This window comes from Azoarcus sp. Soil_N_20, from assembly GCF_057656155.1.
This window is the reverse complement of record NZ_JBDGKX010000001.1, coordinates 798,866-856,536: the sequence shown is the minus strand read 5'-3', so window position 1 is coordinate 856,536 and position 57,671 is coordinate 798,866. Positions and strand designations below refer to the sequence as shown.

53 protein-coding genes and 1 tRNA gene (2 of these 54 running past the window's edge) are annotated in these 57,671 nt (G+C 63.8%); 7 read left to right on the top strand and 47 right to left on the bottom strand.

All coding sequences use genetic code 11. From position 1 onward, the window contains the following. From AC3A35_RS04070 to gyrA, 24 genes are all read right to left on the bottom strand, one after another. Positions 1–39, bottom strand: partial view of an integration host factor subunit alpha gene (locus AC3A35_RS04070; RefSeq protein WP_108947619.1) — the 5' end (the start) only. Its footprint begins 273 nt before the window's first position; the window shows 39 of its 312 coding nt (coding positions 1–39); its start codon is at positions 37–39; its stop codon lies off the left edge, out of view. Further along, positions 36–2,426, bottom strand: coding sequence for a phenylalanine--tRNA ligase subunit beta (gene pheT, locus AC3A35_RS04065; protein WP_487434601.1), 2,391 nt, complete (start codon positions 2,424–2,426; stop codon positions 36–38). Before pheT ends, AC3A35_RS04070 begins: the two co-directional genes overlap by 4 nt. 7 nt (positions 2,427–2,433) lie before the next feature. Then, positions 2,434–3,465, bottom strand: coding sequence for a phenylalanine--tRNA ligase subunit alpha (gene pheS, locus AC3A35_RS04060; protein ID WP_487434600.1), 1,032 nt, complete (start codon positions 3,463–3,465; stop codon positions 2,434–2,436). A gap of 69 nt (positions 3,466–3,534) precedes the next feature. Next, the gene (rplT, locus tag AC3A35_RS04055) at positions 3,535–3,894 is read right to left on the bottom strand and encodes a 50S ribosomal protein L20 (RefSeq protein ID WP_487434599.1); all 360 of its coding nucleotides are present in this window, start codon (positions 3,892–3,894) and stop codon (positions 3,535–3,537) included. 12 nt (positions 3,895–3,906) lie between these two features. Then, on the bottom strand, positions 3,907–4,104 hold the full coding sequence (rpmI, locus tag AC3A35_RS04050; RefSeq protein ID WP_487434598.1) for a 50S ribosomal protein L35: 198 nt from the start codon (positions 4,102–4,104) through the stop codon (positions 3,907–3,909). 148 nt (positions 4,105–4,252) lie between these two features. Further along, positions 4,253–4,774, bottom strand: coding sequence for a translation initiation factor IF-3 (infC, locus tag AC3A35_RS04045; RefSeq protein WP_487434725.1), 522 nt, complete (start codon positions 4,772–4,774; stop codon positions 4,253–4,255). A 26-nt stretch (positions 4,775–4,800) separates the two neighbouring features. Further along, complete coding sequence (gene thrS / locus AC3A35_RS04040; protein ID WP_487434597.1) at positions 4,801–6,717, bottom strand: threonine--tRNA ligase; 1,917 nt, start codon at positions 6,715–6,717, stop codon at positions 4,801–4,803. Between the two features lie 202 nt (positions 6,718–6,919). Further along, positions 6,920–6,996 (bottom strand) — tRNA-Val (locus tag AC3A35_RS04035). A 69-nt stretch (positions 6,997–7,065) separates the two neighbouring features. Beyond that, positions 7,066–7,854, bottom strand: a complete 789-nt coding sequence (locus AC3A35_RS04030; RefSeq protein ID WP_487434596.1) for a 3'-5' exonuclease — start codon at positions 7,852–7,854, stop codon at positions 7,066–7,068. After that, positions 7,854–8,264 carry a YdbL family probable chaperone protein gene (locus AC3A35_RS04025; protein ID WP_487434595.1) on the bottom strand — a complete coding sequence of 137 codons (411 nt, stop codon included), beginning with the start codon at positions 8,262–8,264 and terminating at the stop codon, positions 7,854–7,856. Before AC3A35_RS04025 ends, AC3A35_RS04030 begins: the two co-directional genes overlap by 1 nt. Continuing rightward, on the bottom strand, positions 8,261–8,452 hold the full coding sequence (locus tag AC3A35_RS04020) for a hypothetical protein (RefSeq protein ID WP_487434594.1): 192 nt from the start codon (positions 8,450–8,452) through the stop codon (positions 8,261–8,263). The genes AC3A35_RS04025 and AC3A35_RS04020 overlap by 4 nt, the downstream gene beginning before the upstream one ends. 37 nt (positions 8,453–8,489) lie before the next feature. Then, positions 8,490–10,445, bottom strand: coding sequence for a translocation/assembly module TamB domain-containing protein (locus tag AC3A35_RS04015; protein WP_487434593.1), 1,956 nt, complete (start codon positions 10,443–10,445; stop codon positions 8,490–8,492). 37 nt (positions 10,446–10,482) lie between these two features. Further along, positions 10,483–11,373, bottom strand: coding sequence for a cysteine synthase CysM (cysM, locus tag AC3A35_RS04010; RefSeq protein WP_487434592.1), 891 nt, complete (start codon positions 11,371–11,373; stop codon positions 10,483–10,485). Positions 11,374–11,413: 40 nt separating this feature from the next. After that, positions 11,414–12,736, bottom strand: a complete 1,323-nt coding sequence (locus AC3A35_RS04005; protein ID WP_487434591.1) for a UDP-glucose dehydrogenase family protein — start codon at positions 12,734–12,736, stop codon at positions 11,414–11,416. A gap of 33 nt (positions 12,737–12,769) precedes the next feature. Beyond that, positions 12,770–13,945, bottom strand: a complete 1,176-nt coding sequence (gene lapB / locus AC3A35_RS04000) for a lipopolysaccharide assembly protein LapB (protein ID WP_487434590.1) — start codon at positions 13,943–13,945, stop codon at positions 12,770–12,772. 5 nt (positions 13,946–13,950) lie between these two features. After that, complete coding sequence (locus tag AC3A35_RS03995; protein ID WP_487434589.1) at positions 13,951–14,256, bottom strand: LapA family protein; 306 nt, start codon at positions 14,254–14,256, stop codon at positions 13,951–13,953. An 83-nt stretch (positions 14,257–14,339) separates the two neighbouring features. Beyond that, positions 14,340–14,624: an integration host factor subunit beta gene (locus AC3A35_RS03990; protein WP_487434588.1), complete on the bottom strand. Its 285-nt coding sequence runs from the start codon at positions 14,622–14,624 to the stop codon at positions 14,340–14,342. An 11-nt stretch (positions 14,625–14,635) separates the two neighbouring features. Next, complete coding sequence (gene rpsA, locus AC3A35_RS03985; protein WP_487434587.1) at positions 14,636–16,339, bottom strand: 30S ribosomal protein S1; 1,704 nt, start codon at positions 16,337–16,339, stop codon at positions 14,636–14,638. Between the two features lie 85 nt (positions 16,340–16,424). Beyond that, a complete protein-coding gene (locus AC3A35_RS03980; protein ID WP_487434586.1) occupies positions 16,425–18,383 on the bottom strand; it encodes a bifunctional 3-phosphoshikimate 1-carboxyvinyltransferase/cytidylate kinase in 1,959 nt (652 codons plus the stop codon). Between the two features lie 3 nt (positions 18,384–18,386). Further along, positions 18,387–19,277 (bottom strand): prephenate dehydrogenase, encoded by an 891-nt coding sequence (locus tag AC3A35_RS03975; RefSeq protein WP_487434585.1) that lies wholly within the window; start codon positions 19,275–19,277, stop codon positions 18,387–18,389. A gap of 16 nt (positions 19,278–19,293) precedes the next feature. Then, entirely contained in the window at positions 19,294–20,391 is a 1,098-nt protein-coding gene (gene hisC / locus AC3A35_RS03970; RefSeq protein WP_487434584.1) for a histidinol-phosphate transaminase, read from the bottom strand. Positions 20,392–20,408: 17 nt separating this feature from the next. Next, a complete protein-coding gene (gene pheA, locus AC3A35_RS03965; protein WP_487434583.1) occupies positions 20,409–21,473 on the bottom strand; it encodes a prephenate dehydratase in 1,065 nt (354 codons plus the stop codon). Between the two features lie 35 nt (positions 21,474–21,508). Further along, positions 21,509–22,606, bottom strand: coding sequence for a 3-phosphoserine/phosphohydroxythreonine transaminase (gene serC / locus AC3A35_RS03960; protein ID WP_487434582.1), 1,098 nt, complete (start codon positions 22,604–22,606; stop codon positions 21,509–21,511). Next, positions 22,603–25,263 (bottom strand): DNA gyrase subunit A, encoded by a 2,661-nt coding sequence (gene gyrA / locus AC3A35_RS03955; RefSeq protein ID WP_487434581.1) that lies wholly within the window; start codon positions 25,261–25,263, stop codon positions 22,603–22,605. Before gyrA ends, serC begins: the two co-directional genes overlap by 4 nt. Before the next feature lie 198 nt (positions 25,264–25,461). Here gyrA and grpE point away from each other — a divergent pair, with 198 nt between their 5' ends. The 4 genes from grpE to AC3A35_RS03935 all read left to right on the top strand — a co-directional run bounded on the left by grpE (position 25,462) and on the right by AC3A35_RS03935 (position 30,573). Then, positions 25,462–26,049, top strand: coding sequence for a nucleotide exchange factor GrpE (grpE, locus tag AC3A35_RS03950; RefSeq protein ID WP_487434724.1), 588 nt, complete (start codon positions 25,462–25,464; stop codon positions 26,047–26,049). 107 nt (positions 26,050–26,156) lie between these two features. Next, a complete protein-coding gene (dnaK, locus tag AC3A35_RS03945; protein WP_487434580.1) occupies positions 26,157–28,079 on the top strand; it encodes a molecular chaperone DnaK in 1,923 nt (640 codons plus the stop codon). A 98-nt stretch (positions 28,080–28,177) separates the two neighbouring features. Next, the gene (dnaJ, locus tag AC3A35_RS03940) at positions 28,178–29,305 is read left to right on the top strand and encodes a molecular chaperone DnaJ (protein ID WP_487434579.1); all 1,128 of its coding nucleotides are present in this window, start codon (positions 28,178–28,180) and stop codon (positions 29,303–29,305) included. A gap of 137 nt (positions 29,306–29,442) precedes the next feature. Then, positions 29,443–30,573, top strand: coding sequence for an ABC transporter substrate-binding protein (locus tag AC3A35_RS03935; protein WP_487434578.1), 1,131 nt, complete (start codon positions 29,443–29,445; stop codon positions 30,571–30,573). A 60-nt stretch (positions 30,574–30,633) separates the two neighbouring features. On the opposite strand, the gene cysS is transcribed toward AC3A35_RS03935, so the two are convergent. After that, the gene (gene cysS, locus AC3A35_RS03930; RefSeq protein ID WP_487434577.1) at positions 30,634–32,016 is read right to left on the bottom strand and encodes a cysteine--tRNA ligase; all 1,383 of its coding nucleotides are present in this window, start codon (positions 32,014–32,016) and stop codon (positions 30,634–30,636) included. Positions 32,017–32,339: 323 nt separating this feature from the next. Here cysS and AC3A35_RS03925 point away from each other — a divergent pair, with 323 nt between their 5' ends. Genes AC3A35_RS03925 through AC3A35_RS03915 form a run of 3 tightly spaced genes read left to right on the top strand, consistent with a single transcriptional unit; the run spans position 32,340 to position 34,238 of the window. Then, the gene (locus AC3A35_RS03925) at positions 32,340–32,927 is read left to right on the top strand and encodes a peptidylprolyl isomerase (protein WP_487434576.1); all 588 of its coding nucleotides are present in this window, start codon (positions 32,340–32,342) and stop codon (positions 32,925–32,927) included. A 17-nt stretch (positions 32,928–32,944) separates the two neighbouring features. Continuing rightward, positions 32,945–33,439, top strand: a complete 495-nt coding sequence (locus AC3A35_RS03920; RefSeq protein WP_487434575.1) for a peptidylprolyl isomerase — start codon at positions 32,945–32,947, stop codon at positions 33,437–33,439. After that, positions 33,432–34,238: a UDP-2,3-diacylglucosamine diphosphatase gene (locus tag AC3A35_RS03915; RefSeq protein ID WP_487434574.1), complete on the top strand. Its 807-nt coding sequence runs from the start codon at positions 33,432–33,434 to the stop codon at positions 34,236–34,238. The genes AC3A35_RS03920 and AC3A35_RS03915 overlap by 8 nt, the downstream gene beginning before the upstream one ends. Here the strand turns inward: AC3A35_RS03915 and AC3A35_RS03910 are convergent, their stop codons facing one another. From AC3A35_RS03910 to ilvB, 22 genes are all read right to left on the bottom strand, one after another. Further along, on the bottom strand, positions 34,239–34,820 hold the full coding sequence (locus tag AC3A35_RS03910; protein WP_487434573.1) for a GrpB family protein: 582 nt from the start codon (positions 34,818–34,820) through the stop codon (positions 34,239–34,241). Between the two features lie 25 nt (positions 34,821–34,845). Beyond that, positions 34,846–36,015 (bottom strand): O-succinylhomoserine sulfhydrylase, encoded by a 1,170-nt coding sequence (locus AC3A35_RS03905; protein ID WP_487434572.1) that lies wholly within the window; start codon positions 36,013–36,015, stop codon positions 34,846–34,848. Positions 36,016–36,029: 14 nt separating this feature from the next. Beyond that, positions 36,030–37,559 (bottom strand): amidophosphoribosyltransferase, encoded by a 1,530-nt coding sequence (gene purF, locus AC3A35_RS03900; RefSeq protein WP_487434571.1) that lies wholly within the window; start codon positions 37,557–37,559, stop codon positions 36,030–36,032. An 11-nt stretch (positions 37,560–37,570) separates the two neighbouring features. Beyond that, positions 37,571–38,062: a CvpA family protein gene (locus AC3A35_RS03895; RefSeq protein WP_487434570.1), complete on the bottom strand. Its 492-nt coding sequence runs from the start codon at positions 38,060–38,062 to the stop codon at positions 37,571–37,573. Between the two features lie 9 nt (positions 38,063–38,071). Beyond that, the gene (locus AC3A35_RS03890) at positions 38,072–38,737 is read right to left on the bottom strand and encodes an SPOR domain-containing protein (RefSeq protein WP_487434569.1); all 666 of its coding nucleotides are present in this window, start codon (positions 38,735–38,737) and stop codon (positions 38,072–38,074) included. A 12-nt stretch (positions 38,738–38,749) separates the two neighbouring features. Next, a complete protein-coding gene (folC, locus tag AC3A35_RS03885; protein ID WP_487434568.1) occupies positions 38,750–40,072 on the bottom strand; it encodes a bifunctional tetrahydrofolate synthase/dihydrofolate synthase in 1,323 nt (440 codons plus the stop codon). Then, positions 40,065–40,937: an acetyl-CoA carboxylase, carboxyltransferase subunit beta gene (gene accD, locus AC3A35_RS03880; RefSeq protein ID WP_487434567.1), complete on the bottom strand. Its 873-nt coding sequence runs from the start codon at positions 40,935–40,937 to the stop codon at positions 40,065–40,067. Before accD ends, folC begins: the two co-directional genes overlap by 8 nt. Then, the gene (trpA, locus tag AC3A35_RS03875) at positions 40,934–41,749 is read right to left on the bottom strand and encodes a tryptophan synthase subunit alpha (protein WP_487434566.1); all 816 of its coding nucleotides are present in this window, start codon (positions 41,747–41,749) and stop codon (positions 40,934–40,936) included. Before trpA ends, accD begins: the two co-directional genes overlap by 4 nt. Positions 41,750–41,791: 42 nt before the next feature. Beyond that, positions 41,792–43,006 carry a tryptophan synthase subunit beta gene (gene trpB, locus AC3A35_RS03870; protein WP_487434565.1) on the bottom strand — a complete coding sequence of 405 codons (1,215 nt, stop codon included), beginning with the start codon at positions 43,004–43,006 and terminating at the stop codon, positions 41,792–41,794. Further along, on the bottom strand, positions 42,993–43,616 hold the full coding sequence (locus tag AC3A35_RS03865; protein WP_487434564.1) for a phosphoribosylanthranilate isomerase: 624 nt from the start codon (positions 43,614–43,616) through the stop codon (positions 42,993–42,995). The genes trpB and AC3A35_RS03865 overlap by 14 nt, the downstream gene beginning before the upstream one ends. Continuing rightward, positions 43,617–44,414: a tRNA pseudouridine(38-40) synthase TruA gene (truA, locus tag AC3A35_RS03860; RefSeq protein WP_487434723.1), complete on the bottom strand. Its 798-nt coding sequence runs from the start codon at positions 44,412–44,414 to the stop codon at positions 43,617–43,619. After that, complete coding sequence (locus tag AC3A35_RS03855; RefSeq protein WP_487434722.1) at positions 44,408–45,001, bottom strand: CbiQ family ECF transporter T component; 594 nt, start codon at positions 44,999–45,001, stop codon at positions 44,408–44,410. The genes truA and AC3A35_RS03855 overlap by 7 nt, the downstream gene beginning before the upstream one ends. Positions 45,002–45,059: 58 nt before the next feature. Next, positions 45,060–47,927 (bottom strand): motility hub landmark protein FimV, encoded by a 2,868-nt coding sequence (locus AC3A35_RS03850; RefSeq protein WP_487434563.1) that lies wholly within the window; start codon positions 47,925–47,927, stop codon positions 45,060–45,062. Between the two features lie 191 nt (positions 47,928–48,118). After that, positions 48,119–49,252: an aspartate-semialdehyde dehydrogenase gene (asd, locus tag AC3A35_RS03845; protein WP_487434562.1), complete on the bottom strand. Its 1,134-nt coding sequence runs from the start codon at positions 49,250–49,252 to the stop codon at positions 48,119–48,121. 25 nt (positions 49,253–49,277) lie between these two features. Then, a complete protein-coding gene (leuB, locus tag AC3A35_RS03840) occupies positions 49,278–50,342 on the bottom strand; it encodes a 3-isopropylmalate dehydrogenase (protein ID WP_487434561.1) in 1,065 nt (354 codons plus the stop codon). 35 nt (positions 50,343–50,377) lie between these two features. Continuing rightward, positions 50,378–51,016: a 3-isopropylmalate dehydratase small subunit gene (leuD, locus tag AC3A35_RS03835; RefSeq protein WP_487434560.1), complete on the bottom strand. Its 639-nt coding sequence runs from the start codon at positions 51,014–51,016 to the stop codon at positions 50,378–50,380. A gap of 15 nt (positions 51,017–51,031) precedes the next feature. Further along, positions 51,032–52,441, bottom strand: a complete 1,410-nt coding sequence (leuC, locus tag AC3A35_RS03830; protein WP_487434559.1) for a 3-isopropylmalate dehydratase large subunit — start codon at positions 52,439–52,441, stop codon at positions 51,032–51,034. 91 nt (positions 52,442–52,532) lie between these two features. Then, positions 52,533–53,351, bottom strand: coding sequence for a M48 family metallopeptidase (locus tag AC3A35_RS03825; protein ID WP_487434558.1), 819 nt, complete (start codon positions 53,349–53,351; stop codon positions 52,533–52,535). A 13-nt stretch (positions 53,352–53,364) separates the two neighbouring features. Next, entirely contained in the window at positions 53,365–54,522 is a 1,158-nt protein-coding gene (locus AC3A35_RS03820; RefSeq protein WP_487434557.1) for an MFS transporter, read from the bottom strand. Positions 54,523–54,585: 63 nt separating this feature from the next. Continuing rightward, on the bottom strand, positions 54,586–55,722 hold the full coding sequence (gene aroC, locus AC3A35_RS03815; protein ID WP_487434556.1) for a chorismate synthase: 1,137 nt from the start codon (positions 55,720–55,722) through the stop codon (positions 54,586–54,588). A 76-nt stretch (positions 55,723–55,798) separates the two neighbouring features. Next, positions 55,799–56,116: an acetolactate synthase small subunit gene (gene ilvN, locus AC3A35_RS03810; RefSeq protein ID WP_487434555.1), complete on the bottom strand. Its 318-nt coding sequence runs from the start codon at positions 56,114–56,116 to the stop codon at positions 55,799–55,801. Further along, positions 56,116–57,671, bottom strand: the 3' portion of a protein-coding gene (ilvB, locus tag AC3A35_RS03805) for an acetolactate synthase large subunit (RefSeq protein WP_487434554.1). The gene runs 112 nt beyond the window's last position; 1,556 of the gene's 1,668 nt are visible here — the last part of the coding sequence; its start codon lies beyond the right edge, outside the window; it ends in the stop codon at positions 56,116–56,118. Before ilvB ends, ilvN begins: the two co-directional genes overlap by 1 nt.

Sequence of the window (57,671 nt, the reverse complement as noted above, 5' to 3'; positions counted from 1 at the left end):
CAGGTCCGCCAGCTCGGCTTTCGTCAAGGTCACGTTCATTCTCCAGATCCACGCAGCCGCGCACCCAGGGTGAGCTCCGCATGGCGGACCAACGCGGACATCGCCGCGTCCACCTCGGCATCTTCAAGGGTGCGCTGAGTATCTTGCATCAACACACTGAAAGCAAGGCTCTTCTTGTCCGGATCGATGCCCTTGCCATGGTACACATCGAACAGGTTGATCTCGCTTACCAGGGTCGGTGCAGCCTCGAGCAGAACGTCTCGCACCCGTGCGGCACTGACGTCCGCGGCAACCACCAGCGCAAGGTCGCGCGCGACCGCCGGCATACGGGAGATCTCCCCGCAGGCCGGAAGCACGCCCGCCAATGCGGCATCGAGTTCGACTTCGAATGCCACCGGCGACGGCCCCAGATCGTACCGCTGCACCCACACCGGGTGCAGCTCGCCGATCACGCCGATATGGCGCCCGTCGAGCAGCACCGCGGCTGCCCGACCAGGGTGCAGCGCCGGATCGGACAGCCGCTCGAAGCTCAGCTGGCGCGGCGCAAAAAGCGCCTCGAGATCGCCCTTGAGATCATAGAAGTCGACCGGTCGCGCGCCTTCGCCCCATTGCTGGGGCGCCACCGATCCGGCGGCGAGCGCGGCAAGACGCATGGGTTGATGGAAACCGGCCACCGGTTGCCCGTCGGCCTTGCGCTCGAAACAGCGTCCGAGCTCGAACACGCGAACCCGGCTCTGCTGACGCTTGCGGTTGGTGGCCAGATTCGCTGCGAGGCCGGGAATCAGGCTCGTCCGCATTACGCTCATCTGACTGGCAATCGGATTGGCAAGGCGGATGGGGTCGCCGTTGGCGCAGAAATCGCGCTCCCAGCCTTCCTCGACAAAGGCGAAATTGACCACTTCCTGGAAGCCGCGACCTGCCAGCAGGTGACGTACATCCCAGGCAGTGCGTTCCGACTCGCTACGCTCGAGCATCACCAGGCTACCGTGCGGCGCGACTGCCGGAATGTTGTCGTAGCCGTGCAGGCGGGCGAGTTCCTCGATCAGATCCTCCTCGATCTCGATATCGAAGCGGAACGATGGCGGCGTCACCAGCAGGTCGTCACCATCCTTGCGCACATCGAGACCGACGCCCTCAAGCAGCGACTGCATCGCGGTATCGTCCAGCACGATGCCAAGCACGCGGCGCGCGCGCGCCGGGCGCAGTCTGACCGCGCTGCGCCGGGGAAGCTCGGCGTGGGAAACCGCCTCCTCGACGGGACCGGCGGCGCCGCCGCAGATCTCGAGAATCAGAGTCGTGGCGCGTTCGATGGCCGGCCGGGCGAGATCGAAATCGACCCCCCGTTCGAAGCGATGCGAGGCATCCGAGCCGAATCCGTAGGCACGGGCACGGCCGGCGATGGCATCGGGCGCGAAGAACGCACTCTCGAGGAACACCTCAGTCGTCTCGAGCGTGATCCCGCTGTCCTCGCCCCCCATGATTCCCGCCAGGGCTAGGGCGCGCGTCTCATCGGCGATCAGCAAGGTATCGGCCGCGGGCGTCACTGTCTGCTCGTTGAGTAACAGCACCTGTTCACCGGGAACCGGCAGGCGGACGTGAATCCCACCACTCAGGCGGGTATTGTCGAATGCGTGCAGCGGCTGACCAAGTTCGAGCATCACGTAGTTGGTAATGTCCACCAGTGCACTGATCGAGCGGACGCCACTACGCAGCAGGCGCTGCTTCATCCAGGCCGGAGTCGGGGCCTTGGCATTGACACCACGAAGCACCCTTCCGCAGTAGCGTGGGCAGGCCCGAGGTGCGTCGAGCACAATGCTCCGGCGCTCGTCGATGGTCGGCGATACCGGCACGATCTCCGGCTGCACCAGGGCGACGCCGGTAAGCGCCGCCACTTCGCGCGCAACGCCGGTCAGGCTCAGGCAATCGGCACGGTTGGGGGTGAGTTTGATGGTGTACAGCGTATCGTCGAGCGCAAGATAGTCGCGGATGTCCATGCCCGTCGGGGCATCGGCCGGAAGCGCGTACAGACCACCGTGCTCGTCCGACAAGCCGAGCTCACGCTCCGAGCACAACATGCCGAACGACTCGACGCCACGCAATTTGGCGGCCTTGATCGCAAAGTCGCCGGGCAGCACGGCGCCGACCTTGGCGCACGGCACCTTCATTCCGACGGCGGCATTAGGCGCGCCGCAGACGATCTGCAGCAGCTCGCCGGTACCGGCGTCCACCTTGCATACCTTGAGCTTGTCCGCGTTCGGATGCTTTTCGGCCTCGACGATGCAGGCCACGACGATGCCCGAGAAGGCAGGCGCCACGGGCACGGCCTCTTCCACCTCGAGACCGGCCATGGTCATCAGATGGCCAAGCTGGGCACTGTCGAGTTGCGGATTGACGAAGGTCCGCAACCAGTTTTCGGAAAATTGCATGATTCGCTTACCTGAATTGACTCAAGAAACGCAGATCGCCCTCGAAGAACAGGCGCAGATCATTGACGCCGTAGCGCAGCATGGTCAGCCGATCCGGCCCCATCCCGAACGCAAAGCCGGTGTAGCGCTCCGGATCGATGCCGCCGAAGCGCAGCACGTTCGGATGGACCATGCCGCAGCCGGCAATCTCCAGCCAGCGACCTTCGAGCGCACCGCTCATGAAGGCCACATCGATCTCGGCCGAAGGTTCGGTAAAGGGAAAGAAAGAGGGCCGAAAGCGGACCTGCAGGTCTTCGGTCTCGAAGAACTTGCGCAGGAAGTCGGCAATGACGCCCTTGAGGTCGGCAAAACTCACGCTCTCGCCGACCCACAGGCCTTCCACCTGATGGAACATCGGCGAGTGGGTGGCATCGGAATCCACCCGATAGACCCGGCCCGGTGCGATCACCCGGATGTCGGGCATGGTGTCGAGCCGCCGGTGCCGTTCGACGTGGGCAATCATGGCGCGGATCTGCACCGGGCTGGTATGGGTGCGCAACAGGACCTCGTCCTGCCCTTCGAGATAGAAGGTATCGTGCATCGAGCGCGCGGGATGGTTCTCGGGCGTATTCAGCGCCGTAAAGTTGTGCCAGTCGGTCTCGATTTCGGGCCCGTCGGCGACGACAAAACCGATCGACCGGAACAAAGCTTCGATGCGCTCGAGCGTCCGGCTCACCGGATGCAGGCCGCCGCTTGCGCCGCCACGGCCCGGCAGCGTGACGTCGAGCGCCTCGGCGGCGAGCTGGGCCAACAGCGCCCCTTCGCGCAAGGCCTGGCGACGTGCTTCGAGCGCGGCCTCGACGGCCTCCTTGGCGCGGTTGATCGCAGCCCCCGCCTCTCGCCGTTGTTCCGGCGCGAGCTTGCCGAGTGCCTTCAGCTGTTCGGTGAGCGAACCGCTCTTGCCCAGATAAAGCGATTTTGCGTGCTCGAGCTGGGCGCTGTCGGCCGCCGCGACGAATGCCGCTTCGGCCTGTTGAACCAGTTGTTCGAGGTTATCCATGTCCCTGCCATCCCGGGAAATTCAGAAAAAAAAAGGAGGCCAGGCCTCCTTTTTTCGGGCTGCGTCGAATCACGCAGCGATTTGGGCCCGGGCTTGCGCAGCGAGCGCAGCAAACGCCGGCTTGTCGAACACGGCCAGATCGGCCAGGACCTTGCGGTCCACTTCGACGGCAGCCTTCTTCAGGCCATTCATGAAAGTGCTGTAGGTCAGACCGAGCTCACGCGCAGCGGCGTTGATACGGACGATCCACAGGGCGCGGAACTGGCGCTTCCTCTGACGACGGTCACGGTATGCGTACTGGCCGGCCTTCATCACCGCCTGTTTGGCGATGCGATATACGTTCTTGCGACGGCCGCGGTAACCCTTGGCCTGGACGAGAACCTTCTTGTGACGCGCGCGGGCGGTTACACCACGTTTAACTCTGGGCATAGCGGTCTCCTATCAAGCGTAAGGCAGCATGGCGCGAATCAGCTTCTCGTCGGCGGCGTGAACTGCCGTCATGCCGCGCAGCTGGCGCTTGCTCTTGGTGGTTTTCTTGGTAAGGATGTGGCGCTTGAACGCCTGGGACCGCTTGATCCCACCACTGGCACGGACCTTGAATCGCTTCTTGGCACCGCTTTTGGTCTTCATCTTGGGCATTGCTAAGACTCCGAGTTTATGAATGCCGCCGGGTAGCACCGATACAGGTACATTTGGAACCCGACACCACTTGTTTTCCAGCACTCCTTTCGGAGCGCCGGTGTTGCTTCCCGGCCAGGCCGGGAGACAAATCCTGCGAACCACCCACTCAGCGGTTCTTCTTGGGCGCGATCACCATGATCATTTGACGCCCTTCCATCTTGGGCATCTGCTCGACCTGGCCCGTCTCCTCGAGATCGGCCTTGACCCGCTCGAGCTGGCGCAGACCGAACTCCTGGTGCGCCATTTCACGTCCGCGGAAGCGCAAGGTCACCTTGCACTTGTCGCCTTCCTCGAGGAAGCGCTTCAGATTGCGAAGCTTGATCTGATAGTCGTTCTCGTCGGTACCGGGTCGCAGCTTCACTTCCTTGACCTGGACCTGCTTCTGCTTCTGCCGTGCTTCGTGGGCCTTCTTCTGTTCCTGATACTTGAACTTGCCCAAATCCATCACCCGGCAAACCGGGGGCTGCGCCATTGGAGCAATTTCGACCAGATCCAACCCTGCTTCTTCAGCGGCTTCGAGGGCCTCTCTCAGGGTAACGATACCCAGGGGCTCGCCGTCTTCACCAACCAGGCGGACTTCAGGCGCGCTGATTTCCCCGTTGACGCGCTGCTTTTTATCTTGAGCGATGGTTCAGTTCTCCACGAATACCAATATCAAACCGAGCCGGTCTTCGCTTGAATTTCGCAAAGCCAACGCTCGATCAGCGAATCGAGGGACATTTGGCCAAGATCCTGGCCACCCCGGACGCGCACAGCAACCAACCCTGCGGACTTTTCTTTTTCGCCGACTACGAGCTGGTAAGGCAGCTTGTGCACGCTATGTTCGCGGATTTTATAGTTAATCTTTTCGTTACGCAAATCGGTCTCGACCCTGAAACCGGCTTTTTTCAGCTTCTGCGCCACTTCCAGCGTGTACTCGGCCTGTCCTTCGGAGATATTCATCACCACCGCATGAACCGGCGCGAGCCACAAGGGCAAAGCACCCGCATGATGCTCGATCAGGATGCCGATGAAGCGCTCGAGCGACCCAAGGATTGCGCGATGCAGCATCACCGGATATTTCTTGGTGTTGTCTTCGGCAACGTACTCGGCACCAAGGCGCACCGGCAGATTGAAATCCAGCTGCAAGGTGCCGCACTGCCACACACGCCCCAGACAATCCTTCAACGAGAACTCAATTTTCGGACCGTAGAACGCCCCTTCACCCGGCTGCAGATCGTAGGCAAGCCCTTGAGCGTCCAGCGCTGCGGCAAGCGCCGCCTCTGCAGCCGTCCACTGTTCGTCGGTTCCAACACGCTTGTCCGGCCGGGTGGACAGCTTCACCAGTACATCGGTGAAACCGAAATCGAGATAGACCTTCTGCAGCAGGCGGATGAATTCGGCCGATTCGTCCTGCACCTGCGTTTCGGCACAGAAAATATGCGCATCGTCCTGAACGAAGTTGCGCACGCGCATGATGCCGTGCAGCGAGCCCGAGGGTTCGTTACGGTGACAGGAACCGAATTCGGCCATCCGCAGGGGCAGGTCGCGATAGCTCTTGAGCCCCTGGTTGAAGATCTGGATATGGCAGGGGCAGTTCATCGGCTTCACTGCGTAGTCGCGCTTCTCCGACTGGGTGGTGAACATCATGTCCGAATACATGGCCCAGTGGCCTGACTTTTCCCACAGCGCGCGATCGACGATCTGCGGCGTTTTCACCTCCTGGTAGCCGTGCTCGTCGATGGTCCGGCGCAGGTACTGCTCGACCTGCTGCCAAAGGGTCCACCCCTTGGCGTGCCAGAACACCATCCCCGGCGCCTCTTCCTGGATGTGGAACAGGTCGAGCTGACGGCCGAGCTTGCGGTGATCCCGCTTCTCGGCCTCCTCGATCATGTGCAGGTAGGCATCAAGATCCTCCTTCTTCGCCCAGGCCGTGCCATACACCCGCTGCAGCATCTCGTTCTTCGAGTCGCCGCGCCAGTAGGCACCGGCCAGCTTGGTAAGCTTGAACACCTTGAGCTTGGCGGTGGAAGGCACGTGTGGCCCCCGACAGAGGTCGATGAAATCACCCTGCCGATACAAGGACACATCCTCTTCCGATGGAATCGACGCGATGATCTCGGCCTTGTAATGCTCCCCGATGCCCTGAAAGAAGGCCACCGCCTTGTCCCGCGGCCACACCTCCCGGGACACCGGAATCTCGCGCTTGACGATCTCGGCCATGCGCTGCTCGATCGCCGCCAGGTCTTCAGGCGTAAACGGCCGCTTGTACGAGAAATCGTAATAAAAGCCATTGTCGATGACCGGTCCGATCGTCACCTGGACATCCGGAAACAACTCCTTTGCCGCATGCGCAAGCAGATGCGCGGTGGAGTGCCGGATGACGTCCAGACCTTCGGGACTCTTGTCGGTAATGATCGCCAGCGTCGCGTCGGACTCGATCCGGTGCGACAGATCCACCACCCGGTCGCCCACGCGCCCTGCCAGCGCCGCCTTGGCCAGACCGGTACCGATCGATGCCGCGACCTCGCCTACCGTAACCGGCTGATCGAACTGGCGGACGGAACCGTCGGGGAGCGTGATGTTGGGCATGATTTCGGAGCCTCTGTCTGGGGTGGTCTGTTGGAACGCGGTTCTACCGCTATCGACGAGTTATTCACTGAATTGCACAAAACGTGGACGAAAAAAAAGTGCGGTCGAACCGCACTTTTTCCTCAAGCAGACAAGCGGACCCGACCTGTTCAGTTTCCGGCCACGGTAGTAGTTCGGAACATGGCAAATCGTCTCCAGATGTTGGTAGGCGCGATTGGACTCGAACCAACGACCCCCACCATGTCAAGGTGGTGCTCTAACCAGCTGAGCTACGCGCCTGCTAAGAGCCGCGAATTATAGGCACTTTGCGCCGGCTGTCAAACCATTTTTCGAATTTCTCACGGGTATTCACGGCGCCGGCCATTCGGCCAGGAAGGCCTCCCAGTGCGGCGCGGCGATCCGTCCGAGCGCCTCGCGCACCACCGCGACCTCCCTTGTCCACGCGTCTACATCCAGTTGTCCCCGCATGCGCTGGAAGCGCAGGTACACGAGGTAGGTATTCACCACGTCGGTCTCGCAATAGTCGCGGATCTCTGCAATGCGCCCTTCCTGCCACGCCGTCCACACCGCGGAACCGTCCATGCCAAGCTTGCCCGGATAACCCATGAGCTTGGCCAAGTCGTCCAGGGGCGCACTGGCACGCGGTTGATAGAGCGCAAGCGTGTCCATCAGGTCGAGATGCCGGGTGTGGTAACGGCTGATGTAGTTGTTCCACTTGAAATCGCGCGAATCGTTGTAGTCGCCGTCGCCGAGGTCCCAGTAACGTGGCGCCGCGACACCATGCAGCATGCCGCGATAGTGCAGCACCGGAAGATCGAACCCGCCACCGTTCCACGAGACGATCTGCGGGGTGAAGCGTTCGATGCCGTCGAAGAAGCGCTGAATGATCTGGCCCTCGCCGGAATCCGGTTCGGACAGGGAGAACACGCGAAAGTGGTTCGCATCCCGCATCGCACAGGAAATCGTGACCACGCGCTGGAGATGATGCTGCAGGAAATCCGTCCCGTGGCTTGCCCGCCGCTGCTGGAACGCGAACTCGGCGACCTCGAAATCCGCGAGCGTATCTGGCAGGTCGTTGAGCGCACGGATCCCGGCAACATCGGGAATGGTCTCGATATCGAACACCAGCACGGGCATCACTTCTGCACCCAGTTCCCGCCCTGTTGCACCCACCAGCCGGACTGCGCGCGGTCCGCCCAGCGCTGGGCAAAGGTCTTGCGTATGTCCGCCTCCCACTCGGGGTGCGCATTGGCACGAGCGATCTCGCGGTAGAGTGCACTGCGATCGGCGTTCTCGGCAGCAATCAGGGCGGTGACCGGGCCGCGTTGCGGCAAAGGCACGAGGGAAGCGTCACGCAGGGCAACCGTACCGTCTGCCGCCTGCCCCACCGCTCCCGTCTTATACAGCGGCTCGAGTTGGGCGTGGCGTTGCTGCATGGAACGCTTGAGCGCCCCGATCGCAGGCGAGTCGACGTCCAGGTTGCCCTGGGCCGAAGCAGACAACGACAAGGCCAGCAGCAATGCGCCGACAAAGGAAATGAATCTCATGGCTTACCCTCCTCCGCCGCCGGCTTTGCAGGGGCCGTGCCCCCCTCGCGCAGCTGCCAGACCTCTTCGATGATGCGATCGGCGGCTTTCTCGGCCGCAGCCGCGGGAAAATAGATATTGATCGTGACGCAGGCACTGGCGGAGAGCACCAGCCCCGCCAACAGCGCGTTTCGCAAGCTCGGCGACATCGCATTCCTCGGTGACGCGGCAATGAGCGCAGGCAATTCAGCGCACTTCCGGCGCCACGTTGTCTGCGATGACGCGCTGCAGCCGCTCTATCAGTTCGCGCCAATCCACGCGTCGATTGTAGCCGATGACGTCCAGAGCCGGGATTCCGCCGCCGCGGACGATGACGAAGCTGCCCTCGCGACGTCCGTTGTCGACACCGCTCATCTCGCAGACGGCCGATCTCAGAACGCAACCGAATCCGATCTCACGATAGCCGAAGGTATCGAAGAAGCCGAGCAGGCTGCGCTGAACCGCGGCCATCGCCCCCGCCCCGCCCAGTGCGCTGATGTTCTGTACCGCGCGCTGACTGATCCGCTTCGGATAGCGTCCCGGGCTGCTGACGACGCGGGCATCGAAACGCTCCGGGCGCCAGCGCGCCAGCTCCAGGCCATGAACATCGGCATCGACGAAGCCGGTAATGCTGCCGAAGCTGAAGGTTTCGGTGAGTTGGGCAAGATCGATGTGACGCGCCTCGATATCGGCGGTCAGATGAGCCGCCACGCCGAAAGGCTCCTGCAACCTGAGACCGGTGGCCTGCAGATAGCCGTCGAACACCGACACCACCAGCGCACCGTCGAGCGCCACCTCGCCCGGCGAAACCCGCATCCCCGGCATCGACGCCGACAGCACGCCCGCCATCGGCGGCAGCCCCACCGCGTCGGTGAGCAGGCGCATCGACAGCGGCTCGATCACCAGGCTGGCGCCACCCTGCCAGCCGGTATCGCCATGATTCAACACCAGCCCATCGACGACCAGCGCACCATCGAGCAAGGGGATCCGGATCCGGTCGGCGCGGACGCGCTCGCCCTCGATGTCCGCCGACAATACGAAGGCCCCGAGTTCAAGCTTCTCCCAGCGCCCGCCTCCCACGTTCAGGTCGGCACGGGTCGCCCCCGACTGACGCCAGGGCACATGACCGCTCAGCGGGCCGAACGCGAGACCGCCACCGGTGACGCCACTCAGACTGATGCCGGCCTGATCGAACAGGACATCGAGCGCAAGCAGCCGACCCTGGGCGAATTGCAGCGCACCACTCACCTGACCGGCAAAGCGCAAACGCTCCGCCGCCGCCGGTGCCAACACCGGGCTCAGCCAGCGCGGCCCGATCACGGCCAGCTCGGCCCCCGCCAACGCCACCGCGGCACGCTCGACCAGGCCATTGCCGAGATCGATCGTGGCCGACGCGGCAAGCTGTTCGACCCCTTCGAGCGCGATCGACGCTTCGACGATATCGAGCCGACCGCCCTGCAACTGCCCGCTGGCCACGAGTTGCGGACCGGCCTCGATATAGAACGGATGCAGGTAGGCCGCCCCTTCGTGCCACTTCAGCGTCGCCGACCAGTCCCAGTGCCCCCCGCGCCACGATGCGTCCACCGCCAGATCGGCAATCACGCGCTCGGCGGCACGCAGCCCGTCCGCCGAACCCAAACCGGCTCCATCGAGCCGCCCCGACAACGTCAATGCGCGTTCGGGCTGCCAGCGCAGCCTGCCGTCGAAACGCCCCAGCACGGACCACGGCTTCAATGCCGGCAGCCACGCCTGCAGGACGGCGAGATCGAACCGGCTGACGTCAGCTTCGACCGCGCCCCCGGCGAGCAGGCGTGCTTGAATACGTGCGCCTCCCGCCAGCAGCACGGTCAGCGCGCCGGTGCGATCCGACAGATCCAGGATGAAATCGATGTCGGCGGAAGAGGCTATGCCTGCCATGCGCAAGCGCCCTTGCCGACATTTCAACACCGAACCCTCAAGTCCGCCGCGCGCGCAGTCGAGCCGCAGATTGCGCCACGTGTGCTCGCCAATGCGCAAGCGGGCGATGCCGAGCGTGGCTCGACCAGCCGACGGGAAGTGAATCAGCAAGTCGTGAACGGCGAAGGCCGGGTGCTCCAGGCGATCGATCGCTAGCGACAATGCACCGATGCCGGCGGTCGTGAGCGGGAAGACGAGTAGCACCACGCACAGCCAGCGCCATGCGCGGTGGCGGCGGGACCGCTCAGGCGGGGAAGACACCCGTCGACAGATAGCGATCGCCGCGGTCGCATACAACCGACACGATCACGGCATTCTCGAGCTCCGCAGCCAGGCGCAGCGCCACATGCATCGAGCCGCCCGACGAAATGCCGGCGAAGATGCCTTCCTCACGCGCGAGGCGACGGGTCATGTCCTCCGCGTCGGCCTGAGACACATACTCGAGGCGGTCCACCCGCGGCCTTTCGTAGATCCTGGGCAGATAGGCATCGGGCCACTTGCGAATACCGGGGATCTGCGAGCCCTCTTCCGGCTGGCAACCGACGATCTGGATCGCCGGGTTCCGCGCCTTGAGGAAACGCGACGTGCCCATGATGGTGCCCGTGGTGCCCATCGAACTCACAAAATGGGTAATCCGCCCGCCGGTCTGATCCCACAGCTCGGGGCCCGTCCCTTCGAAATGCGCCAGCGGATTGTCGGGATTGGCGAACTGGTCGAGGATGATGCCCTGACCTTCATCGCGCATTTTCTCGGCGACATCGCGCGCCATCTCCATGCCGCCTTCACGAGGTGTCAACACCAGCTCCGCACCGAACGCGCGCATCGTCTGGCGACGCTCGATGCTCTGGTTCTCCGGCATCACCAGGATCATGCGATAGCCACGCATCGCCGCCACCATCGCCAGCGCAATGCCGGTGTTGCCGCTGGTGGCTTCGATCAGCGAGTCGCCAGGCTTGATGTCGCCACGGGCCTCGGCATGCTGCACCATCGACAACGCAGGCCGATCCTTGACCGAACCTGCCGGGTTATTACCTTCGAGCTTGCCCAGAATGACATTGTTGCGGCCGGCACCGATCCGCTTCAGGCGCACCAGCGGCGTCTGTCCCACGTAATCGTCGAGCGTCTTGAATTCCATATCAATACCCTTGTCGGCGAGCAGTGCCGGGTGAAGCGGGTCAGCGACGACCCATGCCGTGATAATCGATACCGAGCCTGTGCATCACCGCCGGATCGTACATGTTACGTCCGTCGAAGATCAGCGGATGCCTGAGCGCTTGCCGGATTGCCTCGAAATCGGGACTGCGGAATTCCTTCCATTCGGTCACGATCACCAGTGCATCGGCCCCTTCGAGCGCCGCCATCGGACGCTCGACGTAACGCAGCCTGGGCTCGTCGGCGAAAATGCGCCGTGCTTCATTCATGGCCACCGGATCGTAAGCGGTGACCGTCGCCCCGCGCCGGAACAACTCCGCAACGATCACCCGACTGGGGGCATCGCGCATGTCGTCCGTATTGGGCTTGAATGCCAATCCCCACAAAGCAAAATTCAAGCCCGACAGATCTTCCCCGAAACGGTCCACGATCTTGTCCACGAGTCGCAGCTTCTGCGCATCGTTGGCCTCCTCCACCGCATTGAGCAACAGCAGATTGTGGCCGCGCTCGCGCCCGGTACGTACCAGGGCCTTGACGTCCTTCGGGAAACACGAGCCCCCGTAGCCGCATCCCGCGTACAGAAAATGCCAGCCGATCCGCGGGTCGGAGCCGATCCCCTGGCGCACGAACTCGATGTCGGCGCCCAGCACCTCGGCCAGATTGGCGAGTTCGTTCATGAAACTGATCCGGGTCGCGAGCATCGCATTGGCCGCGTACTTGGTGAGTTCGGCACTCCTGACATCCATGACCAGGAATCTTTCGTGGTTGCGCTGGAATGGCCCGTACAGCTGGCGCATGAGTTCGATTGCACGCTCATCGTCGGCGCCGACGATGATCCGGTCCGGGCGCATGAAGTCGTCCACTGCGGCGCCTTCCTTGAGAAACTCGGGATTCGATACCACCGAGAACTCCAGCTTGGCGCCCCGCCGGTTCAACTCATCGGCGATCGCTTCACGGACCTTGTCGCCCGTTCCGACCGGCACCGTCGACTTGTCGACAACCACGCAGTAGCCATCCATGTAACGGCCGATGTTGCGTGCCGCCGCCAGCACGTATTGCAGATCTGCCGACCCATCCTCGTCCGGCGGCGTTCCGACCGCGATGAACTGGATGATGCCGTGACGTGCCGCGCGCTCGACATCGGTGGTAAACGACAGCCGGCCGGCAGCGACGTTGCGCCGTACCACTTCGAGCAAACCGGGCTCGTGGATCGGGATTCCACCGTTCTCGAGAATGCGGATCTTGTCCGGATCGACATCGACACACAGCACGTCGTTGCCGACATCTGCAAGACACGCCCCGCTGACCAGTCCGACGTAGCCAGTACCGATAACCGAAACTTTCATGCGCTCTCCAATTTTCCGTGCCAGCCCGCAGGCCTACGGCGTGAGATCGAACTCTTCAGTCCGGCGCGGGGGATAGGTCTCCCATCCGCCGCAGGCGGGACAACGCCAGTGGAACTGCCGTGCCTTGAACCCGCATGCGTCGCACCGATAGCGCGCCACCTTGCGGGTATGGCCGTGAATCAGTTGCTTGACCAGTTCGATGTCGCCGCGCTGCTCGGCGGGCGCTGCGAGCAATGCCGCCTCGAGCAGCTTGTCCAGACCGAGCAGGGTCGGATTGCGCCGCAACTCTTCACGCACCAGCTCATAGGCCGCCTTGGGCCCAAGCTTGTCCATCTCCCAGTGGAAGAGTTCGTCGAGCAGGTCCAGCGACGGATGACGCTCCAGCCACGAACGCAGCAGCAGATGTCCCTGTTCGACACGTCCGAGCCTGCCGTAGGCGTCCATGATGCGCTGCGCCGCCAATGCCAGATAGACCGGATCCTGGCTCTCGATGCGCTTCCAGGCATCAAGGGCCGCCTCGTCGCGCCCTTCGGTCGCGAACAAATCGCCCTGAATCAGGCTCGCCCGAACACAACGGCGGTTGGTGATCAGTGCTTCGTCGACATGTCGGCGCACATCCTCGAAGCTTGAGTTGCCCAGCGCCTGGGTGGCGAGCTCACAGTGAAAATTGGCCACCTCGGTCCGCCAGTGCAGACTCTCATGATCCGGGAGCGCGCTGGCCACCTCGATGGCCTTCGCCCAATCCTTCTCCTGCTGATAGATCTCCAGCAGGAAGCGCAACGCCAGGTCGTTCGCACGGGTGTCGCGCAGACGCAGGAACACCGCCTCGGCGCGGTCGAGCAGCCCGGCCTTGAGAAAATCCTGACCCAGCTCGCCAAGCGCCTGCAGCCGCTGTTCCTCGGACAGATCCTCGCGATCGACCAGCAGTTGGTGCATGCGGATCGCGCGGTCGGTCTCCCCGCGGCGCCTGAACAGGCTGCCGAGCGCAAAATGCAGCTCTATGGTCTGTGGGTCGATCCGCACGGCTTCCACGAAGGCGTCGATCGCCTTGTCCGGCTGCTCGTTGAGCAGGAAATTCAACCCACTGAGATAGGAGCGCGGCAGCGCGCGCGATTCGTGCACGACCTGACGGATATCGATCCGCGCCGCAAGCCAGCCCAGGGCAAAAAAAAGCGGCAGCGCAAGCAGCCACCAGAATTGGATTTCCATAAGCGTCAGAGCGTCTCGGGAGCCTGAACCTCGGCTGCCGGAACGGCTGGCTCGGAGCGCTCACGGCCGGCACGATCGACCTGTTTGCGCAGCCGGGATATCTCGCGGCGCTGACGCAACAGCGACGCAAACGTAGCGGTCACGCCCAGCAAGGCCCCCGCAGCGAATGCGATGAGGATGATGAACACGAGCGGAAGATGCCACTCGCTGCCAAAGAAGAAGTACAGGCTCGCGAGATGATCGTTCTTGACGGCGAAGCCGAACAGAAGAAAAAACAACAGGAGGCGGAAAGACCACATCAAGGCACGCATGGCTGCATTATCTCCGAGCACATGACAAAAAAGAAGGCGGCCGAAGCCGCCTTCCGTGATTCATTCCACCGATCGCCGCACGGTCAAGCGCTGACATCCACCCGCTCACGCAACTCCTTGCCGGCCTTGAAGTGGGGCACGTACTTCTCGGGCACGTGCACCTTGTCTCCGGACTTCGGGTTGCGTCCCACGCGAGGTGGGCGGTAGTTCAACGCAAAACTTCCAAACCCGCGGATCTCGATGCGATCACCGCGCGCGAGCGCGTCGGTCATCGCATCGAGAATCATCTTGACCGCGTAATCGGCGTCCTTTGCGACCAGCTGCGGAAAACGAGCCGCCAGCTGGGCGATCAGCTCCGATTTGGTCATGATCGGTCAGCTTACTGCTTCTGCTCGTTCAGCTTCGCCTTGAGCAGCGCGCCGAGATTGGTCGTGCCCGATGCAGCGGCACTTTCCGACGCCAGCTTGTTCATGACCTCGCTCTGCTCGACCTGATCCTTGGCACGGATCGACAGGTTGATCGAACGGGTCTTGCGATCGACGTTGATGATCACCGCCTCGATCTCCTCGCCTTCCTTGAGCACCGTGGTCAGGTCGTCGATGCGGTGGGCAGCGGCTTCGGAGGCGCGCAGATAGCCTTCGACCTCGTCACCCAGGCCGATCACCGCACCACGGGCTTCGACCGACTTCACCGTGCCGCGCACGAGGCTGTTCTTCTCGTGGGTGGCGATGAAGTTGGTGTAGGGATCGCCTTCCATCTGCTTGATGCCCAGCGAGATGCGCTCGCGCTCCACATCGATCGCCAGCACCAGGGCCTCGACCTCGTCGCCCTTCTTGAAGCGGCGGACGGCATCTTCGCCGGTTTCGCTCCACGACAGGTCGGACAGGTGCACCAGGCCATCGATACCACCTTCGAGGCCGATGAACACGCCGAAGTCGGTGATCGACTTGATCTGGCCGCGGACCTTGTCACCCTTCTTGTGGTTCAGGGCGAAATCGTCCCACGGGTTCGACGCGCACTGCTTCATGCCCAGCGAGATACGGCGGCGGTCTTCGTCGATTTCGAGAATCATCACCTCGACTTCGTCGCCCAGCTGGACAACCTTGGTCGGATGGATGTTCTTGTTGGTCCAGTCCATTTCGGACACGTGAACCAGGCCCTCGATGCCCTGCTCGACTTCGACGAAGGCGCCGTAGTCGGTGATGTTGGTGACCTTGCCGAACAGGCGGGTACCTTGCGGGTAACGACGGGAGATGCCGACCCACGGATCTTCGCCGAGTTGCTTGAGACCCAGCGAAACGCGGTTCTTTTCCTGGTCGAACTTGAGCACCTTGGCTTCGATCTCGTCGCCGACGTTGAGCACTTCCGACGGGTGACGCACGCGACGCCAGGCCAGGTCGGTAATGTGCAGCAGGCCGTCGATGCCACCGAGGTCGACGAACGCACCGTAGTCGGTGATGTTCTTGACGATACCCTTGATGACGGTGCCTTCCTTGAGGTTGGACAGGAGCTTCTCGCGCTCTTCGCCCATCGACTCTTCGAGCACGGCACGACGCGACACGACCACGTTGTTGCGCTTGCGGTCGAGCTTGATGACCTTGAATTCGTATTCCTTGCCTTCGTACGGCGTGGTGTCCTTGACCGGACGCATGTCGACCAGCGAACCCGGCAGGAAGGCACGGATGCTGTTGGTCATGACGGTCAGACCACCCTTGACGCGGCCGGAGATCACCCCCTTGACCAGCGTGCCTTCGTTGAGCGCCTTCTCGAGATCGTTCCAGGCCGAGATACGCTTGGCCTTGTCGCGCGACAGGCGGGTTTCGCCGAAACCGTCTTCGAGCGCGTCGATCGCGACGTGGACGAAATCGCCGATTTCAACTTCGAGTTCGCCGCGGTCGTTGCGGAATTCCTCGACGGGAACATAGCTTTCCGACTTCAGGCCGGCATTGACGACCACGAAGTTCTGATCGATGCGTACGACTTCGGCGGTAATGACTTCGCCGGTACGCATTTCCTGAAGGGCAAGACTTTCTTCGAACAGCGCGGCAAAACTTTCTTCGAAGGCAGGGGTGGCAGTTGACATAAAGAGTGAGGAATCCGGAACCGGCGTGCGACGGCAAGCAAAAAGTTAGAAGGAGCACGCTCCGGGCACCCTTGCCCGGGCATGGTCAGACCCAACCGGTCGCCAAGCCCCGATCCCGCACGAGATCAAGCACAAAAGCCACGGCTGCGTCGACCTCCATCGAAGTGGTGTCGAGCAGTACCGCGTCCGGTTGCTGCTGCAGGGGAGCCACGGCCCGGGCGGCATCACGCGCGTCCCGATCCCGCAGATCCTGCATCAAGCTTTCGATATTAGCAGGCGAACCCTTTTCGATCAACTGCTTATATCGGCGCTGCGCGCGCGCCTCGGCCGACGCGGTCAGGAACACCTTGATCGTGGCATCCGGAAAGATCGTGGAACCCATGTCGCGCCCCTCCGCCACCAGTCCCGGCCCGCGGCGATAGTCGCGCTGGCGATCGAACAGCGCCGCCCGCACCGCCGGCAGGACCGCCACTTTCGAAGCGCCGGTCGAGCACGCCTCGCTTCGAATTTCGTCGGTCACATCCTCGTTGTCGAGCAGCACGGTCCCGCCCTCGAAGCGCGCTGCGAGCCCGGCGGCGATCGCGGCGACCGCCGGCCCGTCGTCGAGTTCGACCCCGGCCCGGATCGCCGCAAGCGCGGTGAGCCGGTAAAGCGAACCGCTGTCGAGATGCTGCCAGCCGAGGATCTCCGCAACCCGCGCCCCGACCGTACCCTTTCCCGAAGCGGACGGGCCATCGATCGCCACCACCGGGACGACCTGTGCCACGGTCGCAAAAGCGCCGAAGTACCCGGGAAAGGTCTTGTTCACGCACTTCGGGTCGTTGATCCGCATCCGGCACTCGCCGAGGGTCGCCAGCGAGAAGCACATCGCCATCCGATGATCGTCGTAAGTGTCGATCGTCGCCGGGCGCAGTCGATCCGGCGCGGTCACGCACAGATAGTCCGGCCCCTCTTCGACCTCGGCGCCGACTTTGCGCAACTCGGTGGCCATCGCCGCGATCCGGTCGGTTTCCTTGACCCGCCAGCTGGCAATGTTGCGCAACCGGCACGGGCCATCGGCGAACAGCGCCGCCACGGCGAGCGTCATCGCGGCGTCCGGGATATGGTTGAGATCGAGATCGAAGGCCCGCAGTCTGCCGGAAACCGGTGCGGCGGCCTCGATCCAGTTGTCGCCCATCGTGATCCGTGCGCCCACCTGCTCGAGCGCCTCGGCAAAACGGACATCACCCTGGATACTCGTGCGCCCGACCCCTTCGACCCGCACCGGACCACCACCGATCGCACCGGCGGCAAGGAAATAGGATGCGGACGACGCATCGCCTTCGACATACACCGTCCCTGGCGACCGGTAACGCGCACCGCCGGGCACCACAAAGCGGGCCCAGTCGCGATGCTCGACCTGCACCCCGAAACGCGCCATCAGCGCCAGCGTGATCGCAATGTAGGGGCGTGAGATTAGCTCGCCGACCACTTCGATGGTCGTCTCCTCGCCGGTCAGGGGCAAGGCCATCAACAGTGCGGTCAGGAATTGGCTCGACACATCGCCCCGCACCCGCACCACGCCACCGGGACGAATCGTCGCCGGCTCGATCTGCAGCGGCGGATAGCCCTCGGTGGCGGTGCAGGCAATGTCGGCACCGATCTGGCGCAAGGCATCGACCAGATCCCCGATCGGGCGCTCATGCATGCGCGGCACGCCAGACAGGCGGTAGCTGCCGGCCGACAAGGCCAGCGCCGCAGTCAGCGGACGAAAGGCGGTGCCGGCATTGCCGAGAAAAAGATCGCCGGACTTGACCGGAAACGGACCACCGACCCCACGCACGCGATAGTGGTCGGCACCCTCGTCGCGCTGCCAGTCGACGCCGAGGGCGTGCAACGCCTCGAGCATGCGCTCCACGTCGTCGGAGGCCAGCAGGTCGCGGATATCGGTCTCGCCTTCGGCCAGTGCGGCCAGCAGCAGCACGCGATTGGAAATACTCTTCGAGCCCGGCAGGCGCACCGTGCCGCTCGCGCCGAGCAGGGGAGGCAGGTCAATGAATTCCATGAATCACTCAGCAGTGGAGGTCGGTACGAACTGCTCGGCCCAGGCATTGCGCGCGCACCGCGCCTCGTCGAACAGCTGCTCGAGGCGCTTGCCGTCACCGGCCATCAGCACCGCACGCAGGTAGGCCAGCTCCGCCAGATACTGATCCAGCTCGCCCAGCAATGCCTGCCGGTTGGCAATGCAGATGTCCCGCCACATCTCGGGATGGCTGCCGGCGATCCGGGTGAAGTCGCGAAAGCCGCTCGCCGCATGGGAAAACAGCAGCTCGGCATTGGCGCGCCCGGCAAGGTCATGGACCAGCCCGAACGCAAGCAGATGTGGCAGGTGGCTGACCGCGGCGAAGACCCGGTCGTGGTCCTGCGGCGCCATATCGACCACGGTCGCACCGCATGCGGTCCACGCGGCCCGCACCAGTTCGACCGCGGCGGGGTCGTTCTCGGGCAAGGGCGTCAGAACCACCTTGCGTTCGCGATAGAGCTCCGGAAAAGCCGCCTCGACGCCGCTTTTCTCGGCGCCGGCGATCGGATGGGCGGGAACCACGTGCGACAGGTGCGCGTCGAGGTGTCGATAGGCCGCTTCGATCACGTCGCGCTTGGTACTGCCGGCATCAGTGACGACGGTTCCCTGGCGCAGATGGGGGGCCATCGCCGCCATGATGCTCTCGAGCTGTCCGACCGGCGCCGCAAGCAACACCAGATCGGCGCCGTCGAGTGCAGCGGCCCAGTCCGATCCCACTTCGTCGATGACCCCTAACGCCCTGGCCCGCTCGAGCGCCGACACGGTACGACCAATGCCGACGATCCGCCCCACCACGCCCGCCTGGCGCAAGGCGAGCGCAAACGACCCGCCGATCAGGCCGACACCGCACACCACCAGCTTGCCGATCAGGGCCATGCCGACGCCCCCGCGCTCAAGCCAGCACCAGGCGCAAGGCCTCGATGAACCGCGCGTTCTCCTCCGGCAGACCAATCGATACCCGCAACCACTCCGGCATGCCATAGCCCGCGATCGGGCGCACGATCACGCCCTGCCGGAGCAGGCCGAGATTGACGGCGGCGGCGTCGCCGACCTTGAAGGTAACGAAGTTGCCCGCAGACGGAATCCATTCCAGCCCGAGCTCGGTCAGCGCAGCGGTAATCTGCGTCATGCCGCGTCGGTTGAGCTCCGCGCTATGCGCCAGAAACTCCTCGTCGGCGAGCGCGGCTTCGGCCGCCGCGAGCGCGATGCTCGACACATTGAACGGCTGACGCACCCGGTTCATCAGATCCGCCACATCCGGATGTGCGATCCCGTAACCGACGCGCAGCCCCGCCAGACCATAGGCCTTGGAGAATGTACGCGACACCAGCAGATTGGGAAACCGGGACAGCCAGGCGATCGAGTCGTAGCGCTGCTCCGGCGCCAGGTATTCGGTGTAGGCCTCGTCGAGCACGACCAGCACGTCGCTCGACACCCGCTCGAGAAAGGCCTCGATCTCGACGCCGGGCACAAAGGTCCCGGTCGGGTTGTTGGGGTTGGCGATGAACACGACGCGCGTATCCGGCGTGATTGCCGCTGCCATCGCGTCGAGGTCGTGCCCGAACTGCCTTGCCGCCACTTCGATGGACTTCGCGCCCACTGCATTGGTCGCCAGCGGATAGACGGCAAAGGCGTGGCGCGAGAACACTGCCGAAAGACCGGGCGCGAGAAAAGCCCGCGCCGCCAGCTCGAGGACATCGTTTGAACCATTGCCGATGACCAGTTGCGCGGGGCTAACCCCGAACTTGCGACTGATCGCCGCTTTCAGTGCAAACGCGTTGCCGTCGGGGTAGCGCGCAATATCGGTCAGCGTGCCGATGACCGCCTCGCGCGCGCGCGCGCCCATGCCGAGCGGATTCTCGTTGGACGCGAGCTTGACGATGCTCGCCTCGGGAAGCCCCATCTCGCGTGCCAGCTCGGAAATCGGCTTGCCCGGCTGATAGGGCATGATCGAACGAATGTACTCGGGGGCCAGGCCTGCAACACTCATGATTGTCTCCTGCACGTTCAGATCGCGGCGACCGGGTAGGACCCCAGCACCTTGACGAAAGCGGCACGCTCGCCGAGTTCCTTCAGCGCGGCCGCCACTGCGGGATCGGACTGATGGCCTTCGATATCGACATAGAACACGTATTCCCACAGTCCGCCGCGGGCGGGCCGCGACTGTAGCTTGGTCATGTCGACGCCGTGACGGGCAAGCGGTTCGAGCAGGGCGTGCATCGCTCCCGGCCGATTCGGTGCCGAGCATACCAGCGAGGTTTTGTCCTTGCCCGAGGCGCCGGCCGCATGGCGCGCGATCACCAGGAAGCGGGTCGAGTTATTGGGGTCGTCCTCGATGTTCGACGCCAGCGTGTTCAGGCCGTAGAGCTCGGCAGCCGCTTCACCGGCGATCGCGCACGACTCGGGATCCTCGGCGGCCATCCGCGCGGCCTCCGCATTGCTCGCGACCGGCACCCGCGGCAGGCTGGCCAGATTGCGGTTCAACCACTCATGGCACTGCGCCAGCGACTGCGCATGCGAATACAGGCGCTTGGCACCACCGATCCCGTCCGACCGCGACAGCAGGTGCTGATGAATGCGCAACTTCACTTCGCCACACACCTTGAGCGGGTTGGCCAGCAACAGGTCGAGCGTGCCGCCGACTGCGCCCTCGGTGGAATTCTCGACCGGCACCACACCGTAGTCGGCGTTGCCCGATTCGACCGCACGGAACACATCGTCGATCGATGCCGTGGGCAGGAAGTTCGGCGCCGAGCCGAAATGCTTGCGGCTGGCACTTTCCGAAAAAGTGCCAGCCGGGCCGAGATACGCCACCTTGAGAGGCTGCTCGAGTGCCAGACAGGCCGACATGATCTCGCGGAAGATCTTCTGCACCGCCTCCCCCGGCAGCGGACCGGGGTTCACGTCGGCCAGCCGGCGCAGGACCTGGGCCTCGCGCTCCGGTCGATAGATGTTGCCGTGCTTGATCTCGCCCACGCGCTGGGCGCAGCGGGCGCGCTCGGACAGGCGGGTGAGGATCTCCTCGTCGAGGTGGTCGATCTGGTTACGCAGGTTCAGCAGTTCGTCGCTCATGCTCAATTCCCGGTTTCGGTTGTCGACCTGTCCGTTCAGGCCCTGCGCGCGGCAAAATCGCGCATGAAGTCCACCAGTGCCTGCACCCCGGCAAGCGGGATCGCGTTGTAGATCGACGCACGCATACCGCCGACCGACTTGTGTCCCTTCAACTGAACCAGTCCCGCCGCCTTCGACTCGGCGAGAAAGGCTTCGTTGAGGGCTTCGTCCCTGAGAAAGAACGGAACGTTCATCCGCGAGCGGCACGCGGGATCGACCCGGTTCTCGTAGAAATCGCTGCCATCGAGGTAATCGTAGAGCAGCTTCGCCTTGGCGATGTTCCGGGCCTCGATCGCGGCGATGCCGCCCTCGCGCTTGAGCCACTGGAACACCAGGCCGGCGATGTAGATGCCGTAGGTCGGCGGCGTGTTGTACATCGAGCCGTTGTCGGCCACGGTCTTGTAGTCGAAGGCCGACGGACAGTGCGGCAACGCACGGCCGAGCAGGTCCTCGCGCACGATGACGATGGTCAGGCCCGCCGGACCGATGTTCTTCTGCGCGCCGCCGAACAGCAGACCGTACTTCGATACATCCATCGCCCGCGACAGGATGTGCGAGGAGACATCCGCCACCACCGGCACTTCGCCGCGGCCGATCGTCGTCAGATCCGGCTCGAACGGGTACTCGACCCCGCCGATGGTCTCGTTGGTGCACGTGAACACATAGGCCGGGTCAGCCGACAGCTGCCACGCGTCCAGCGGCGGGACCGTGGTGTAGCCGCTCGCTTCCGAGCTGGCCGCGATATTGACCGCGCAATAGCGCCGCGCTTCGTTCTGCGACTTGGCCGTCCACACTCCCGTGACCACGTAATCGGCCGTGCGCTTGTCGCCGAGCAGGTTCAGCGGAATGATCGCGTTCTCGGCAATCGCTCCACCCTGCATGAACAGGATGCGGTAGTTCGACGGTACCGCGAGCAACTCGCGCAGATCGGCTTCCGCGGCCTCGGCGATCGCGGTGAATTCCTTGCCGCGATGGCTCATCTCCATCACACCCATGCCGGCGCCATGCCAGTCGAGCATCTCGGCCGCCGCCTGATTCAGGACTTCCTCAGGCAGCGCGGCCGGACCGGCGCTGAAGTTCCACACCCGACTCATGCTTCGCTTCCCTCGTCACCATTACCTTCAGCCGGCGCTTCACCCGCGCTGCCGGTCGCCTCGCCGGTGGCGGCCGCAGCGTCGATTCCGACACCGCCCTCCTCGCCGAATTCCATGTCGTCGACCTCGGACTCGGCCACCTTCTCGATCCCCGCCAGCCAGGTGCCTTCGTCGAGGTTGATCAGGGTCACGCCCTGGGTGGCACGGCCGAGCTCGCGGATGTCCTGCACCCTGGTGCGGATCAGCACCGCACCGGTGGAAATGAGCATCACCTCGTCGCTCGGGTCGACCAGTACCGCACCGACCAGTTTGCCGTTGCGATCCGAAGTCTGGATCGCGATCATGCCCTTGGTGCCGCGCCCGTGGCGGGTGTATTCAGCCACCGGCGTACGCTTGCCGTAGCCATTCTCGGTGGCGGTGAGAACGGACTGGGTCTCGCCCTTCGCGACCAGCATCGCGATCACGCGCTGACCGTCCTCGAGCATCATGCCGCGCACGCCGCGCGCTTCGCGCCCCATCGGGCGCACGTCGCCCTCGGCAAAGCGCACCGCCTTGCCGGCGTCGGAGAACAGCATCACATCGCAGGCGCCGTCGGTGATCTCGACCCCGATCAGGTGATCGCCGTCGTCCAGGCTGACCGCGATGATGCCGGCCTTGCGCGGATTTGCGAACGCGGTGAGTGGGGTCTTCTTGACCGTGCCCTCGGAGGTCGCCATGAACACGAAGTGATCTTCGTCGAAGGCTTGCACCGGCAGCACCGCGGTGATTTTCTCACCTTCGATCAGCGGGAACAGGTTCACGATCGGCTTGCCGCGCGAGTTGCGCGTGCCTTCGGGCACCTCGTACACCTTCAGCCAGTAGCAGCGACCACGGCTGGAGAAGCACAGCATGGTGTCGTGGGTGTTGGCAACGAACAGGTGGTCGATGAAATCCTCGTCCTTCATCGAGGTCGCCTGCTTGCCCCGCCCGCCACGGCGCTGGGCGCGGTAGTCGGCGAGCGGCTGACGCTTGAAGTAGCCGGTATGCGACAGGGTCACGACCATGTCTTCCGGCGTGATCAGATCCTCGATGTTGATCTCGGAGGTATTCATCACCACTTCGGAACGCCGCGGGTCGCCAAACTGGGTGCGGATCGCGGTGAGCTCGGCGACGATGATCGCGGTGATGCGCTCCGGCCGCGCCAGGATGTCGAGCAGGTCGGTGATGAGGTCCATCACCTCCCGGTATTCGGTGACGATCTTGTCCTGCTCGAGGCCGGTCAGGCGCTGCAGGCGCAGCTCCAGAATGGCCTGGGCCTGTGCTTCGGACAGCCGATAGCCCTGTGCAGACAGGCCGAACTCGGGATCGAGCCCGTCGGGGCGATAGCTGTCGGCCAGCGCGCGCGACAGCATCTCCTCGACCAGCGGCGAGCGCCAGCTGCGTTCCATGATGCCGCGCTTGGCATCGGCCGGGGTCGGTGCGGCCTTGATCAGGGCGATGATCTCGTCGACGTTCGACAGCGCCACCGCCAGGCCTTCGAGGATATGGCCGCGGTCGCGCGCCTTGCGCAGCTCGAACACCGTGCGCCGGGTGATCACCTCGCGCCGGTGTTCGAGGAAGCACACCAGCAACTGCTTGAGGTTGAGCAGGCGCGGGCGGCCATCGACCAGCGCCACCATGTTCATGCCGAAACTGTCCTGCAGCTGGGTGTGCTTGAACAGCTTGTTCAGCACCACCTCGGGCATCTCGCCGCGCTTGAGTTCGACCACCAGGCGCATGCCCGATTTGTCGGATTCGTCGCGGATCTCGCTGATGCCCTCGATCTTCTTCTCGTTGACCAGTTCGGCCATGCGCTCCTGCAGGGTGCGCTTGTTCACCTGATAGGGCAGCTCGTCGACGATGATCGCCTGCCGGTCGCTCTTGCCGATCGGTTCGAAGTGGGTGCGTGCGCGCATGACCACGCGGCCGCGGCCGGTGCGGTAGCCCTCGTGCGCGCCGGCCAGACCGTAGATCAGGGCCGCGGTGGGAAAATCGGGGGCCTTGACGATGTCGATCAGGGCCTCGATATCGGTCTCCGGTTCCTCGAGCAGCTTCAGGCAGGCATCGATGACCTCGCCGAGGTTGTGCGGCGGAATGTTGGTCGCCATGCCGACCGCGATGCCGCTCGAGCCGTTGATCAGCAGGTTCGGGATCCGCGCTGGCATGACCAGCGGCTCTTTCTCGGAGCCGTCGTAGTTCGGCCCGAAGTCGACCGTTTCCTTGTCGAGGTCGGCGAGCAGTTCGTGGCCGATGCGGGCCATGCGGATTTCGGTGTAACGCATCGCGGCCGCATTGTCGCCATCGACCGAGCCGAAGTTGCCCTGGCCATCGACCAGCATGTAGCGCAGCGAAAAGTTCTGCGCCATGCGCACGATGGTGTCGTACACCGCGGTGTCGCCGTGCGGGTGGTACTTACCGATGACGTCGCCGACGATACGCGCCGATTTCTTGTAGGCCCGATTCCAGTCGTTGGAGAGTTCGTGCATCGCGAACAGCACGCGCCGGTGTACCGGCTTGAGGCCGTCGCGTGCATCGGGAAGCGCGCGCCCGACGATCACGCTCATCGCGTAATCGAGATAGGAGTGGCGCATCTCCTCCTCGAGGCTGATCGGAAGTGTTTCTTTGGCGAACTGTGTCATGCTCTGAGGCGGTAAAACCCGCTTGAACCAAAAGCGTGCGATGTTACCATGCGCGCCCCCTTCCCTGCCCGGCGGCCTTGTTGTTCAGGCACGGATGCCGGAAGCGCAGCGGCGAGAAAAAAATTCCGCCCGCCTCTTGAAATTTGCCCGGACGCCCCAAGCTGTGGGTCGATCAACGCACAGAGGGAGCGAACACCCATGCAGGAACAGAAGCCGAACCAGGAATCCGCTGGCGAACTGGAACAACGGCCCGCCATCGAGATGGATCAGCAACCGATCCCCGCGCGCGCCGATGCGGCAGCCGGCACCAACGCCGACCTGATGCCCAGCCTGGAAGACAGCCTGCGTCAGGCCGAACTCAAGGCCGAGGAACACCACGATGCCTGGCTGCGCGCCAAGGCCGAAACCGAGAACGTCCGTCGTCGCGCCCAGGATGACATCGCCAAGGCCGCCAAATTCGCCGCCGAGAAGTTCGCCGGCGCGATGCTACCGGTCAAGGACAGCCTGGAGGCAGCCCTCGGCACCGAGAATCAGACCGTCGAGAAGCTGCGTGAAGGCGTGGAACTGACCTTGAAACAGTTGACCTCCGCCTTCGAGGGCGCAAATCTGACCGAGGAAAACCCGGCCGGACAGAAGTTCGATCCGAACAAGCACCAGGCGATCGGCGCGCTCGAGTCCGACGCCGAACCCAATACCGTGATCAACGTATTGCAGAAGGGCTATTTGCTGAATGACCGCGTGCTTCGTCCGGCGCTGGTCATGGTTGCCAAGCCGAAAGCGCAGTAATTGCCGGTGCGCGGCTTGAAACCCGGCCGCCACCCCCCATATTCGAAACAAGCCTGAGCCGGGTCATCCGGTTCGCAAACGAAATCAGAGACTTTAAAGGACATATCATGGGCAAGATCATCGGCATCGACCTCGGCACCACCAATAGCTGCGTTTCCGTGATGGAAGGCGGCAAGCCGAAGGTCATCGAGAACTCCGAAGGCGCACGCACCACCCCGTCTGTCGTCGCCTACGCCGAAGACGGCGAGATCCTGTGCGGCGCCCCGGCCAAGCGCCAGGCAGTGACCAACGCCAAGAACACCCTGTTCGCCATCAAGCGCCTGATCGGCCGTCGCTTCGAAGAAAAGGAAGTGCAGAAGGACATCGCCATGATGCCCTACACCATCGCCAAGGCCGACAACGGCGACGCCTGGGTCGAAGTGCGCGGCAAGAAGATCGCCCCGCCGCAGGTCTCCGCCGAAGTGCTGCGCAAGATGAAGAAGACCGCCGAAGACTACCTCGGCGAGGAAGTCACCGAAGCGGTCATCACCGTGCCGGCCTACTTCAACGACAGCCAGCGCCAGGCCACCAAGGACGCCGGCCGCATCGCCGGCCTCGAAGTCAAGCGCATCATCAACGAGCCGACCGCAGCCGCGCTCGCCTTCGGCATGGACAAGAAGCCGGGCGACTCCAAGATCGCGGTCTATGACCTCGGCGGCGGCACCTTCGACATCTCCATCATCGAAATCGCCGACCTCGACGGCGAGCACCAGTTCGAAGTACTGGCCACCAACGGCGACACCTTCCTCGGCGGTGAAGACTTCGACCAGCGCATCATCGACTACATCGTCACCGAGTTCAAGAAGGAACAGGGCGTCGATCTGAAGAACGACGTGCTCGCGCTGCAGCGCCTGAAGGAAGCCGCCGAAAAGGCCAAGATCGAGCTCTCCTCCGGCACCCAGACCGAAGTCAACCTGCCCTACATCACCGCCGACGCCAACGGCCCGAAGCACCTCGCGGTCAAGATCACCCGCGCCAAGTTCGAGGCCCTGGTCGAAGACCTGGTCGAACGCACCATCGCACCGTGCCGCGTCGCACTCAAGGACGCCGGGCTCAAGGTCTCCGACGTCGATGACGTGATCCTCGTCGGTGGCCAGACCCGCATGCCCATGGTGCAGGAGAAGGTGAAGGAGTTCTTCGGCAAGGAAGCCCGTCGCGACGTGAACCCCGATGAGGCGGTCGCGGTCGGCGCCTCGATCCAGGGCGGCGTGCTGCAGGGCGAAGTCAAGGACGTGCTGCTGCTCGACGTCACCCCGCTGTCGCTCGGCATCGAAACCCTGGGCGGCGTGATGACCAAGCTGATCCAGAAGAACACCACGATCCCGACCAAGGCCAGCCAGGTCTTCTCCACCGCCGACGACAACCAGAACGCGGTCACCATCCACGTGCTGCAGGGTGAGCGCGAGATCGCCTCCGGCAACAAGAGCCTGGGCCAGTTCAACCTGTCCGATATTCCGCCCGCACCGCGCGGCATGCCGCAGATCGAGGTCACCTTCGACATCGACGCCAACGGCATTCTGCACGTTTCGGCCAAGGACAAGGCCACCGGCAAGGAAAACAAGATCAAGATCCAGGCCAACTCCGGCCTGTCGGACGCCGAAGTCGAGCGCATGGTGCAGGACGCCGCCGCGCACGCCGAAGAGGACAAGAAGGTGCACGAACTGGTCGACGCCCGTAACCAGTGCGACGCCCTGATCCATTCGACCCGGAAGGCACTGACCGAGCACGGCGACAAGGTCGGCGAAGAGGACAAGGCCAAGATCGAGGCTGCGCTCAAGGATGCCGAAGAGGCGATCAAGAGCGGCGACAAGGACAGCATCGAAGCCAAGAGTCAGGCGCTCGCGCTGGCCAGCCAGAAGCTCGGCGAAGCCATGTATGGCCAGCAGGACCAGGCCGAGGCCCAGGCTGCAGGCGGCTCGACCGGAGGTGGCAAGACCGACGACGCCGACGTGGTCGACGCGGAGTTCACCGAAGTGAAGGACAAGAAGTAAGCGTCTCGCCAGACCGCAAACCGAACGGCCGAGCCCCAGCCGGAGCATGTTGCTCCGGCCGGCTCGGCCTTTGCATGACACAGCAATAGCGAAATATCATGTCCAAACGGGATTACTACGAAGTACTCGGCCTGAATCGCGACGCCGGTGACGACGAGATCAAGAAGGCCTACCGCAAGCTCGCGATGAAGCACCACCCGGACCGCAACCCGGACAGCAAGGACTCGGAAGACAGGTTCAAGGAGGCCAAGGAGGCCTACGAGATACTCTCCGACCCGCAGAAGAAAGCGGCCTACGACCGTTACGGCCACGCCGGCGTCGACCCGTCGATGGGCGGCGGAGGCGGCGGCCCCGGGTTCGAGGGCTTCGGCGATGCCTTCTCCGACATCTTCGGCGACATCTTCGGTGGTGCCGGCGGACGCGGCGGACGCTCCAATGTCTATCGCGGCGCCGACCTGCGCTACAACCTCGAGATCTCGCTCGAGGAAGCCGCTCGCGGTGCAGACAAGACCATCCGCATTCCCACCGTCGAGGAATGCGGCACCTGCCACGGCAGCGGTGCCAAACCGGGCACCCAACCGAAGACCTGCCCCACCTGCGGCGGCGCCGGCCAGGTCCGCATCCAGCAGGGCTTCTTCTCGATCCAGCAGACCTGTCCGAAATGCCATGGCAGCGGCCGCATCATTCCCGATCCGTGTCGCGACTGCGGCGGCGCCGGCCGGGTGAAGAAGCAGAAGACGCTCGAGGTGAAGATTCCAGCCGGCATCGACGAGGGCATGCGTCTGCGCCATGGCGGTCACGGCGAACCGGGCGTCAATGGCGGCCCGGCGGGTGATCTCTATGTCGAGATCCATATCCGCAAGCATTCGGTGTTCGAACGCGAACATGACGATCTGCACTGCGAGATGCCGATCAGTTTCACCACCGCAGCGCTGGGCGGCGAGATCGAGATTCCGACGCTCGACGGCATGGCGAGGCTGAAGGTCCCGGCCGAAACCCAGAGCGGAAAGGTGTTCCGCCTGCGCGGCAAGGGGATCAAGAATGTCCGCTCGCACACCCATGGCGACCTGCTGTGTCATGTGCTGGTGGAAACCCCGGTGAGCCTGACCGACCGTCAGCGCGAGCTGCTACAGGAGTTCGAGGCGATCTCCAGCGGCAACGCCGATCGTCACAATCCGAAGGCGAAGTCGTGGATGGACAAAGTTCGTGATTTCTTTGGAACCTGATCGCGTACCGACATGAAAAGATACCGAAGGAGCGTGTTCGCCGTAATGGCGGACCATGCACTTTCGGCGCCGTCTCGCAGCCGGAGCGGCGTCGGCTCACAATCCCCGGGTCCGTTCCAGGCCCGCCTGGAGGCCGAATGCAAGCACTTCGCCACCTGCTCGCGGCAAGCTTCGTTGCTCTGAGTGCAATCGGAACCGGGTTCGCACAGCAGGGGGTGTCCGCGGACACCATCACCCTCGGCCACTCCGGCGCACTCAGCGGCCCGCTCTCCGAGCTGAACAAGGAATACCTGTCCGGCGCGTCACTCTATTTCGATCAGCTCAATGCGCGCGGCGGTGTCAATGGCCGCAAGATCGAGCTGATCACGCTCGACGACGGCTACAATCCCGAGCTGACCGCCGCCAATGTCCGTCAGCTCATCGACAAGGATCGGGTGCTGGCACTGTTCGGCTGCTTCGGCACCGGCCCCAGCCTGAGGGCGATTCCGCTCAGCACCGCGGCGAAGGTTCCGTTCTTTGCCCCCTACAGCGGCGCGGACGTCCTCCGCGTGCCGGCAAATCCACTGGTTTTCCACATTCGGGCCTCGTATTCGCAGGAGATCGGGAAGATCGTCGATCACCTGGCGAATCTCGGCGTCAGTTCGATTGCGCTGGTCCACCATGCCGATCCCTTCGGTCGGGCCGGACTGGATGCGGCGATCACCGCGCTGAAGCGACATGGCCTGCCGCCGCCGATCGTGGTGCCGATCGCCGCGGATGGCAACAATGCGGCGCAGTCGGTGAGCACGATGGTTGCGGGCAATCCCGCGGCGGTCATCCTGGTCACCGCCGGCAACAGTTCCCCGGCCTTCATCCGTGCGCTGCTGGCGACCGACCACCGGCCGATGCTTTACGGCCTGTCGGTCATCAACGGCAAGCAGTTGATCCGCGAACTGGGTGAACAGGCGCACGGACTGGTCATCGCCCAGGTGATGCCTTCGCCCTTCAAGGTCGATTACCCGTTCGTAAGGGATTACCGGCAGGCCGCGGACAAGGCCGGACAGCGCTACTCCTACGCGGCACTGGAAGGCTATCTCGCGGCCAGCAGCCTGAGCGAAGCCCTGCGCCGCAGCGGCCGCGACGTGACGCGCGAGAAGCTGGTGAGCGCACTGGAGAGTCTCGGCGACTGGGATGCAGGCGGCATCCGACTTGCATTCGACCCGCAGCGGCGGACGGGCATGGACTATGTGGACCTCACCGTGATCGGCAAGGGCAGTTTGAGCCGCTGAACGGCCGAAACGAACGGCAGCACCGACACCGGGGCTGCCGTGTTGACCGGATCCATCCGATCAGGCGCGACGCCAGCTCGTCCCCTGGGCGCTGTCCTCGAGCACGATGCCGGCTTCGAGCAGCGCGGCGCGCACCCGGTCGGCCTCGGCGAAGTCCTTCGCCTTCTTTGCGGCCGTGCGCGCTTCGATCAGGCTTTCGATCGCGGCCGCATCGAGCCCGTCGTCCGCGTGCACGCCGCCCTGCAGGAAGGCGGTCGCGTCGCGCTCGAGGAGGCCGAGCACGCTGCCGAGGGCGCGCAGCTGTGCCGCCAGTTCCATCGATCCGCTGCGGTTCACTTCGTTGGCGAGTTCGAACAGCACCGCCAGCGCCTCCGCGGTATTGAAATCATCATCCATCGCGGTGCGGAAGCGCTGCGCGTGCGCGCTGGTCCAGTCCGGTTCGACCGCCTTCACCGGAACCCCCTTGAGTGCGGTATACAACCGGCTCAGGGCCTGACGCGCATCGTCCAGATGAGCATCCGAATAATTCAGCGGGCTACGATAATGGGCGCGCAGGATGAAGAAGCGCACCACCTCGGGGTCGTACTTGCCGAGGACATCACGGATGGTGAAGAAATTGCCGAGCGACTTCGACATCTTTTCGTCGTCGACGCGGACGAAGCCATTGTGCATCCAGTAGTTCACGAAGGCATGGCCATGCGCACCCTCGGATTGGGCGATCTCGTTCTCGTGATGGGGAAACTGCAGATCCTGACCGCCGCCATGAATATCGAAATGGTCGCCGAGCAGGTCGGAACTCATCGCCGAACACTCGATGTGCCAGCCCGGACGGCCGCTTCCCCACGGCGATTCCCACTTCGCTTCGGCAGGCTCTTCGGCCTTGGCATGTTTCCACAGGACGAAGTCGAGCGGATCGTTCTTGTCGCCGACAACATCGACCCGCTCTCCGGCGCGCAGTTCGTCCACGGACTTGCCCGACAGCTTGCCGTAGCCGTCGAACTTGCGCACCGCGAAACACACGTCGCGGTTGGCGGCGACGTAGGCGAGCCCCTTGTGCTCGAGCCGGCTGATCAGACTTTGCATGCTGGCAACGTAGTCCATTGCGCGCGGCTCGTGATCCGGCCGCAGCACGCCGAGCGCGTCGGCATCCTCGTGCATCGCCGCGATGAAGCGATCGGTCAGCGCACGGATCGATTCGCCGTTGTCCTGGGCACGACGGATGATCTTGTCGTCGATATCGGTGATGTTACGAACATAAGTCACCTCGTAACCGCTTGCCCGCAACCAGCGCGCCACCATGTCGAACACCACCATCACCCGCGCATGACCGAGGTGACAGTAGTCGTACACCGTCATGCCGCAAACATACATGCGGACCTTGCCGGAATCGATGGGATGGAAGACTTCCTTGCCGCGCTTGAGAGAGTTGTAGATCGTAAGCATACCGATAACCGAGAAAAACGTTGATTGCAGATACTGCGGAGAGCGCGAATCGACACGCATCGACGCAAAAAAAAACGGGCTCCCATCGGAGCCACTGCGATGCCCGCCTGCTTGCGGCAGTACCAACGCGAAATTTTGCGCGCCTGACGCTTGTTGATAGAATCAGCCTTTGTTTCCCGCCTGAAACAGTCGCAAAAAGTATAGCACGGTGCATAATCCGCCCCCTGCTGTGCGCCACCACATGACGGTGCTGAAAGCGCACCTGCCCCCGGCGTACGCCCCCTGCAGCACGCGGGCCGATCACAGCTTTCCACGGAGAACGCATGAACAAGCAGGTCCTCGCATTGGTCGCCCTCATCGGCTTCACGCTCCCGGCGTTTGCCGCCAACCCGATGGTCGAACTGAAAACCAGCCAGGGCGACATCGTGGTCGAAGTCTACGCAGACAAGGCCCCGAAGTCCGCTGCCAACTTCACCCAGTACGTGAAGGATGGTCACTACGACGACACCGTGTTCCATCGCGTGATCGACGGCTTCATGGTCCAGGGCGGCGGCTTCGATGAGCAGATGAAGCAGAAATCGACCCGTCCGCCGATCGAGAACGAGGCCAGAAACGGCCTCAAGAACCTGCCTGGCACCCTCGCCATGGCCAGAACCTCCGACCCCCATTCGGCGTCGTCGCAGTTCTTCATCAACCTCGCGCCGAACACCTTCCTCGACTATCCCTCGCGCGACGGATGGGGCTACGCGGTATTCGGCAAGGTGGTGCGCGGCATGGAGGTGGTCGAAAAAATCGCCAAGGTGCGCACGGCAAACTCGGGCATGCATCAGAATGTACCGGTCGAACCGGTCATCATCCGGGCGGCACGCCTGCTCGAGGTCGCTGAAGCGGGCCCGGCCCCCAACAAGTAAGTTCACAGGAGTACAGCATGGCAGTCAAACTGCACACCAATTTCGGCGTCATCACCCTTGAGCTCGATGCGGAAAAGGCCCCGATCACGGTCGAGAACTTCCTCGCCTACGTCGAATCGGGCCACTACACCAACACGGTTTTCCACCGCGTCATTGATGGCTTCATGATCCAGGGCGGCGGTTTCGAGCCCGGGATGAAGCAGAAGGCCACCCGAGATCCGATCAAGAACGAAGCCGACAACGGTCTGAAGAACGACCGCGGCACCGTCGCCATGGCCCGCACCCAGGCGCCGCACTCCGCATCGGCCCAGTTCTTCATCAACCTCGCTGACAACGACTTCCTGAACTACCGTTCGCCCGACCTGCAAGGCTGGGGCTATTGCGTGTTCGGCAAGGTCGTCGACGGGCTCGACGTGGTGGACCAGATCCGCAAGACCAAGACCGGCTCGAGCGGCTTCCATCAGGACGTACCCAAGGAAGACGTGATCATCGAGCGCGCCGAGATTGTCTGACGCTTCGTTCGCCGTTTCCGGCGAACGGTCCGCGGCGCCGGACACCATTCACGTGGCGGTACCGGCAGTATTCATTTCGGATCTGCACCTCGCCGAAGATCGGCCGCGGGCGACCGCGGCCTTCGTCGACTTCCTCGAAGGTCCGGCACGCGAGGCGCGCAGCCTCTTCATCCTCGGCGACCTGTTCGAATACTGGGCCGGCGACGACGACGTCGACGCGTCGTTCAACAGTTGCATCTGTACCGCGCTCCGGACACTGTCCGAAGCCGGTACCCAAGTCCATTTCATGACCGGCAACCGCGATCTGCTGGCTGGCGCAGGTTTTGCCCGTGCCGCCGGGCTGCACCTGTTGCCGGACCCGACCCTGATCCAACTGGGCGAACGTCGCGTCCTGCTCAGCCACGGCGATGCCTTGTGCACCGACGACCTTGCCTATCAGACGTATCGCCGTCAGGTCCGCGACCCTGCCTGGCAAGCCGGCTTCCTCACCCAAGCGCTGGCGACACGCAAAGCCTTCATCGAAAGCCTGCGCAAGCAAAGCGAGGCTGCCAAGCGCGACAAGACGATGACGATCATGGACGTCAACCGCACGGCCGTCGAAGCCTTGTTGCGCGATCACGGCTACCCGACCCTGATCCACGGCCACACCCACCGCCCGGGCGTCCATTGGCATCTGATCGACGGCCACAGCTGCGAGCGCCGGGTCCTTGCGGACTGGCACGATCATGCCGTCTGGCTTGGATTCGATGGCGAGGAGTTCACCGTGCACGGCTACCCGGATTCAGGCGCGAAGCGCTGATCAGGGGCGATCGTCCCCGGATTTCATCCTGGCGGCTTCGGTCACGCGGGTGATGAACTGGGTCTTCGCGTTGGCGTAGGCGAGTCGGTCACCGGGAAAATCCGCCGCACTGCGCCGCTTGATGTCGGCGTACTCGTGGGCAACTTCGGGATGCGCGATCAGATAGTCCCGGAACGCCAGGCGCTCCCAGTCGGGCGAATCCTTGTCGAGCAGGTGGATGTGATGCGTCCTGCGCCCGCTCGCATCCCGCTTGATGAACCACGCATAGCCGATGTCGGCGTCGCCCGGGGTGCGGGGCCGCCAGAAGTACTCATAGCCCTCACGCTCGAGGACGGGCACGATACGCTCCCGGACATCGTCCAGCGAACTCACTTCGACCAGCATGTCGATGATGGGCTTGGCCGCGAGCCCCGGTACTGCGGTGCTGCCGAAATGTTCGATCCGGCCGATCAGTCCGGCTGGCAGGAGACTTCGCAAGTGCCTGCTCTCGGCTTCGAAACACATCGGCCAGGACGGATCATAGGGCGCAATTTCGACGCCTTCCCGGGTAGCACGGATGACCTGACCCGGCGTCGCACTCATGGCACCGACCGCACGGCGCCGGGCGTCAGGCCGAGAGCCCGCGCGCCAGATCCGCCTTCAGGTCATCGATCGACTCCAGACCCACTGCAATGCGCAGCAGCCCATCCCCGATGCCTGCGGCCGCACGGGCCTCGGGCGAGATCCGCCCGTGGGTGGTGGTGGCCGGGTGGGTGATGGTGGACTTGGTATCGCCGAGGTTGGCGGTGATCGAGATCATTCGGGTGGCATCCACCACCCGCCATGCCGCCTCGCGTCCGCCCTCGACATCGAAACTCAGGATCGCGCCGCCGCTCTTCTGCTGACGCATGGCGAGCTCATGTTGCGGATGCGACGGCAGCCCGGGATAGAACACCCGCGCCACGCCGGGTTGAGACTCCAGCCATCGTGCCAGTTCGAGCGCACTTGCCGACTGTGCCTCCATGCGGATGCGCAAGGTCTCGAGTCCCTTCAGGATCACCCAGGCATTGAACGGCGACAGGGTCGGGCCCGCGGTGCGCAGGAACTTGAACACCTCGTCGGTGATCACTTTCGCCCCGGCCACCGCACCGCCCAGCACCCTGCCCTGTCCATCCAGATACTTGGTTGCCGAATGGACGACGACGTCGGCGCCCAGATCGAGCGGCCGCTGCAGCGCGGGGCTGCAGAAGCAGTTGTCCACCGCGAGGATCGCCCCCGCCTCGTGTGCAATTGCCGCCACCGCAGCGATATCGACCACTTCGGTCAGCGGATTGGACGGCGTCTCGATGAAGAACAGCTTCGTCCGCGGCCGTACCGCAGCGCGATAGGCATCGAGATCGGTCGCCGCCACGAAGCTGGTCTCGATGCCGAACTTGGCGAGGATCGTGCCGAACAGCTGCTGGGTCGCGCCGAACAAACCGTTCGAGGCCACGACGTGGTCGCCCGCCTGCATCACCGCCATCGCCAGCGACAGGATCGCCGACATGCCCGATGCGGTCGCGACACAGGCCTCGGCGCCCTCGAGTGCAGCGAGCCGGGTCTGCATCGCGGTCACCGTCGGATTGGAGAAGCGCGCATAGACGTTGCCTTCCTCCGCGCCGGAGAAACGCGCTGCCGCCTGCGCCGCGCTCTCGAACACGAAGCTGGAGGTCAGGTACATCGCCTCGCTGTGTTCGTTGAACTGGCTGCGTGCGGTACCGGCCCGCACCGCGAGCGTGTCGAGATCGAAATCCTTCATGTCCGGCGCCGCACTCATTGGTCGTGATGACTGATCAGGTTGAGATCGAGCTGTCCATCCTCGCTGTCCTCGCGCGACGACGGCTTCTCCTCGCCGCGCTGATTCTCCACCCCGGTGAGGTACTCGGCGGTGATGTCGCCGGTCACGTAGCAGCCGTCGAAACAGGAGGTCTCGAAGAAATGAATGGCCGGGTTCAACGCCCGCACCGAGGCTTTCAGATCGTCAAGATCCTGATAGATCAGGCCATCGGCACCGATCTGACGACAGATCTCGGCATCGTCACGATCGCTGGCAATCAGCTCGGCACGGGTCGGCATGTCGATGCCATAGACATTGGCATAGCGCACCGGGGGCGCGGCGGAGGCCAGATAGACCTTGGCCGCCCCTGCCTCGCGGGCCATGTTGACGATCTCCTTGCTGGTCGTGCCGCGCACGATCGAATCATCGACCAGCAACACGTTCTTGCCCTTGAATTCCTGGTGAATGGTGTTGAGCTTCTGGCGCACGGATTTCCGCCGCGTCGCCTGGCCAGGCATGATGAAGGTGCGGCCGATGTAGCGGTTCTTCACGAAACCCTCGCGGTAGGGCAAGTTCAGGCGATGCGCCATCTCCATCGCCGAAGGCCGGCTCGAATCGGGAATCGGGATCACGACGTCGATTTTCACATGCGGCAGCGTACGCTTCATTTTCTCGGCAAGGTATTCGCCCATCTTGACCCGCGACTCGTATACCGACACCCCGTCGATGATCGAATCCGGCCGCGCGAGATAGACGAACTCGAACATGCACGGCGCCTGCACCGTCTTTTCGGCACACTGACGGCTGCGGAAGTTGCCCTCGAAATCGACCAGCACCGCCTCACCCGGCGCCACGTCACGCAGCAGCTTGAAGCCGAGCACGTCGACAGCGACCGACTCCGACGCCACCAGCCACTCCGTGCCACCCGCCACGTCATTGCGCCCGATCACCAGCGGACGGATCCCATAGGGGTCACGGAAGGCCAGCAGCCCATAGCCGGCAATCATCACCACTGCGGCATAGGCACCACGGCAGCGACGATGCACCCCGGCAACGGCGCGGAACACGGCGTCTTCGTCGAGCTTGAGACCGTTGGCAGCCGCCTGCAACTCATGCGCCAGCACGTTGAGCAACACCTCCGAATCGGAGTTGGTGTTGATGTGACGCAGGTCGGCAAGGAACATCTCGCGCTTGAGTTCTTCCGAGTTCGTCAGGTTGCCGTTGTGGGCCAGCAGCAGGCCGAACGGCGAGTTGACATAGAAAGGCTGCGCCTCGGCCGCATTGTAGGCAGAGCCCGCGGTGGGATAGCGGACATGGCCGATACCCCAGTTGCCCTCGAGATTGCGCATGTTGCGGGTGCGGAAAACATCCCGCACCAGGCCGGAGCCCTTGTGCATGTGAAAACGCCCGCCCTCCGCCGTGGCAATGCCTGCCGCGTCCTGGCCCCGGTGCTGGAGCACCTGCAGGCCATCGTAGAGCAACTGATTAACCGGGGAGGTCGCGACCACCCCAAGAATTCCGCACATGGAAACCCTGCCTATCTGAAACGAACTCTGTCGGCCACCGCATCCGGCAACCACGGTTTGGCAGCAATCACTGCCGTTTCCAGCGGCGGCGAGAACGTCGCGCTGGCCCACCACGACTCACGCGAAACCCCCACCAACCCACCAATCAACACCACTGCAAAACTGATCACCAGACCACGCACAAGGCCGAACAGCGCCCCGAAAAATCGGTCCGTGGCCCCCAGCCCGGCCGCCCGCAGCAACTCGCGCAGCAGGAAACGCAGAAACGCGGCCAGCAACAGCACGGCAACGAAAATCAACGCAAACCCGGCAATCTGACGCCAAGCCGGCTCCGCAATCATACCTGCGAGCAAGTCCGCCGCTTCGTCCGCGTAGCGCCAGGCTGCAAACAGCGCCGCCAGCCACGCGACCAGCGCCATGATCTCGCTCACCAGCCCGCGCCACAGCCCCACCGCCGCCGACAAGCCGAGCACGGCGAGAAAAAAATAATCGAAAACCGTCATTGCACGAGATCAGCGCGGCGTCAGCACCGCATTGTGCCCCTGCGCGCGCAGCCGTGCACCAAGCTTCTCGGCCTCACTGCGCACCGGGACCGGGCCCACCCTGACCCGAGTCACCGTGCCGGCCTTTTCAGTGTAGGCAGAAAATCCCTGTTTCTTGAGTTCGGCCGCAAGCGAAGCGGCCTTGGCGGCATCGCTGAAAGCCCCGATCTGGAGGACAAACGATTCGGCAGCCGCCGCTGCCTGCTCGGCCTGAGCGGGCGACGCGCCACCGAGCAAGGCTTTTACCCGCTCGGCCTCCTCGTCACGGGCTGGTGCGGGCGCCGGCGCCGGTTTGACCGGGGCGACGGGGGCAGCGGCTGCCGGCAGAGGTTTTGAAGTGGACGATTCCGGTGCGGGCGGCGGCGGCGAACCTGCGCCCGTCGCGGGCGCCTGCTCGAGCGGAGCCGGCGCCACATCGGGCTCTGCCAGCGGCCGTTCCCGGGAGGCGATCGGCCGCGCCTCGCTCGCGGTCGCATCACGATCGGGAATTGAGATCTGGATATCCTGCGAAGACACCTGGGGTTCCTGATCCATCGCCATCGGCAACACGATCGCCGCCAGCAGGGCGAGCGCAGCAGCACCCACCAGGCGCCGGCGCGCCCGTTTCTTGATCTCGAGGTTGTCTGCGTCACTCACCGGAGAACCTCATCAGTGCCGCTCGGCACGAATCTTTGCCAGCACGTCGGCCACGGTCAGGAATGAACCAAAGACAGCGATTCTATCATTCTCGCCAGCGCTTTTCCGCGCTGCATCAAAGGCGTCGGCCGGAGACGCGAAACAGCGGATATCACCCGCCACGCCCGCGGCGCGCAAACGCACGGCAAGCGCTTCGGCCGAAAGCCCGCGCCTCCCGGGCAGATCCGCCAGCAGCCAGTGGTCGACCCGCGCACTCATGCGGGCGACCACGCCTTCGACGTCCTTGTCGGCCAGCATGCCCAGCACCGCCCAGGTTTCGGGATGAAAGCCCATGCCCGACAGATTCTCGGCCAGCACCCCGGCGGCCTGCGGATTGTGCGCCACGTCGAGCACCACCACCGGACGACCGGCAAGAACCTGAAAACGCCCCGGCACATCGACCAGCATCAAGCCCTCACGCACCGCCTGCATCGACACCGGGATACGGTCACGCAAGGTGTCGAGCGCAGTGATCACCGCGGCTGCATTGAGCAACTGGTTCGCGCCGCGCAATGCCGGATAGGCCAGGCCGCCGCGTTTGACCAGCGCACCGGTCGCCGGTGGCGCCGCATAACGCCAGTAGCCCCACTGCTGCCGATCGCCGCCAAAGCCGAAATCGCGCCCGCTGACCCATAACCGGGTGCCGATGGCCTCGGCGTGAGCGAGCAGTGCGGCCGGTGGATGCGGATCGCCGCACACGGCCGGGCGTCCGGCGCGAAAAATGCCGGCCTTCTCGAACCCGATTGCGTCACGGGTTTCGCCTAGGTAGTCCATGTGATCCATGGCAACGCCGGTCACGATCGCGCAATCGGCATCCACCACATTGACCGCATCAAGGCGCCCGCCGAGCCCCACTTCAAGAATGATCACGTCCGGATGGCGGATCCGAAACACTTCCCAGGCGGCGAGCGTACCGTGCTCGAAATAGGTCAGGGAGGTATCGCCACGGGCGCGCTCGACCGCCTCGAACGCCTCCATCAGTGCGACATCGTCCACGTCTCGACCGTCGATCCGTATGCGCTCGTTGTAGCGCAACAAGTGCGGCGAGGTGTAGCAACCGACGCGGTAGCCCTCGGCCAGCAGGATGGATTCGAGCATCGCACAGGTCGACCCCTTGCCGTTGGTCCCGCCGACCGTGATCACGACCGCATCGGGGTCCGGACCAAGCGCGGTGCGCACTGCGGCGACCCGCTCGAGACCAAGCTGAATGACCTGTGCGTGACGGATCTCGAGCAGTTCGAGCCACCCGTCCACCGTATCCGGCAGCGCGCCGGCCGCGTTCTGCGAATCAGGCATTGACGACAGGCTGCCGGGTGAGCAGCGCCAGGATCTCTGCAACCCGCGCGCGCATCTCGCGGCGGTCGACGATCATGTCGATCGCACCCTTCTCGAGCAGGAACTCGGAACGCTGAAAACCTTCGGGCAGCTTCTCGCGTACCGTCTGCTCGATCACGCGCGGGCCGGCGAAGCCGATCAGGGCGCCCGGTTCGGCAATCACCACATCACCCATGAACGCAAAACTGGCCGACACGCCCCCCATGGTCGGATCGGTCAGGATGGTGATGAAGGGCAGCTTGCGCTGCGCCAACTGGGTGATGGCAGCGGTGGTCTTGGCCATCTGCATCAGTGAGAACAAACCTTCCTGCATGCGCGCGCCGCCGGTTGCGGTAATGCAGATGAAGGGAATGCGTTGCTCCAGGGCCGCTTTCGCACCGCGCACGAAGCGCTCGCCGACCACCGAGCCCATGGAGCCGCCGAGAAACTCGAACTCGAAGCACGCCACGACCACCGGTACCGTGAGAATCGCCCCTTGCATCACCACCATCGCATCAGCCTCGCCGGTGTCTGCGGCGGCCGTTGACAGGCGTTCGGGGTACTTGCGCGAATCCTTGAACTTCAGTGGATCGACCGGAAGCACCTCGGTACCGATCTCGAACCGTCCCTCCGGATCGAGCAGGATGTCGAGGCGCGCACGTGCCCGCAGGCGTTGATGATGTCCGCACTTGGGACACACGCTCATGTTGCCCTCGAGGTCCGAGCGATAAAGCACGGCCTCGCACGCGGTACACTTGCTCCACAGGCCTTCGGGAATCGACTTGTTGCGTGCAGCCGTGTCGTTGCGCTTGATCTTGGGCGGAAGCAGTTTTTGCAGCCAGCTCATTGGTTCGCTCCGGCGGATTCGTCGAGTGCGGCCCGGATGCCGCGCACGAATGCGGTGACATTGGCGATCACGGCCTCGCGCGGACTGCGTTCGATCTCTTCGATGATCCGGCTACCGATCACCACCGCGTCAGCCACCGCACCGATACGCTTCGCACTCTCGGCATCGCGGATGCCGAATCCCACCCCGACCGGCATCCCCACCGCAGCGCGGATCTGCGGAATGCGCCGCGCGACTTCGTCGAAATCGAGGCTGGCGGCACCGGTCACGCCCTTCAGGGAAACGTAATAGATGTAACCGCTGCCGGCCGCGGCAACGTCACGGAAACGCTGCTCGGAAGAAGTCGGCGCGAGCAGGAAGATCGGATCCAGACCGGCCGACTTTGCAGTGGCAGCGAACCGGGTGCACTCCTCAGGCGGATAGTCGACCACCAGAACCCCGTCCACGCCGGCCTCACAAGCCGCCGCGACGAAAGTATCCGGCCCCATGGCCTCGATCGGATTGGCATAGCCCATCAACACCACCGGCGTATCGGCGTTGTCCGCGCGGAAGGTGCGCACGACGGCGAGCACCTTGCGCAAGGTCATTCCCGCAGCCAGCGCGCGCTCCGAGGCACGCTGAATGGTGGGGCCATCGGCCATCGGATCGGAGAAGGGCACGCCCAACTCGATGATGTCCGCGCCTCCGGCCACCAGGGCGTGCATCAGCGGAACGGTAAGGTCGCCGTCGGGATCGCCGGCGGTGATGAAAGGGATCAGCGCCTTGCGGCCTTCAGCCTGCAGGCGCTGAAAAGTACGGTTGATTTTCGACATAGTGTAATCCGGCAATGCGGACCGCCAGCGGCCCGCCGCAGCTTAGAACTGGATGCCCGAACGCTCGGCAACCGTGTGCATGTCCTTGTCGCCACGCCCGGACAGATTCACGAGCAGAACCTGATCAGCGGGCAGCGTGGGGGCAAGCTTCGCCGCGTAAGCGAGGGCGTGGGAGGACTCGAGGGCGGGAATGATGCCCTCGAGCCGGCACAGGTCGTGAAAGGCCTGCAGCGCCTCCGCATCGGTCACCGCGACATACTCCGCGCGCTTGGTGTCCTTGAGCCATGCATGCTCCGGACCAACACCCGGATAATCGAGGCCGGCGGAAATGGAATGGGTCTCGATGATCTGCCCGTCTTCGTCCTGCATCAGGTAGGTCCGGTTGCCATGCAGTACCCCGACCCTGGAATTGGCCGTCAACGGCGCCGCATGACGACCGGTATCGATACCGTCTCCGGCCGCCTCGACACCGATCAGGCGCACCCCGTCGATTCCGATATAGGGATGGAAGATCCCGATTGCGTTCGAACCGCCACCGACACAGGCGATGACATAATCGGGCTGACGGCCGACGAGCTCGGGCATCTGCACCAGGCACTCCTTGCCGATCACCGCCTGAAAATCGCGAACCATCATCGGATAGGGATGCGGTCCGGCCACCGTACCGATGATGTAGAAGGTGTTGCCGACATTGGTCACCCAGTCGCGCATCGCCTCGTTGAGTGCATCCTTGAGCGTCTTCGAGCCGGATTCGACCGGCACCACGGTGGCGCCGAGGAGTTTCATCCGGTAAACGTTGGCGGCCTGGCGCTTGACGTCTTCCGACCCCATATAGACGACGCACTCCATGCCGTAGCGCGCAGCGACCGTGGCCGTTGCCACGCCGTGCTGACCGGCACCGGTTTCGGCGATGACCCGCGGTTTGCCCATGCGCCGCGCCACCATCGCCTGACCGATGCAGTTGTTCACCTTGTGCGCACCGGTATGGTTCAGGTCTTCACGCTTGAGATAGATCTGCGCACCGCCGAGTGTCTGCGACCAGCGCTTGGCGTGATAGATCGGACTCGGACGCCCGACGTAGTGCTTCAGTTCGTACTCGAACTCCGCCACGAAAGCAGGATCAGCCATGCACTCGGCATAGGCCGCACGCAGTTCATCCAGCGCCGGAATCAATGTTTCGGCGACAAAAATGCCGCCGTAGGGACCGAAGTGGCCACGCTCGTCAGGATACTGGTATTGCATGTCAGCCATCTGCATCTCGAACTCCGGCAATAAACGCGGCAATCTTGTCCGCATCCTTGATTCCCTTGGCTGATTCGACTCCGCTCGACACATCTACCGCCCATGGACGGACGACGCGTACGGCCTCGCGCACATTGTCCGGGTCGAGGCCGCCCGAGAGTATGAGCGGACGCCCCAGACCGGAGGGAATCAGGGACCAATCGAAAGTCTTACCGCCACCGCCGTAGCCATCGACAAACGCATCGAGCAGGACGCCTCTGGCGCCGGGGTGACAAGCAGCGAATTCTAGCAGATCGACCCCGGGTCGCACCCGCGCCGCCTTGATCCAGGGACGACCATAGCGGCAACATTCGCGCTCGGTCTCATCACCATGGAACTGCAGCAGCTGCAGCGGAACACGCCGCAGGGCATCGTCGACGAACCCGGGCTCAGGATTGACGAACAGGCCGACAGCGGTGATGAACGGGGGAAGCAACGCGGCCAGTTCAGCCGCCTGCTCGAAACTGACATTGCGCGGACTGGGTGGGTAGAACACCAGGCCGATCGCGTCGGCGCCGGCGTCGACCGCCACGCGAACATCCTGCGGCCGGGTCAGACCGCAGATCTTGATACGGGTATGTGACATTCAGAGAAGGGGTATCCGGGGCTGAGCGATGATACGCCCATCCCCAGGGAGCGACCAGCGTGGTGGATAGGAGACCCCGCAAAGGTACAAGCCCGCAGCCTCGAATGTCGGCGCCGCGTGGACTCGATCCCGCCCCGCCAGGACCTCGCCCAGCCACTCCGGTGGATAGTAGCCTTTGCCGACATAGACCAGCGCCCCCACCAGATTGCGCACCATGTGATGGAGAAAGCCGTTCGCCCGAAAGTCCATCACCAGATAATCGCCAATCCGCGCCACCTGCGCGTCGTACATGATCCTGACCGGCGTCTTCGATTGGCAGCAGGCAGCCCGGAACGCAGAAAAATCATGCTGGCCGACCAGAAGGGCGGCGGCCGCGGTCATTCTCGACTCGTCCAGGGGCGGATGGAACCAGCCAACCTTGCCCGCCAGCACTGCCGGCCGCGTGGGCGAGTTGAACAGGATGTAGCGATAGACCCGCTCATAGGCAAGAAACCGGGCATGGAACTGTTCGTCGACCACCCTTGCCCAGCGCACGACCACCGCCGGCGGAAGGTAGGTGTTGGTGCCGCGCACCCATGCCGACAAAGGCCGCTGCGCGGCGGTATCGAAATGGGCGACCTGGGCCGTTGCGTGCACTCCCGTATCGGTGCGGCCGGCGACCTGCAGCCGAACCGGAGCGCCGGCGATGCGCGCCAGCGCGGACTCCAGCGCATCCTGTACCGTCCGTCCGTGGCGCTGACTCTGCCAACCTTCGAAAGCATCGCCTGCGTACTCGACACCCAGCGCAACTCTTACCACAGCCACCACCCCACTCCCGCCAGAAAGCCGGCCAGAATCAGCAAATCCGACGCACCCAGGCGCTCGCGCACGAGATGCACGGCGGCAACGTCCTCATCCGCCTCCAGCAGCCAGCGCTTCCATTCATGGCGCCCGCCGCGGGCATCATCAACATACCGGAGCACCAGCAGCAGGCGCAATGCAACACGTTGCGCCGATAGCCCGAACACCACGCCCGGCCGACACAGCGCATGGAGCCCGCTGATCAGCCTGTCGGGCGACAGCATTTCGAGCAACAGGGCGACGCAACACACCACCACGATCAGGCGCCCCGCATGCTCCATGGCGAGCATCACCCCCTCGCGTGTCGGACTGAACCCGGGCAAACCTGCCAGCAAGGCCTCGCCAGGGGTAAACCAGGCGAACAGGACAATGATCGCGAGCAGCAGTATCCGGACGCGGCGGATCAGCCGGACTCCCCGCCGCCGCGCGAGCAGCAGGACCAAGGACAGACAGATACCCACCAATGCCGCCAGCAGACGACCACTGGCGACCTGAACCGAGGCGACGCCCGCCATCCACAGGAACAGGACAAGACCCGAATGCATGCTCAAAATAAAACGCCGCCGCAGGACATTCGCCCCGCGGCGGCGAGCGATGTAGAACTCACCCGAGCTTGTCGATCAGGGCACGTGCCGCGGCCTGCTGCGTGGCAGAGCCCTCGGCCATGACTTCATTGAGCAGCTCCAGTGCACCTTCCTTGTCGCCCATTTCGTCGTAGGCACGCGCGAGTTCGAGCTTGGTCTCGACCTCATGATCGAGTTCGCCCTCGTTCTCGACCGGGGCGGCTGCGTCGGCTGTCGCAATTACCGGCGCCGGACTGACCGGCTCCAGCTCCTCGGTCGGCTCCAGGTCAAGATCGATACTGGTGAGATCGAGGCCGCCGGGATCGGCCGATGGCGTCGACTCGGCAGGCGGCGTGTCGAGGTCGAAATCGAAATCGAGCAGACTCGCATCGAAACTGGTTTTCTCGAGATCGGTCACGGAATCGCCGCTATCCGACTCCTGCTCGGTCGCCTGGACGACCGTCGCACTCATGTCGAATGCGGCCGGCTTGCCGGCTACGGGCGCACCGATATCCGGCAGATCGAATTCGAGCGCGTGCTCCTCGTTCAATGCAAGCCACGGCGCACCGTCGATCATGGTCGCCGTATTTGCATCGTGGACCGCATCCGGTGTGCCATGGGCGCCGGCTTCCGTCTCTTCCTTGGTGGGCTCGTCGGCTCCGAGATCGAGGTCGAGTCCCGAGTCGGAAAGCTCATCGACCGACAACCCGGCGTCGGCCTTGATCTCCCCTTCCGGCATATCGTCGCTCGGCGCCACAGGCGCTTCCTGATCGCCGCCCAGATCGAAATCGATCGCCTCCGCATCGATCGCGACAAATTCGTCGGTCGGCAGATCGATCCCCGATGAAACGTCAGACGGCGCGGCGTCCGCACTTGCCAGCTGTCCGAGCTCGCCCGGCATGGCCCAGGTATTCTTGAGCTGCGAGGAACTCGGTTCAAGCGTGGAGGAGGTCGTGAAATCCAGGCTGGAAAGCGACGGCCCGGTTTCCTCGGCAGCCTTGTCAGCCGCGAGCTCCGGTATTGTTGCCGCAGTCCGGGCGCTCACCGCTGCGGCGAGGACGGAGGCAACGCCGGCCGGCAGTTCTGTCGTTGGCGGAATTGTGCGCTCGGCCTCGATCGGTCCGGCACTATAAAGCGGATTGTCGGGATCCAGCTTGCGTCCCATCAGCGCCGCTTTTTCCCAGTCGGCACCCTGGCCCGCGGTCCGGGCATAAAGCTCGCTGGCCGTCGTCTCGAACTGCTTCAGACTTTGGCGCTGGGCAAAAATCTCCAGCAACTTGAGATAGATCGCTGCCCGGTTCGGATCGGCCTTCAATGCATCTTCAAGAATCTCTTCGGCTTGGGCATCACGGCCGTAAGCCATGTACACGTCGGCCTCCGCCACCGGATCGACCCCTTCGTCGGCATCGATCGAGGACAAGCCCGACTGACTGAAATCGGTATGGATAATGCTGCTGTTACCCGTGTCGACGCTCCGTCCGCCAGTCGCACCGAATACCGCGCTGCTATCCGGGGGGAACTCGCTCATCAGGGCTGAGCTGTCCAGCGCTGCGACCGCTTTCTTGCGCTGCTGGGCGCGATAGGCGGCAAAACCAAGCAACAACGCAAGCACGGCACCACCGGCGGCAAGGATCGCCGGGTCGGCAAATACGGATTCCGGCTCGTCGGACGCCGCCACAGGGTCTGGCGCAGCCGATGCGCGTGCGGCTTCGACCGGCGCTGGAGGCGGTGCGGTCTCAACCGGCGCAGGGACTGGAGGTGCCGGTTCAGCGACCGCGACCGGAGGAGGAGGAGGCGTTACCGGCTCCGCAGAATCCGGCGCATCGGGGGCAGCCTGCTGCAATTGGGCCATGGGCTGGCTCTTGAGTTCGAGCAACTTCTGCAGTTCCCGAATATTCTGTTCGAGTTGAGCAAGCCGGACGTTTGCCTCTTCCAGGCCCTTTTCACGGGCAACCAGCTCCTCCTCGAGCGCTTGCAACCGGGTGACGGCATCGCGGTCCGCACCTCCCCCCGCATCGGACGGCGTTCTGGAAATCTGAAGCTTGTCGCCGACATCGGCCGGAGCCCGGGCATCTTCGACCTTGGGCACGATACGTCCTGCGCTGCCCTGCTCGGCCGGCGCAGCCGCTGCTTCGCTTACGGCGGCCGCCCCGGCCAGACGCTTGCGATAGGCCGCGAAATCGGCCGCCTGAGCCACGATCTCCCGGCGCGCTTCGGCCGGAGTGGTCGCGAGCACTGTGTCTGCCGACGGAATCGTCAGTATGGCACCAGCATGGAGACGATTGATGTTGTCGCCGTCGAATGCGGCACGATTGGCATGGAACAGGGCAATCAGCATCTGATCGAGATTCGCGCCCTCGCGCCGGGTGGATTCGGCGATACCGTGCAAGGTGTCACCACGCCGGACGGTATAGCTGTTCGCGACTACCGCACGGGCTGCCGGCTCGGACGCGGCAGTCGCACGACTCGGCGCATTCGGCACCTCGACGCGCGCGGCCACCGGCTTGGGCGCGGCCACATCGACCGGATCGAGCAAGAACGTGTACTCGCGCGCCAGGCGTCCGGTGGCCCAATCCAGCTCGACGAGCAGGCCCACGAAAGGCTCATTGATCGGACGATCGCTGCTCAGCCTCACTACCGGGCGCCGCCCGCGGGTATCCACCGACACCCGGATGCCCGACACGAAACCGGGATAAGGAATGTTTGCCTGACGAAAGGCGTCGGGCGATGCGACCCTGGCAGTGATCGACTGCAACTCCTGCGGCGTCGCACTGATCTGGATCTCGGCCCGCAGCGGTTGCCCCAACCCGCTGAAAACATTGATCTGACCCAGTCCTGCGGCAAGGCTGCCGAGCGGAAACGAGGCGATCGCCGCCGCGATCAGGGATGCCTTAATCGACGTTCTCATAGTTATCCTCAAACCACGTTCCCCTTCGCCAAGCCAGCAAAGGACAATACATCATGGACTTGGGCTAGCAATCTAGCATTTATTTGAAATACCTGCACCAACTGATTATGACTAAAGGGGAACCTTCCTCTCGTCCCGACTCGTCGATGACAAAGGATTGCCCTTCGTCATCGACTACCGCTTCGGTCAACTCAGTCCTCAAGCAGAATCCGCAGCATGCGACGCAAGGGCTCGGCCGCTCCCCAGAGAAGCTGGTCGCCGACGGTGAAGGCGCCGAGGTAGTCCGGCCCCATCGCCAGCTTGTGCAGGCGGCCCACCGGCACGTTCAGCGTACCGGTCACCGCCGCGGGCGTCAGTTCGCGCTCGGAGATCTCGCGTTCGTTGGGCACAACTTTCACCCAGTCGTTGGCGGTGGCGATGATCTGGGTGATCTCGTCGAGCGGCACGTCCTTCTTCAGCTTGATGGTCAGCGCCTGCGAGTGGCAGCGCATGGCGCCGATGCGCACGCACAGCCCGTCGATCGGGATGCTGCCGGCGCTGCGGAAAGCCAGCTTGCCGAGGATCTTGTTGCACTCGGCGCCACCCTTCCACTCTTCCTTCGACTGACCGTTGTCGACCGGCACATCGATCCATGGGATCAGGCTGCCGGCAAGCGGCGTATTGCGGAAATTCTTCTTCGGGAAGGCGTCCGACCGGATGGTCTCGGCGACCTTGCGGTCGATGTCGAGAATGGCCGAGGCCGGATCGGCCAGCAGGTCGGCCACCGAGGCGTGGATGGTGCCCATCTGCGCGATCAGTTCGCGCATGTTCTGCGCGCCGGCGCCGGACGCAGCCTGGTAGGTCATCGCCGAAACCCACTCGACGAGGTCGTGCTTGAACAGGCCGCCCAGGCCCATCAGCATCAGCGATACGGTGCAATTGCCACCGATCCAGTTTCTGCCGCCGTTGGCGAGCGCGTCCTTGATTACATGCATGTTGACCGGATCGAGAATGATCACGGCGTCGTCTGCCATGCGCAGGGCGCTGGCGGCGTCGATCCAGTGGCCGTTCCAGCCGGCGGCACGCAGTTTCGGATATACCTCTTTGGTGTAATCGCCACCCTGGCAGGTAATGACGATGTCGCAGGCCTTGAGCGCATCGATGCTCGTCGCGTCCTGCAGCGGCAGCGCTGCCTCCTTGCCGCCGAACACCGGTGCCTTGCCGCCCGCGGCGGAGGTGGAGAAATACACCGGCTCGATGTGGGCAAAATCACCCTCGTCCACCATGCGCTGCATCAGCACCGACCCGACCATTCCCCGCCAGCCAACCAGACCCACTCGCTTCATCACATCACCTCGAATCAAAAAAACCTCAAAGCGCCGCGATGACCGCGTCGCCCATTTCCTGCGTTCCCACCCGCCGCGTGCCCGGCTCGTAAATATCGCCAGTCCGGTAGCCCTGCGCAAGGACCTTCATGACCGCGTTCTCGATCCGCTGGGCGGCCGCTTCCTGGTCGAAGGTGTAGCGCAGCATCATTGCCGCCGACAGAATCGTCGCCAACGGATTGGCCACCCCCTTGCCGGCGATATCCGGTGCCGAACCGTGCGAAGGCTCATACAAGCCCTTGTTGTTCGCATCGAGCGAGGCCGACGGCAGCATCCCGATCGAGCCGGTCAGCATCGAGGCCTCGTCGGAAAGAATGTCGCCGAACATGTTGCCGGTGACCATCACGTCGAACTGCTTGGGGTTACGCACCAGTTGCATCGCGGCGTTATCGACCAACATGTGCGAAAGCTCGACCCCGGGATAGTCCTTGGACATTTCCTCGGCGATGTCGCGCCACAACTGTGTGCATTCCAGGACGTTCATCTTGTCGACCGAGCACAGCTTCCCGCCCCGCTTCTGCGCCGCTTCGAATGCCACCTTGAGGATGCGCCGAATCTCGTACTCGGCGTAAATCATGGTGTTCCAGCCGACGCGTTGCTGCTCGCCGTTGACCTCGCGGGTCTCGATGCCGCGCGGTTGACCGAAATAGATATCGCCGGTGAGTTCGCGCACGATCAGGATGTCGAGCCCGGCCACGACCTCGGCCTTGAGGGTGGACGCATTGGCCAGTTCGGGATAGAGGATGGCGGGACGGAGATTGGCGAACAGACCGAGATCCTTGCGGATGCCGAGCAGGCCACGCTCCGGACGCTGCTCACGCGGCAGTGCGTCCCACTTGGGCCCACCAACTGCACCGAGCAGCACCGCATCGGCAGCACGCGCGAGCCGTTGAGTCGCTTCCGGATAGGGCGTGCCGGTCGCGTCCACCGCACTGCCACCCAGCAGCGCTTCCTCGAGCTCGAACTTCAGGTCGAGCGCACCCAGCACGCGCACGGCTTGCGCCATGATCTCGGGACCGATGCCGTCGCCCGGCAACACGCAAATCTTCATTCAGAGTCTCTCCGCACAAACCCGGCCCATAGGGCTCAGGAGAAGTAATAGGGATGCTGCAACCGGCGCTGCTCTTCGAATGCACGAATCTTGTCGGCGTGACGCAGGGTGAGGCCGATGTCGTCCCACCCGTTGAACAGGCATTCCTTGCGGAAGGGGTCGACATCGAACGGAATCGACCTGCCGTCCGGACGGGTCACCGTCTGCGCAGCCAGGTCCACTTTCAGTTGATAGCCCTCCGCAGCCTCGCACTGCTGGAACAGTTCATCGACCTCCGTGGCAGCAAGCCTGATCGGCAGCAGTCCGTTCTTGAAACAGTTGTTGTAGAAAATATCGGCAAAGCTCGGCCCGATGATGGCACGAAAGCCATAGTCTTCGAGCGCCCAGGGCGCGTGCTCCCGCGAACTGCCGCAACCGAAATTGTCGCGGGCGAGCAGGATCTGCGCACCCTGATAACGTGGCTGATTGAGCACGAAATCCGGATTCTTCGGCCGGTTGGTGCTGTCCTGACCGGGCTGGCCCACGTCGAGATAACGCCATTCGTCGAACAAGTTGGGGCCGAAGCCGCTACGTTTGATCGATTTCAGGAACTGCTTCGGAATGATCGCATCGGTATCGACGTTGGCACGGTCGAGCGGCGCCACCAGCGCTTCGAGAACGGTAAACGGTTTCATCTTCGGCTAGTCCTTTCAGTTCAGCGCGCGCACGTCGGCAAAATGCCCGGTCACCGCGGCAGCGGCGGCCATCCCCGGGCTCACCAGGTGCGTGCGGCCACCGGCCCCCTGGCGGCCTTCGAAGTTTCGATTGGAGGTCGACGCGCAACGCTCGCCCGGCTCGAGCCGGTCGGCGTTCATTGCGAGGCACATCGAACAGCCCGGCTCGCGCCATTCGAATCCCGCGGCAAGGAACACCTCGTGCAGGCCCTCGGCCTCAGCCTGGCGCTTGACCAGTCCGGAGCCCGGCACCACCAGCACCCGGCGCACATTTGCCGCCTTGGTCCGCCCCTTTACCACCGCAGCCGCCTCGCGCAGATCCTCGATCCGTGAATTGGTGCACGAGCCGATGAAGACCTGATCGACAGCGATCTCGGACATCGGGGTATTGGGCAGGAGCCCCATGTACTTCAGCGCGCGCTCCACGCCTTCGCGACGCACCGGGTCATCGATCTGAGCAGGGTCGGGCACATGCCCGCCGATCGTGGTCACCATCTCCGGCGACGTCCCCCAGGTGACCTGCGGCTCGATCGCAGCAGCATCGAGTTCGACCACCTTGTCGAACACCGCACCGTCGTCGCTCCTGAGCGTGCGCCAGTAAGCCACCGCCTGGTCCCACGCCTCGCCCTTGGGCGCAAAGGGTTTGCCTTCGAGATAGGCGATCGTGGTTTCGTCCACCGCCACCAGGCCCGCGCGCGCGCCGGCCTCGATCGCCATGTTGCAGATCGTCATCCGACCTTCCATCGACAGCGCGCGAATTGCGCTACCGCCGAACTCGATAGCATAGCCGGTACCGCCGGCAGTCCCGATCCTGCCGATAATCGCGAGCACGATGTCCTTGGCAGTCACGCCGCGACCGGCCGCACCATCGACCCTGACCAGCATGGTCTTCGATCGCTTCTGCAACAGACACTGGGTCGCCATCACGTGCTCGACCTCGGACGTGCCGATACCGTGTGCGAGACAGGCGAAGGCGCCGTGGGTCGAGGTGTGCGAGTCGCCACAGACCACGGTCATCCCCGGAAGCGTCGTGCCGTTCTCGGGCCCGATCACATGGATGATGCCCTGGCGCAGATCCTTGAACGGAAAGTAGGCCAGCGAGCCCACTTCGCGGATATTGGTATCCAGGGTCTCGACTTGCTGGCGCGACACCGGATCCTGGATACCCATGTCCCAATGATCGGTCGGCGTATTGTGATCGGCGGTGGCGACAATCGACGAGATCCGCCATGGCTTGCGCCCTGCGAGCTTGAGGCCTTCGAAGGCCTGCGGACTGGTCACTTCGTGCACCAGATGACGGTCGATATAGATCAGCGCCGTGCCGTCGGCCTCCTGGTGAACGACATGACTCGACCAGAGTTTTTCGTACAGCGTTTGGGCTTCCATCCAATGTATTCCGCGGAGAGAAAAGGTTTTGATTATTTCACACGGACGCCTGCCTGGGTAGCCGGCCCCGGAACCGACACGACGACGGGGATCAGCGTCGCCGGGCCTGCTCGTAAAGAGGCATGACGCGGGCCGCGTATTCGCCCAGATCCTTCTGGCGGGTGGCGTGCGACGGATGGGTCGACATCCACTGCGGCGGCGACCCCGAGGACTGGGCCGCCATCTTGTTCCACAGACTCACCGCTGCCCGCGGATCGTAGCCGGCCCGAGCGGCAAGCTCCACCCCGATACGGTCGGCCTCGGTTTCGTGCAGGCGCGAATTCGGCAACTCGAACGTGACTTTGGCCACTGCGCCCATCAGATCCTGCCCGCCCTGCCCGACACCGAGCAAGGCCCCCGCGACCGACACGCCCAGGCCGGTCGCCATGGCCTTCGAGACCCGTTCGCGTGCATGTTCGCGCAGCGCATGGGCGATCTCGTGCCCCATCACCGCGGCAATCTCGTCGTCGGTGAATCCCAGTCTTTCGATCAGGCCCGAATAGAACATGATCTTCCCGCCCGCCATGCACCACGCGTTGAGTTCGGTGGAAGTCAGGACGTTAACCTCCCACTTCCAGCCCGGGGCATCACGGCGAAAATGTCCGGTCTGCGGGATCAGCCGACCGGCAACCTGCCGCACCCGCTGCACCTGGGACGGTTCGCGATTGAGGGCGTTCTTGCGTCGCGCCTCGGTCAGCACCTCCTGATATTGCTGAGCCGATGCCTGCTCGATGTCCTGCGCGGGAATCATCATCATCTGCTCACGCTCTACGCGGACCGCGCCGCCGCCGGTGGTCTGTACCGTCTGACAGGCCACGGCGACCGTTGCGGCGATGACCACCGGCAAGAATTTTCTGCCCCAGTCCAACATTGCGTTCTCCTTTTCAGCCACCCGTGGCTCGCGCCTCAGGCACATTTTTCCAGCCCACGATCAGCCATACCAGGCCCGCCAATGCAAACACCGAACCCAGCGTGAAAGTCCATGCCGGTCCGATAGTGTCCCAGGTATAGCCGCTGATCAAGCCTCCGAGCATTCCGCCGGCGCCGAATGACACGCTCCCGTACAACGCCTGCCCCGTCGCCTGCAGGCGCCCTGGAAACCAGTTGTTCACCGCAGCAATCGCGGCCGCATGATAGGCACCAAAGGTTGCGCCATGCAGGATCTGTGCGAGCACGAGCAGCCCCAGGCTGCCGACACCCCAGCCGATGGTCGCAAAGCGGAACACGGCACAGGCAAACGCGAACAGCAGAATCGTCCGTAGCGACAGGTGTCGCATCAGCATGGGCATGATCAGGAACACCCCGATCTCGGCAAGCACGCCCAGCGACCATAACAGACCCACCGTGGACTTTTCGTACCCATGGTCGACCAGCAGGATCGAGTAGAAGACGTAGAACGCGCCATGTGCCGCCGACATCAGAAAGCAGGCCCCGAACAGCGCGCGAACGTCCGCGCGACGCAGGGTTTCGCCCAGGCTGGCAGCGCCGGATTGCGACGCGGAAGTCCTGGCATCGGGCACCGCCAGCGCACAGAGGAAGATGCCCGCGAGCACCGACGCCGTAAACCATAGCACCACGTCGATGGCGAAGTGATCGAGCAGATGGCCCAGCCCGAGCACCGCGCCGATGAAACCGATCGACCCCCAGACCCTGATACTGCCATAGCGATGCCCCTGGGCACCGAGATGGACGAAGGTCACGCTCTCCACCAGCGGAAGCGCTGCGCTCCAGAAGAAGGCCATCAGCGCCATGCCGATGAACACGCCGGTAAAGTCCTCGGTCAGGAAAAAAACCGAAAACCCGGCAAGGCTTGCCAGCGCCGACACTCTCACGATGGGCAGCCGCATGCCCAGATGTTCGGCGAGCCATCCCCAAAGATTGGGCGCCAGCACCCGCATCACCTGCATCAGCGACATCAGGATCGCAATGTCGGTTGCGGAGAAGCTCAGCGCCTGGAGATAAAGGGTGAAGTACGGCGAGAAGGCGCCGACAAAGGCGAAATAGAAAAAGTAGTAAGCGGACAGACGCCAATAGGGAAGCATCGGGCGGATCGTACCGGCCGAAGCCGTGCCGCTGCCCCCGGATGGGCGGCAGGTCACCCCGTCTCAAGCCTTGCGCGGCGAAGGTACGGCTTGCTGCCCCGAAGGTGCCAGCCCGGCGATACGCGGTGTCGAGGTGGCGACGTCGGCGCACTGTGCGCGATGGCGCAATGCGTGATCGATCAGTACCAACGCGAGCATGGATTCGGCAATCGGCGCCGCCCGGATGCCGACACAGGGATCGTGGCGGCCATGGGTATTGACGATGACCGGCGCGCCCTGACGATCGATCGAGCGCCGGTCGAGGCGGATGCTGGAAGTCGGCTTGATCGCCATGCTGACGAGGATATCCTGCCCGGTAGACAGACCACCCAACACGCCGCCGGCATTGTTGGCCAGGAAACCTTCGGGCGTCATCTCGTCACCGTGCTGCGTCCCCAACTGGGCAACCGCCTCGAATCCGGCACCGATCTCGACCCCCTTGACCGCATTGATGCTCATCATCGCGTAGGCGATCTCGGCATCGAGCCGGTCATACACCGGCTCGCCCCAGCCCACCGGAACCCCCGTGGCCACCACGTTGATGCGTGCGCCGACAGAGTCCCCCGACTTGCGCAACTCATCCATATAGCGCTCGAGCTCGGGAACGATGCTCGCATTCGGCGCGAAAAAGGGATTGCGGTCGACCTCGTCCCAGGATTCAAACGGAATCGCGAGCGGCCCGAGCTGGGCCATGTAGGCACGAATCACGACGCCGTACTTCACCGCCAGCCACTTTTTGGCGATCGCTCCGGAAGCAACCCGGACTGCGGTTTCGCGCGCCGACGAACGCCCGCCACCGCGGTAATCGCGAATGCCGTATTTCTGCCAGTAGGGATAATCCGCATGCCCTGGACGGAAGGTCTCGGCGATGTTGCCGTAGTCCTTGCTGCGCTGATCCTGATTGCGGATCAGCAGGGCGATCGGCGTGCCGGTGCTCAATCCCTCGAACACACCCGACAGGATCTCGACCTCGTCGGGCTCGCGGCGCTGAGTCACATGACGCGAGGTACCGGGCTTGCGCCGGTCGAGTTCGAGCTGGATCTCGGCGGCGCTGATCGGCAGTCCCGGCGGACAGCCATCGACCACGCAGCCGATCGCCGGACCGTGGGACTCACCGAAGGAGGTGACGCAGAACAGCGTGCCGAGGGTATTGCCGGACATGGATGACTCTTTGCGATCGGGCGGGAACGGCCGGCGATTTTAGCACAGGCTGCCGGCCCCTCCGCCCGCCCTGCGGTCAGTGGAAAAAGTCTTCCAGACGCTCGAAAACTTCGTGCTCTGCACCATGTCGGCGCACGTGCACGACATCCTCGAGCTTCTCGAGCTGGCGGATCATCTGCTCCAGGCGCTGGTCCTCGAACACCAGCAACCAGATCCGGCTGCGCACCCCGTTGGCGACCGGCATGCACAGAATCCCCTCCATGTTGAACGCCCGCCGCGCAAAGAGATTGCAGATGTGACTCATCACTCCGGGGTGGTTATTCACGTCGAGTTCGAGTACCACTTTGGCAAAGCCTGCCTGCTGCAAGGGTTCGGCAACCTGTTCGATCATCATCAGCCTCCGATCATTTCGGTATTGGCCGCGCCCGGCGGCACCATGGGGTAAACAAACTGGTCGCGATCGATCGAAACATGGATCAGACACGGCCCCGGTGTCTGCAGGGCCTGGGCAAGGCTTGCGCGCGGGTTGGCGGCCCGATCGAGATCGACCGACGGAATGCCGAAGCCTTCGGCGATTTTCATGAAATCGGGCGCACCGCTATAGCGTGAAGCAAACACACGCTTGCCGTAGAACAGGTTCTGTTGCTGATACACGAGGCCGAGCGCGTTGTTGTTCATCAGTACGATCTTGACGTTGAGCTGCTGCTCGGCCAGAGTCGCCAGTTCCTGGATGTTCATCATGATGCTGCCATCCCCCGAGAAACACACCACGGTACGCTCCGGCGCCGCCATGGCCGCGCCAAGGGCTGCGGGCATGCCGAAACCCATGGTGCCGAGCCCGCCGGAAGTCAGCCACTGGCGCGGGCGCCGGAAGGGATAGGCCTGCGCCACCCACATCTGGTGCTGGCCCACGTCGGTCGTGACGACAGCACTGTCATCGAGCGCCGACGCCACTGCATGGACCAGTCCATAGTGACTGCGCGGATTGTCCAGATCCGGAAACTGCATCGGGAAGCGCCCCTTGAGGCTCTCGACATGCGACAGCCAGCGCTTGCGCAACTGCACCTTCACGCGCGGAAGCAAGGCCTCGAGGACCTCGGTCACGTCACCGTTGATCGCCACATGGGCGTTCTTGATCTTGTGCAACTCGGAGGCATCCACATCGACATGGACGATCTTTGCCTTCGGACAGAATTGCGCCGCCTTGCCCACCGCGCGGTCGTCGAATCGCGCGCCGACGCAGATCAGCAGGTCCGCCTCCTCGAGCACGAAATTGGTGTAACGGGCGCCATGCATGCCGAGCATGCCGATCGACAGCGGATGATCCATCGGCATCGCCCCGAGCGCCATCAACGTCATCGTGGTCGGCAACCCGGCCTGCTCCGCCAGCGTCACCGCCTGCGCGGCCGCGCCGGAATGGACCACACCACCGCCGAGATAGAGGACCGGCTGCTCGGCCTCATTGATCATTCGCGCCGCTTCCTCGATCAGTGCGAGCGGCACCTGCGGCGATGCATCGCGCACCGCGACCGGTGGATAGTCGTCGAAGTCGATGATCTGGTTCTGCACGTCCTTGGGCACATCGACCAACACCGGGCCCGGCCGGCCGGACATCGCGATGCGGAAGGCCTCCGGAATGACCTCGAGCAACTCCTTCACCGAACGCACGAGGAAGTTGTGCTTGGTGATCGGCACGGTCATGCCGTAGATGTCGACTTCCTGGAAGGCATCGGAGCCGATCATCGCCAACGGGACCTGACCGGTAATGGCCACCAGTGGAATGGAATCGAGCATCGCATCTGCAATTGCGGTGACCAAATTGGTCGCCCCCGGGCCACTGGAAGCAAAGCACACTTCAGGACGGCCGGAAACCCGCGCCATGCCCTGCGCCATGAAACCGGCGCCCTGCTCATGGCGGGCGAGTACATGATGAATGATGTCGCTTCCCG

Bases quoted from the DNA above. Each gene is read 5' to 3' on its own strand.
- pheT (WP_487434601.1), bottom strand. From the start codon at position 2,426: ATGCAATTTTCCGAAAACTGGTTGCGGACCTTCGTCAATCCGCAACTC.
- AC3A35_RS03975 (WP_487434585.1), bottom strand. From the start codon at position 19,277: ATGGCCCTGATCGGCAAGCTGGTGGTGTGCGGTGTCGGCCTGATCGGC.
- cysS (WP_487434577.1), bottom strand. From the start codon at position 32,016: ATGCTTACGATCTACAACTCTCTCAAGCGCGGCAAGGAAGTCTTCCAT.
- rpmI (WP_487434598.1), bottom strand. From the start codon at position 4,104: ATGCCCAAGATGAAGACCAAAAGCGGTGCCAAGAAGCGATTCAAGGTC.
- dnaK (WP_487434580.1), top strand. From the start codon at position 26,157: ATGGGCAAGATCATCGGCATCGACCTCGGCACCACCAATAGCTGCGTT.
- AC3A35_RS04005 (WP_487434591.1), bottom strand. From the start codon at position 12,736: ATGAAAGTTTCGGTTATCGGTACTGGCTACGTCGGACTGGTCAGCGGG.
- thrS (WP_487434597.1), bottom strand. From the start codon at position 6,717: ATGCCCAACATCACGCTCCCCGACGGTTCCGTCCGCCAGTTCGATCAG.
- hisC (WP_487434584.1), bottom strand. From the start codon at position 20,391: ATGAGTGTTGCAGGCCTGGCCCCCGAGTACATTCGTTCGATCATGCCC.
- ilvN (WP_487434555.1), bottom strand. From the start codon at position 56,116: ATGATGATCGAACAGGTTGCCGAACCCTTGCAGCAGGCAGGCTTTGCC.
- AC3A35_RS03910 (WP_487434573.1), bottom strand. From the start codon at position 34,820: ATGAGTGCGACGCCGGGTCAGGTCATCCGTGCTACCCGGGAAGGCGTC.
- AC3A35_RS04020 (WP_487434594.1), bottom strand. From the start codon at position 8,452: ATGTCGCCGAGCTTGCGAAACGCGCTGTTGGCGGGGCTGGTGCTCTCC.
- AC3A35_RS03925 (WP_487434576.1), top strand. From the start codon at position 32,340: ATGAACAAGCAGGTCCTCGCATTGGTCGCCCTCATCGGCTTCACGCTC.
- AC3A35_RS03995 (WP_487434589.1), bottom strand. From the start codon at position 14,256: ATGCGTGCCTTGATGTGGTCTTTCCGCCTCCTGTTGTTTTTTCTTCTG.
- AC3A35_RS03850 (WP_487434563.1), bottom strand. From the start codon at position 47,927: ATGAGAACGTCGATTAAGGCATCCCTGATCGCGGCGGCGATCGCCTCG.
- AC3A35_RS03865 (WP_487434564.1), bottom strand. From the start codon at position 43,616: ATGTCACATACCCGTATCAAGATCTGCGGTCTGACCCGGCCGCAGGAT.
- purF (WP_487434571.1), bottom strand. From the start codon at position 37,559: ATGTGCGGAATTCTTGGGGTGGTCGCGACCTCCCCGGTTAATCAGTTG.
- leuC (WP_487434559.1), bottom strand. From the start codon at position 52,441: ATGGAAGCCCAAACGCTGTACGAAAAACTCTGGTCGAGTCATGTCGTT.
- AC3A35_RS03920 (WP_487434575.1), top strand. From the start codon at position 32,945: ATGGCAGTCAAACTGCACACCAATTTCGGCGTCATCACCCTTGAGCTC.
- asd (WP_487434562.1), bottom strand. From the start codon at position 49,252: ATGAAGCGAGTGGGTCTGGTTGGCTGGCGGGGAATGGTCGGGTCGGTG.
- AC3A35_RS04025 (WP_487434595.1), bottom strand. From the start codon at position 8,264: ATGAGATTCATTTCCTTTGTCGGCGCATTGCTGCTGGCCTTGTCGTTG.
- pheS (WP_487434600.1), bottom strand. From the start codon at position 3,465: ATGGATAACCTCGAACAACTGGTTCAACAGGCCGAAGCGGCATTCGTC.
- leuB (WP_487434561.1), bottom strand. From the start codon at position 50,342: ATGAAGATTTGCGTGTTGCCGGGCGACGGCATCGGTCCCGAGATCATG.
- grpE (WP_487434724.1), top strand. From the start codon at position 25,462: ATGCAGGAACAGAAGCCGAACCAGGAATCCGCTGGCGAACTGGAACAA.
- trpB (WP_487434565.1), bottom strand. From the start codon at position 43,006: ATGCAGATGGCTGACATGCAATACCAGTATCCTGACGAGCGTGGCCAC.
- AC3A35_RS03980 (WP_487434586.1), bottom strand. From the start codon at position 18,383: ATGGAATTCATTGACCTGCCTCCCCTGCTCGGCGCGAGCGGCACGGTG.
- rplT (WP_487434599.1), bottom strand. From the start codon at position 3,894: ATGCCCAGAGTTAAACGTGGTGTAACCGCCCGCGCGCGTCACAAGAAG.
- AC3A35_RS03820 (WP_487434557.1), bottom strand. From the start codon at position 54,522: ATGCTTCCCTATTGGCGTCTGTCCGCTTACTACTTTTTCTATTTCGCC.
- pheA (WP_487434583.1), bottom strand. From the start codon at position 21,473: ATGAGCGACGAACTGCTGAACCTGCGTAACCAGATCGACCACCTCGAC.
- aroC (WP_487434556.1), bottom strand. From the start codon at position 55,722: ATGTCCGGCAATACCCTCGGCACGCTGTTCTGCGTCACCTCCTTCGGT.
- trpA (WP_487434566.1), bottom strand. From the start codon at position 41,749: ATGTCGAAAATCAACCGTACTTTTCAGCGCCTGCAGGCTGAAGGCCGC.
- leuD (WP_487434560.1), bottom strand. From the start codon at position 51,016: ATGAAACCGTTTACCGTTCTCGAAGCGCTGGTGGCGCCGCTCGACCGT.
- serC (WP_487434582.1), bottom strand. From the start codon at position 22,606: ATGAGTCGGGTGTGGAACTTCAGCGCCGGTCCGGCCGCGCTGCCTGAG.
- AC3A35_RS04030 (WP_487434596.1), bottom strand. From the start codon at position 7,854: ATGCCCGTGCTGGTGTTCGATATCGAGACCATTCCCGATGTTGCCGGG.
- rpsA (WP_487434587.1), bottom strand. From the start codon at position 16,339: ATGTCAACTGCCACCCCTGCCTTCGAAGAAAGTTTTGCCGCGCTGTTC.
- accD (WP_487434567.1), bottom strand. From the start codon at position 40,937: ATGAGCTGGCTGCAAAAACTGCTTCCGCCCAAGATCAAGCGCAACGAC.
- folC (WP_487434568.1), bottom strand. From the start codon at position 40,072: ATGCCTGATTCGCAGAACGCGGCCGGCGCGCTGCCGGATACGGTGGAC.
- AC3A35_RS03825 (WP_487434558.1), bottom strand. From the start codon at position 53,351: ATGTTGGACTGGGGCAGAAAATTCTTGCCGGTGGTCATCGCCGCAACG.
- cysM (WP_487434592.1), bottom strand. From the start codon at position 11,373: ATGGAATTCAAGACGCTCGACGATTACGTGGGACAGACGCCGCTGGTG.
- dnaJ (WP_487434579.1), top strand. From the start codon at position 28,178: ATGTCCAAACGGGATTACTACGAAGTACTCGGCCTGAATCGCGACGCC.
- gyrA (WP_487434581.1), bottom strand. From the start codon at position 25,263: ATGACACAGTTCGCCAAAGAAACACTTCCGATCAGCCTCGAGGAGGAG.
- lapB (WP_487434590.1), bottom strand. From the start codon at position 13,945: ATGGAAATCCAATTCTGGTGGCTGCTTGCGCTGCCGCTTTTTTTTGCC.
- AC3A35_RS03935 (WP_487434578.1), top strand. From the start codon at position 29,443: ATGCAAGCACTTCGCCACCTGCTCGCGGCAAGCTTCGTTGCTCTGAGT.
- AC3A35_RS03905 (WP_487434572.1), bottom strand. From the start codon at position 36,015: ATGAAGGATTTCGATCTCGACACGCTCGCGGTGCGGGCCGGTACCGCA.
- AC3A35_RS03855 (WP_487434722.1), bottom strand. From the start codon at position 45,001: ATGCATTCGGGTCTTGTCCTGTTCCTGTGGATGGCGGGCGTCGCCTCG.
- AC3A35_RS03895 (WP_487434570.1), bottom strand. From the start codon at position 38,062: ATGACGGTTTTCGATTATTTTTTTCTCGCCGTGCTCGGCTTGTCGGCG.
- AC3A35_RS03990 (WP_487434588.1), bottom strand. From the start codon at position 14,624: ATGACCAAATCGGAGCTGATCGCCCAGCTGGCGGCTCGTTTTCCGCAG.